Source organism: Actinomadura fulvescens (assembly GCF_039533225.1).
Classification (GTDB): Bacteria; Actinomycetota; Actinomycetes; order Streptosporangiales; family Streptosporangiaceae; genus Spirillospora; species Spirillospora fulvescens.
Genome location: NZ_BAAATD010000012.1, coordinates 172675 through 230345, shown reverse-complemented (window position 1 = coordinate 230345; position 57671 = coordinate 172675). Strand labels below are relative to the sequence as shown.

50 protein-coding genes (1 of these 50 running past the window's edge) are annotated in these 57671 nt (G+C 70.0%); 23 read left to right on the top strand and 27 right to left on the bottom strand.

Features of this window, described 5'->3' with window-relative positions:
* Positions 1-258: 258 nt before the first annotated feature.
* Positions 259-486, top strand: coding sequence for an SRPBCC family protein (locus tag ABD333_RS36215; RefSeq protein ID WP_344547090.1), 228 nt, complete (start codon positions 259-261; stop codon positions 484-486).
* Positions 487-562: 76 nt separating this feature from the next.
* On the opposite strand, the gene ABD333_RS36210 is transcribed toward ABD333_RS36215, so the two are convergent.
* The 3 genes from ABD333_RS36210 to ABD333_RS36200 all read right to left on the bottom strand — a co-directional run bounded on the left by ABD333_RS36210 (position 563) and on the right by ABD333_RS36200 (position 2444).
* Positions 563-733, bottom strand: a complete 171-nt coding sequence (locus ABD333_RS36210; RefSeq protein WP_344547089.1) for a hypothetical protein — start codon at positions 731-733, stop codon at positions 563-565.
* A gap of 123 nt (positions 734-856) precedes the next feature.
* Positions 857-2161: an aspartyl protease family protein gene (locus ABD333_RS36205; protein ID WP_344547088.1), complete on the bottom strand. Its 1305-nt coding sequence runs from the start codon at positions 2159-2161 to the stop codon at positions 857-859.
* Between the two features lie 10 nt (positions 2162-2171).
* Positions 2172-2444 carry a hypothetical protein gene (locus ABD333_RS36200; RefSeq protein ID WP_344547087.1) on the bottom strand — a complete coding sequence of 91 codons (273 nt, stop codon included), beginning with the start codon at positions 2442-2444 and terminating at the stop codon, positions 2172-2174.
* A gap of 634 nt (positions 2445-3078) precedes the next feature.
* Between ABD333_RS36200 and ABD333_RS36195 the strand changes: the two genes are divergently transcribed.
* Complete coding sequence (locus ABD333_RS36195; RefSeq protein WP_344547086.1) at positions 3079-4068, top strand: hypothetical protein; 990 nt, start codon at positions 3079-3081, stop codon at positions 4066-4068.
* 289 nt (positions 4069-4357) lie between these two features.
* On the opposite strand, the gene ABD333_RS47670 is transcribed toward ABD333_RS36195, so the two are convergent.
* The 9 genes from ABD333_RS47670 to ABD333_RS36155 all read right to left on the bottom strand — a co-directional run bounded on the left by ABD333_RS47670 (position 4358) and on the right by ABD333_RS36155 (position 11130).
* The gene (locus ABD333_RS47670; protein ID WP_410557115.1) at positions 4358-4597 is read right to left on the bottom strand and encodes a hypothetical protein; all 240 of its coding nucleotides are present in this window, start codon (positions 4595-4597) and stop codon (positions 4358-4360) included.
* A gap of 477 nt (positions 4598-5074) precedes the next feature.
* Positions 5075-5596 carry an EF-hand domain-containing protein gene (locus ABD333_RS36190; protein WP_344547085.1) on the bottom strand — a complete coding sequence of 174 codons (522 nt, stop codon included), beginning with the start codon at positions 5594-5596 and terminating at the stop codon, positions 5075-5077.
* A gap of 122 nt (positions 5597-5718) precedes the next feature.
* Positions 5719-7116 carry a flavin monoamine oxidase family protein gene (locus ABD333_RS36185; protein WP_344547084.1) on the bottom strand — a complete coding sequence of 466 codons (1398 nt, stop codon included), beginning with the start codon at positions 7114-7116 and terminating at the stop codon, positions 5719-5721.
* Positions 7113-7592, bottom strand: coding sequence for a nuclear transport factor 2 family protein (locus ABD333_RS36180; protein WP_344547083.1), 480 nt, complete (start codon positions 7590-7592; stop codon positions 7113-7115). The genes ABD333_RS36185 and ABD333_RS36180 overlap by 4 nt, the downstream gene beginning before the upstream one ends.
* 79 nt (positions 7593-7671) lie before the next feature.
* Positions 7672-8067 (bottom strand): hypothetical protein, encoded by a 396-nt coding sequence (locus tag ABD333_RS36175; protein ID WP_344547082.1) that lies wholly within the window; start codon positions 8065-8067, stop codon positions 7672-7674.
* The gene (locus ABD333_RS36170; protein WP_344547081.1) at positions 8064-9050 is read right to left on the bottom strand and encodes a GlxA family transcriptional regulator; all 987 of its coding nucleotides are present in this window, start codon (positions 9048-9050) and stop codon (positions 8064-8066) included. Before ABD333_RS36170 ends, ABD333_RS36175 begins: the two co-directional genes overlap by 4 nt.
* 89 nt (positions 9051-9139) lie before the next feature.
* Positions 9140-9262 carry a hypothetical protein gene (locus ABD333_RS36165; RefSeq protein WP_344547080.1) on the bottom strand — a complete coding sequence of 41 codons (123 nt, stop codon included), beginning with the start codon at positions 9260-9262 and terminating at the stop codon, positions 9140-9142.
* 82 nt (positions 9263-9344) lie between these two features.
* The gene (locus ABD333_RS36160) at positions 9345-9749 is read right to left on the bottom strand and encodes a peptidase inhibitor family I36 protein (RefSeq protein ID WP_344547079.1); all 405 of its coding nucleotides are present in this window, start codon (positions 9747-9749) and stop codon (positions 9345-9347) included.
* Between the two features lie 169 nt (positions 9750-9918).
* Positions 9919-11130 (bottom strand): alpha/beta fold hydrolase, encoded by a 1212-nt coding sequence (locus tag ABD333_RS36155; protein ID WP_344547078.1) that lies wholly within the window; start codon positions 11128-11130, stop codon positions 9919-9921.
* A 76-nt stretch (positions 11131-11206) separates the two neighbouring features.
* Between ABD333_RS36155 and ABD333_RS36150 the strand changes: the two genes are divergently transcribed.
* From ABD333_RS36150 to ABD333_RS36130, 5 genes are all read left to right on the top strand, one after another.
* Positions 11207-11806, top strand: a complete 600-nt coding sequence (locus tag ABD333_RS36150; protein ID WP_344547077.1) for a TetR/AcrR family transcriptional regulator — start codon at positions 11207-11209, stop codon at positions 11804-11806.
* A 138-nt stretch (positions 11807-11944) separates the two neighbouring features.
* Positions 11945-12562 (top strand): FAD-dependent monooxygenase, encoded by a 618-nt coding sequence (locus tag ABD333_RS36145; protein ID WP_344547076.1) that lies wholly within the window; start codon positions 11945-11947, stop codon positions 12560-12562.
* Positions 12535-13032 carry a Rossmann-fold NAD(P)-binding domain-containing protein gene (locus ABD333_RS36140; protein ID WP_344547075.1) on the top strand — a complete coding sequence of 166 codons (498 nt, stop codon included), beginning with the start codon at positions 12535-12537 and terminating at the stop codon, positions 13030-13032. Before ABD333_RS36145 ends, ABD333_RS36140 begins: the two co-directional genes overlap by 28 nt.
* Positions 13033-13069: 37 nt before the next feature.
* Complete coding sequence (locus ABD333_RS36135) at positions 13070-13600, top strand: GNAT family N-acetyltransferase (RefSeq protein ID WP_344547074.1); 531 nt, start codon at positions 13070-13072, stop codon at positions 13598-13600.
* A 15-nt stretch (positions 13601-13615) separates the two neighbouring features.
* The gene (locus ABD333_RS36130) at positions 13616-15019 is read left to right on the top strand and encodes a S41 family peptidase (protein ID WP_344547073.1); all 1404 of its coding nucleotides are present in this window, start codon (positions 13616-13618) and stop codon (positions 15017-15019) included.
* 1160 nt (positions 15020-16179) lie between these two features.
* Here ABD333_RS36130 and ABD333_RS36125 read toward each other — a convergent pair.
* Positions 16180-16602 carry a hypothetical protein gene (locus ABD333_RS36125; protein ID WP_344547072.1) on the bottom strand — a complete coding sequence of 141 codons (423 nt, stop codon included), beginning with the start codon at positions 16600-16602 and terminating at the stop codon, positions 16180-16182.
* Between the two features lie 62 nt (positions 16603-16664).
* The gene (locus ABD333_RS36120; RefSeq protein ID WP_344547071.1) at positions 16665-17525 is read right to left on the bottom strand and encodes a hypothetical protein; all 861 of its coding nucleotides are present in this window, start codon (positions 17523-17525) and stop codon (positions 16665-16667) included.
* A 107-nt stretch (positions 17526-17632) separates the two neighbouring features.
* Between ABD333_RS36120 and ABD333_RS36115 the strand changes: the two genes are divergently transcribed.
* Positions 17633-18295: a TetR/AcrR family transcriptional regulator gene (locus ABD333_RS36115; protein WP_344547070.1), complete on the top strand. Its 663-nt coding sequence runs from the start codon at positions 17633-17635 to the stop codon at positions 18293-18295.
* A 109-nt stretch (positions 18296-18404) separates the two neighbouring features.
* Here the strand turns inward: ABD333_RS36115 and ABD333_RS36110 are convergent, their stop codons facing one another.
* Positions 18405-18875 carry a hypothetical protein gene (locus ABD333_RS36110; protein WP_344547069.1) on the bottom strand — a complete coding sequence of 157 codons (471 nt, stop codon included), beginning with the start codon at positions 18873-18875 and terminating at the stop codon, positions 18405-18407.
* Between the two features lie 134 nt (positions 18876-19009).
* Between ABD333_RS36110 and ABD333_RS36105 the strand changes: the two genes are divergently transcribed.
* From ABD333_RS36105 to ABD333_RS36080, 6 genes are read left to right on the top strand one after another with little or no spacing between them, the layout of a single operon-like run.
* On the top strand, positions 19010-22957 hold the full coding sequence (locus tag ABD333_RS36105; RefSeq protein ID WP_344547068.1) for an amino acid adenylation domain-containing protein: 3948 nt from the start codon (positions 19010-19012) through the stop codon (positions 22955-22957).
* Positions 22954-29367 carry an SDR family NAD(P)-dependent oxidoreductase gene (locus ABD333_RS36100; protein WP_344547067.1) on the top strand — a complete coding sequence of 2138 codons (6414 nt, stop codon included), beginning with the start codon at positions 22954-22956 and terminating at the stop codon, positions 29365-29367. Before ABD333_RS36105 ends, ABD333_RS36100 begins: the two co-directional genes overlap by 4 nt.
* Positions 29368-29388: 21 nt before the next feature.
* On the top strand, positions 29389-30903 hold the full coding sequence (locus ABD333_RS36095) for an ABC transporter substrate-binding protein (protein WP_344547066.1): 1515 nt from the start codon (positions 29389-29391) through the stop codon (positions 30901-30903).
* Positions 30900-31835 carry an ABC transporter permease gene (locus ABD333_RS36090; protein WP_344547065.1) on the top strand — a complete coding sequence of 312 codons (936 nt, stop codon included), beginning with the start codon at positions 30900-30902 and terminating at the stop codon, positions 31833-31835. The genes ABD333_RS36095 and ABD333_RS36090 overlap by 4 nt, the downstream gene beginning before the upstream one ends.
* A complete protein-coding gene (locus tag ABD333_RS36085; RefSeq protein WP_344547064.1) occupies positions 31832-34054 on the top strand; it encodes an ABC transporter ATP-binding protein/permease in 2223 nt (740 codons plus the stop codon). Before ABD333_RS36090 ends, ABD333_RS36085 begins: the two co-directional genes overlap by 4 nt.
* The gene (locus ABD333_RS36080) at positions 34038-36500 is read left to right on the top strand and encodes a methyltransferase (RefSeq protein ID WP_344547063.1); all 2463 of its coding nucleotides are present in this window, start codon (positions 34038-34040) and stop codon (positions 36498-36500) included. The genes ABD333_RS36085 and ABD333_RS36080 overlap by 17 nt, the downstream gene beginning before the upstream one ends.
* Here the strand turns inward: ABD333_RS36080 and ABD333_RS36075 are convergent.
* The gene (locus tag ABD333_RS36075) at positions 36485-37411 is read right to left on the bottom strand and encodes an NAD(P)/FAD-dependent oxidoreductase (RefSeq protein WP_344547062.1); all 927 of its coding nucleotides are present in this window, start codon (positions 37409-37411) and stop codon (positions 36485-36487) included. The genes ABD333_RS36080 and ABD333_RS36075 overlap by 16 nt on opposite strands.
* A 42-nt stretch (positions 37412-37453) precedes the next feature.
* Between ABD333_RS36075 and ABD333_RS36070 the strand changes: the two genes are divergently transcribed.
* On the top strand, positions 37454-38185 hold the full coding sequence (locus tag ABD333_RS36070) for a thioesterase II family protein (RefSeq protein WP_344547061.1): 732 nt from the start codon (positions 37454-37456) through the stop codon (positions 38183-38185).
* Positions 38186-38248: 63 nt separating this feature from the next.
* Here ABD333_RS36070 and ABD333_RS36065 read toward each other — a convergent pair whose 3' ends face one another.
* Genes ABD333_RS36065 through ABD333_RS36045 form a run of 5 tightly spaced genes read right to left on the bottom strand, consistent with a single transcriptional unit; the run spans position 38249 to position 44050 of the window.
* A complete protein-coding gene (locus ABD333_RS36065; protein ID WP_344547060.1) occupies positions 38249-39289 on the bottom strand; it encodes a saccharopine dehydrogenase NADP-binding domain-containing protein in 1041 nt (346 codons plus the stop codon).
* Positions 39286-41262, bottom strand: coding sequence for a phosphopantetheine-binding protein (locus tag ABD333_RS36060; protein WP_344547059.1), 1977 nt, complete (start codon positions 41260-41262; stop codon positions 39286-39288). Before ABD333_RS36060 ends, ABD333_RS36065 begins: the two co-directional genes overlap by 4 nt.
* 21 nt (positions 41263-41283) lie before the next feature.
* Complete coding sequence (locus tag ABD333_RS36055) at positions 41284-42330, bottom strand: class I SAM-dependent methyltransferase (RefSeq protein ID WP_344547058.1); 1047 nt, start codon at positions 42328-42330, stop codon at positions 41284-41286.
* The gene (locus ABD333_RS36050) at positions 42327-43640 is read right to left on the bottom strand and encodes an NAD(P)/FAD-dependent oxidoreductase (protein ID WP_344547057.1); all 1314 of its coding nucleotides are present in this window, start codon (positions 43638-43640) and stop codon (positions 42327-42329) included. Before ABD333_RS36050 ends, ABD333_RS36055 begins: the two co-directional genes overlap by 4 nt.
* Positions 43641-43660: 20 nt before the next feature.
* Positions 43661-44050, bottom strand: coding sequence for a Fur family transcriptional regulator (locus tag ABD333_RS36045; RefSeq protein ID WP_344547055.1), 390 nt, complete (start codon positions 44048-44050; stop codon positions 43661-43663).
* Between the two features lie 315 nt (positions 44051-44365).
* On the opposite strand from ABD333_RS36045, the gene ABD333_RS36040 reads away from it, so the two are divergent.
* The gene (locus ABD333_RS36040; RefSeq protein ID WP_344547054.1) at positions 44366-44992 is read left to right on the top strand and encodes a pyridoxal-phosphate dependent enzyme; all 627 of its coding nucleotides are present in this window, start codon (positions 44366-44368) and stop codon (positions 44990-44992) included.
* A gap of 122 nt (positions 44993-45114) precedes the next feature.
* Here ABD333_RS36040 and ABD333_RS36035 read toward each other — a convergent pair whose 3' ends face one another.
* Positions 45115-45474 (bottom strand): ArsR/SmtB family transcription factor, encoded by a 360-nt coding sequence (locus ABD333_RS36035; RefSeq protein ID WP_344547053.1) that lies wholly within the window; start codon positions 45472-45474, stop codon positions 45115-45117.
* 46 nt (positions 45475-45520) lie between these two features.
* On the opposite strand from ABD333_RS36035, the gene ABD333_RS36030 reads away from it, so the two are divergent.
* The 4 genes from ABD333_RS36030 (at position 45521) to chrA (ending at position 49342) form a co-directional block, all read left to right on the top strand.
* Positions 45521-46594 carry a cation diffusion facilitator family transporter gene (locus tag ABD333_RS36030; protein WP_344547052.1) on the top strand — a complete coding sequence of 358 codons (1074 nt, stop codon included), beginning with the start codon at positions 45521-45523 and terminating at the stop codon, positions 46592-46594.
* Positions 46595-47025: 431 nt separating this feature from the next.
* Positions 47026-47541, top strand: coding sequence for a Chromate resistance protein ChrB (locus ABD333_RS36025; RefSeq protein ID WP_344547051.1), 516 nt, complete (start codon positions 47026-47028; stop codon positions 47539-47541).
* The gene (locus ABD333_RS36020) at positions 47538-47951 is read left to right on the top strand and encodes a chromate resistance protein ChrB domain-containing protein (protein WP_344547050.1); all 414 of its coding nucleotides are present in this window, start codon (positions 47538-47540) and stop codon (positions 47949-47951) included. The genes ABD333_RS36025 and ABD333_RS36020 overlap by 4 nt, the downstream gene beginning before the upstream one ends.
* Positions 47948-49342: a chromate efflux transporter gene (gene chrA / locus ABD333_RS36015; protein ID WP_344547049.1), complete on the top strand. Its 1395-nt coding sequence runs from the start codon at positions 47948-47950 to the stop codon at positions 49340-49342. The genes ABD333_RS36020 and chrA overlap by 4 nt, the downstream gene beginning before the upstream one ends.
* A 40-nt stretch (positions 49343-49382) precedes the next feature.
* On the opposite strand, the gene ABD333_RS36010 is transcribed toward chrA, so the two are convergent.
* Together ABD333_RS36010 and ABD333_RS36005 are read right to left on the bottom strand one after the other, a co-directional pair.
* Complete coding sequence (locus tag ABD333_RS36010; protein ID WP_344547048.1) at positions 49383-49547, bottom strand: hypothetical protein; 165 nt, start codon at positions 49545-49547, stop codon at positions 49383-49385.
* A gap of 51 nt (positions 49548-49598) precedes the next feature.
* Positions 49599-50948, bottom strand: coding sequence for a YibE/F family protein (locus ABD333_RS36005; RefSeq protein ID WP_344547047.1), 1350 nt, complete (start codon positions 50946-50948; stop codon positions 49599-49601).
* Positions 50949-51125: 177 nt separating this feature from the next.
* On the opposite strand from ABD333_RS36005, the gene ABD333_RS47665 reads away from it, so the two are divergent.
* From ABD333_RS47665 to ABD333_RS35990, 3 genes are all read left to right on the top strand, one after another.
* Complete coding sequence (locus ABD333_RS47665; protein ID WP_410557139.1) at positions 51126-51242, top strand: hypothetical protein; 117 nt, start codon at positions 51126-51128, stop codon at positions 51240-51242.
* A gap of 376 nt (positions 51243-51618) precedes the next feature.
* Positions 51619-53469, top strand: a complete 1851-nt coding sequence (locus ABD333_RS35995) for an RNA polymerase sigma factor (protein ID WP_344547045.1) — start codon at positions 51619-51621, stop codon at positions 53467-53469.
* A 110-nt stretch (positions 53470-53579) separates the two neighbouring features.
* Positions 53580-54533, top strand: a complete 954-nt coding sequence (locus ABD333_RS35990) for a hypothetical protein (RefSeq protein ID WP_344547044.1) — start codon at positions 53580-53582, stop codon at positions 54531-54533.
* A gap of 422 nt (positions 54534-54955) precedes the next feature.
* Here ABD333_RS35990 and ABD333_RS35985 read toward each other — a convergent pair whose 3' ends face one another.
* The 3 genes from ABD333_RS35985 to ABD333_RS35975 all read right to left on the bottom strand — a co-directional run.
* Positions 54956-55444: a serine hydrolase gene (locus ABD333_RS35985; RefSeq protein WP_344547147.1), complete on the bottom strand. Its 489-nt coding sequence runs from the start codon at positions 55442-55444 to the stop codon at positions 54956-54958.
* A 228-nt stretch (positions 55445-55672) separates the two neighbouring features.
* Complete coding sequence (locus tag ABD333_RS35980; RefSeq protein ID WP_344547043.1) at positions 55673-56206, bottom strand: nuclear transport factor 2 family protein; 534 nt, start codon at positions 56204-56206, stop codon at positions 55673-55675.
* A gap of 338 nt (positions 56207-56544) precedes the next feature.
* Positions 56545-57671: the 3' portion of a GMC oxidoreductase gene (locus tag ABD333_RS35975; protein WP_344547042.1), read on the bottom strand. It continues 409 nt past the right edge of the window; only the last 1127 of its 1536 coding nucleotides appear in the window; its start codon lies off the right edge, out of view — the gene reads right to left on this strand; the stop codon is at positions 56545-56547.

Genomic DNA, 57671 nt, shown 5'->3' with positions numbered 1-57671 from the left:
GCGCCATGCGATGTGCGAGAACAGCCAGGCCGGGAGCCGGTGCCGATCCCCCGATGCCACCGTCACCTTGCGGACGTTCGGGCCTCGGCCTTGAGCCGCGACCGGGCGTACTCAGGAGACCGCCACGCGTCGGCCCGCTCACTCTGAAGAACGGCGAGAAGGCACAGCTGCCCGGCATGGCAGCCGGGTGGTGCTGCGCAGCCAGGCGTCGCCCACGGGAAAGCCCGGCAGCGCGGGCCACAGCAGCTTGTCGGACCGGTGCCCGGACCGCCGGAGTGGGTCGGCACCACCGTGCGCTGGGACCTCCGCCAGGACGGCGACTACACGATCGTGCTGTTCAGTCACGAGGGCTGGCGCGAGCAGGTGGAGTTCATGAACCACTGCAGCACCAAGTGGGCCACCTTCCTGATGAGCCTCAAGCAGCGCCTCGAAACCGGGCAAGGCGCCCCCGACCCGCACGACGTACGAATCAGCGACTGGCACTGATCCGCCAAACCCTCTGACCACCGCCCGCGAGCAGCGACGTTCGCGGGCGGTGGTCCGTGGGTGGGCGGCTCTGTCGTCAGGGGGTGCCAGTTGGGGCGCTCATGGCCGCGTCCGGACGGTCGGCGGTGGGGGGCAGCGGGAAGAGGGCGAAGAACCGTCCGGCGATCGCCGGGTCGCCTTCGAGGGCGAGGTCACCGGTCTTCTGTGCGTCCGCCAGGGTCCGGTCGCCCCAGATGAGGGCGCTCAACGTCGCGGAGACGACCTCGTGCGCAACTGCGAGGGAGGTCGTCCGGCCTGATCTGCCGCTGCCGGACGGCGCCCGGTTTCTGATGATGACCGAGGTGCTGGACCGGCTCCGACCGGCGCGGCGCTATCTGCGCGTGACGGAGAGCTTCATGTCGGTGTAGTCGAAGGTGATGGCGAACGGTTTGAAGAACTCGTGCGTGAAGTTGGCGATCAGGTCGAATCCGAACTGCGCTGACTGGCCAGGGCCGGGAAGGCCAGGGAAGACGTCCTTCGCCGCGACGCCGCGCACGTTCCGTCCCACGGCCCTGCCGAGGCTGATCCGGTCGGCGGTGATCGGATAGCTCGTGCGCCCGAACCGCTCCATCGGATGCTCGTAGTCGACCTCGATGCCGACCCGTTCGGCGATCTCGACCGTGGTGTCGAGGGCGCTGCCGATGCCGCCGGTGTCGACGGTGACCATCCGCGGCCCGTGGTCGCCGAGGCTGCCCAGCGTGCACGGGAAGTGGTCGCCGGCAAGCCAGAGCGGCAGTCGGCCCTGCGCCTGGGACCCGCGCCGCCGGCCTCGGGTCTTGCGTCGCAGGATCAGGGCCCGGCCGGCGTAGTCCATCGTGGTGAGGAAGTGGTAGAAGATCGTCGTCCCGAAGGCGCCCGCCGGCGGCCCGCCCGGAAGAGGCGGCCGCTGGGCGTCGTTCCACTGCACCGGAATGTTGCGGATCTCGATGTCCCCGACCTTGAACGAATCCAGAACGCCCAGATAGAGCGTGACCGGGTGCCCGTCGACGACTCCTCCGGAATAGGAGGCCACCGCGCGCAGACCCGCCTCTTCCGCCGCGTCCTGCGTCAAGTCCAAGGTCGCGTAGGTGTCGAGGAGGAACGTCTTCGGCTCCCCGCCGTTCACCGAGGCCTTGACAGAAGGGATGGGGTCAAGGGACCAGAAGGGAACGCGCGTGCCCCGCGCCCCGTACACCTGCCACGGGACGCCGCTGATGTGCGAGTACACCTCGGCGAACGCCGTGTCGCGGGGCCTGTTGGTGCTCTGCAGCAACGGTATCGCGGGGGTGAGCCGGTCCTGCCGCACGAAGCACTCGGCGAGCCGCTGCCTTGAGGTGACGTCGCCAGGCGTCAGCGCGACGGCCTTGGACAGGTACGTCTCAGCGGGACCGAACCGATTGGCCAGGAGGGCGATGTACCCCAACTGAGCGAGGGCGCGCGCATTACGTGGCTCTCCGCGCAGAAGCCTCCGGTAGCCGCGTTCAGCCTCCCCGAACCTGCCCGCCTTGAAGAGCTGATCGGGGTCTGCGGTGGAGGCGAGTGCGAAGTCGGAGGGACTTTCGACGAGGGGAAGCATCGCGCCGGCAGCCGCGGTCAGGCCTGCTCGTCGTAGAAACGTGCGCCGGCTGGCGTGGGGGAGATCGCCCGTAGGAGTCATGCCAGAGTCCTCACATCGCGTTCGAAGAGGTCACGTCGCGGAGATGATCGGCCCCAGGGAACACGGGACGACGTTTCCCCTGCGTTTCCTCGCAACGCCTCGCGACCACGTCGGTCTTCAGCGCGCGATCGCTCAGGTTGCCTATTGTGGTGCCGAAAAGCTCTCCTGTGGTCGTCCCTTCGTCGCCCACCCGCTCCCAGCTGCCGTTGACGCATTTCCACAATGAGCCGAGGTTGCTTCGCACCTCCTTGCCCTCGGGGTAGTACCAGGTCCCGGTGAGCACCGGCCAGGCGCATTCCGCGCGGGGCAGGGCTGGACCTCGGCCACGATCTCGCCGGCGGAGTTCATCCCGCACGCCAAGTACGTGTGGCAGTCCTCGGGGTTGGGGAACAGCCCGTCCTTGGGGCCTTGCAGCTGGGTTTCGCGGTACTCCTGCTCGCAGGCGGCGTTGTAGCGCGCCGTCGCGTTGGCGACGAGCTCGTCCACGTCCTGCCCGTACAGCGCGGGCACCACCACGACGTGGCGGCCGGTTCGCTCGCGCGCGGCCTCGGCGGCGCGGAGCTTCAGAGCGTCTCTCTCGCGTCGGACGGCCCTCCAGCAGGCCAGGGGTGAGGCGACATGCGGGCTTGCCCGCATGTCGCAGCGTCCCGCTGATGCGGCACCGCACCAGACGATCGCCGCGCGAATACCTAAGTGCGACAGATTCCTCAAGATTCCCTGCTCCGTAACTTCGTGATCAGCAGGAACGACCACGAAGGGGAACGCTACGCCCGGCCTTGAGGACTCCGCCGAGCCGATCGCGATCGATGTGGCCATCCTCGACGCGGTTCCGCCCGCACCGCCTGACCGCACCGGGCGGGGCGTTCCGCTGACCCACCCACACCAACCCCCGGGGGAACGGAATGAAGACTCGCGCCATGGCAGTGACGTTCACCCTCACCGCCCTCGTAGTGCCGCTCCCGATCGGTGGCCCCGCCCAAGCCGAGCAAAGACCGGTCATCGAGGGCACGGTGACGGCGGCTGACCAGGCCTTCATCGACCGGCAGACCAGGTTCGGCGCGATGCCGACCTACAGCGACCCCGCCAAGCCCAACGAGGAGGAACTGAACGCCCGCGTGGCCGTCTACGGCAGCATGTGGACCGAGGACGCCACCCTCTGGGAGGCCGCCCGCCTACCCGTGGTGGGACGGCAGAACATCGAGACGTCGATCCGCGGCACCCTCAAGCTCGTTCCGCTGTTCGGCTTCCGGCCGACGCGCATCGCCGTCGGATCCGGCACGGTCATGTACGGGGCGGACAACGAGGCCACGCTGAGCGGGCACAAGGTGAGCTATCCGGCGATCTACCGGGTAGTGCTCGACAAGGACGGCAAGGTGGTCCAGGGGCGGCGCTATTACGACCGGTACACGTGGTTCAAGCCGCTCCGCTCGACCCTGGAGGACGTCTTCGCAGGGATCTCCGACCGGAGCCGGGGCAAGGCCTCGCCCACCGCGGGACCCGCACGTCCCGGCGACGTCACGCGGCGGGTCGCGGCATGGAACCGCAGGGACGCCGCGGCCCTCGTCGACGGCGTGGGCCGCGCGCCACTGTCGGGCACCGGGCTGCAGGAGCGGACGCTGCGCACGCGCGCCGGCAAGATCGCGTACCTCCAGCGGTTCTTCGGCAAGCTCGGCACCGACCCGCAGGCCGGACTCGCACCGGGCCGGCGCGTCGTGACCCGCGAGGCCACCTACCAGGAGTGGTACGGCACGGTGAACGCCCAGCGCCGCACCACCTCGTTCGGGATCATCGAACGCTTCGGACACCGCGACGGCCGGGTGGCGGACTGGAGCCTGATCTTCGACACCCTCCCACTGATCGCCGACGACAGCACGATCACGGATCTGTACGGCCTGATCAAGCCCTAGCCGTCGGCGGCGGACAGCACCCGCGCCGGCTAGGAAGCTCTTGAACCGCTGCGCAAGGCGAGCGGATGGTGGCTGTGGCACCCTGTGGCCCCACCCGGGTCGAGGCGGCGCCGGCCGCGCTCGACCGGGTGCGGCCGCACTGGCCCAGCATCATGCAGGACGCCGCAATCCGACTGCGGCGGTGGCGCGACTGCTCAGCCGCAACCTCTTGGTCAGCTGCTGGAGTGGGGTCCGGGTGAGGGTCACCGACCGCCTGGTTTCACCAGCTGAAAGCCGCACACCGGGTTGGCTACTGCGCACATGGCGGGTTGTAGGGGAGGCCGCCGCCGACGTGGCGTTGCCATTCCCGCGAGGTCAGGGCGCTTCTGGACGCGGCACAGATACGCTTGGTGGCCTGGGCTGTGTCCAGCACCCACGGGTGGATCGCTCGGTCGCCGCCGCTGGCCAGGGTGCGGCCGTCGGGGCTGAAAGCGATCGACCAGATGGAATGGTTGTGGCCGGTTAGGGGGTAAAACTCCCCGACGCACACATGCCCGAGCCAGCCGTTGATCGTTTGTCATCAGGATTGTGCGAGCTCAGATGACACCATTCCGCCACGGACAACCCGCCGCGGCCTCGCCCTGCCAGGCACGAAGTTGACGCGCCGCCGCTCTCCTGCCGGTCGGCAACATCAATGGCAGAGCCCCTCCCTTCCTGCGGGCCGGATGATCATGTGTCGTGGTCGTCCACATCACCGCGTTGAGGGGCGCTATTCGTGAACGCTTCCCCGCAGACCATCTCCCTCGGGGTTACAGCCGGAGCTCAGTAGCTCGTCGGAGACGATGCGCGCTTTCCGGTCGGCGGGCCAGGACCCGTACCCGGTCTTCGACCTGGCCGCCGGCCGGGTCTGGCTGACCCGCCACGGCAAACCGATCCTGTGGGATGGCCCGCCGCCCGATGACCTCCGGGTCACCCCTGAACCATCCCCTTCGACGGGACGGGCCGTCAGCTCGGCCGGAGGCTCTAGCTACGACTGGGTCTGTGAGTCTCCGCCGAGGTAGTACCTGCGCCAGGCCTGCTCGTACTCCTCCAGGGAGACGATGCCGTCGCCGTTGCGGTCGATGTCGGCCGCGGTCTGGCGGGCCTCGTCCTCCGGCAGGCCGGCGCTCTGGAGGAACCTCTGCAACTCCGCCAGGTCGACCTGTCCGTCGTCGTTGGCATCGACCACCGCGAACTCCGCGGCGACCGCGTCGGTGACGCCTTCGGTGAACATCGAGCCCCTGCTCATCCCGCCGTCCATCGCCTTGATGAACTCCTCGCGGGTGATCCGCCGATCCGAGTCGGCGTCGGCGTACTCGCTGATGATCTCCCAGAAGCGCCGGTACGCGGCACGGAGCGCCTGACCCTTCGCCGAGTCGACGGGAATATCGCCCGCCCGGAGCAGCCCGTTGGCCAGCGCCGCCAGATCGTTCGCCTCGATCACTCCGTTGCGGTCGGTGTCGAGCAGGTCGAAACTGCGCCCGTACCAGGGCGCCACGCCGTCGCTCATGTGACTCTCCTTCTCCATGGCTGCGGAGAACGTCACCGTATGTTCACGCAATGTGGCGAGTCTATAGCGCAGAGTGCTCGAAGACCTCGCGTTCCTCCGCTGTGGCTCGGTAGCGGGCTGGTTCATCGCACGGTCTCAGTCAGGGATCGGAGCGCGCTGCGTGCTTCCTTGGCGGCGCGGCGGCCGGCTCGGATCGCGCCGTCCATCGAGCCGAACGTGGTCTCCGCGGTCTCGCTGCCGGCCCAGTGGATCGGGCCGATGGGTTTCCGCAGGTGGGGCCCGACTGCGGTCCAGCCGCCGGGCGGCATGATCCCGAAGTAGCCACCGCGTGCCCACTCGTCCTCGATCCAGATCTTCTCGTGGTAGTCGATCGGATCCGCGGCGGCGGGTCCGAACAGACGGACCATGGAGTCCAGCACCCGCCGGCGTCGTTCTGCCGGGTCCATGTGAGCGAAGGCGCGTGCGTTGCTGCCGGCGATGAACCCGACGAGTGCGCCGAGGTCGGAACCCTGGGGGGTGTTGTCGAAGGTGCACGCGAGCAGGCCGGTGTCGCTCGTGGTCTGGCCGGACAGTTGGTCGTCGCGCCAGAAAGGGTTCGGGTAGACGGTCACGACCTTGGCGATCGAGCCCATTCCCATGCGCTGGGTCAGCAGGTCGCGGCCGGCCGGCAGTGGTGGGGAGTAGTCCAGGCGTCCGGCCATCACGGGGCTGGTCGCGACGATGAGTCGGTCGGCTTCGATTCTGAGGGTGTCGGTCTCCGCCCAGACCTGACCGGCGCCATCGTGTGCGACTTCGGTGTGGTGGACGCGGCGCACTGGTCGGTTGAGCATCACCCGGTCGCCGAGGCGATCGGCCATCGCCTGGACCAGGCCTTGTGAGCCGCCGACGATCCGCTCTTCCTGGGCTCCGCCTCGGGTCGACATCAGCGCGATGAGTCCGCGATGTGCGGCCGCATGGGTCAGAACGTGCAGCAGCGACATCTCGTCGGGGTCGGCGGCCATCACGGAGTGGGACCACAGGGTCAGCATCGTCCGTGCGTACCTGGTCCTGGTGTTGCGCAGCATCCAGGTTCCCAGGCTCTGCCGGTCCCACTCCTGGGCGCGGGGAGCCTGCCACGGCTCTCGGGGGTCGACGGTCTTCGCCATTCGCTGCAGCCGCAACAACGCCTGCCCGAGATCGGCCAGGGAGACCGGGCCGGCCGGCGGGATGCTGCCTCGGTAGGAACGGGCCCGGCCACGGTGCCACAGGATCTTGCGGCCGGTGTCGTAGGTCGGATAAGTGGCGATGCCCAGCTCCCGGGCGAGTTCGATGATGACATCCTGCCCGGGCCCGACCCACTGGCCGCCCATCTCGATCGCCTTGCCGTCGGGCAGCGTGACGTTGAGGGTTCGGCCGCCGACACGGTCGCGTGCCTCCAGGACGAGGACGTTGATTCCGTGGTCGACGAGGTCCTGTGCCGCCGCCAGTCCGGAGAAGCCGGCGCCGATGACGACCACCTGGGTACGGGTCGTGTCGTTCACGCCTGCCCCCGTCCTGCGAAGCGGTGGCGCGCGAAGGTGAGCGCGGTGCCAGGCTGCGAGACCAGCAGCCCCAGCATCACGGCCGGGGAGGTTTCGGGTCGCGGGTCGAGGAACCCCATCAGCAGTTGCTCGGTGACCAACCCGCCGGAATCGAATCTCCACACCTCGATCCCGGTCGGCCGTGCACCGCCCTTGGCCCGGCCGTGCCAGCGATTGATGATCTGGTCGTCGGTCGCGGCGAGGAGTTCCTTCCGCACCACCAGATCGCGGTCCGCCATGAACCGGCAGAGCAGCCGCCACCGGTCCGCGATCGCCTCCATCCCGGTGTCGTGGGTTTCGAGACCGTCGATGACACACCTCCATCGGCCATCGGAGGCGAAGACTCCTCGGATCGCATCCACGTCTCGCTGGTTGGTCATCCGCTCCGCCTCGGCGACGAACGCCGTCGGCGAGGTCAGTTGTGCTTGCTTCCCCATCTGTGCTTCTCCTTCTGCGGGATGACTGATCGGGCCGCCTGGTCAGCCAGGTCCTGGGCGATGGCGAGGGCTGCCTGGGTCACGTGCGGGTGGATCGACGGAGTTGCCGCAAGAGCGCGAGCGTCACCAGCGCGAGCAGCACGGCTTCCACAGCCCCCAGGACGTGCGGATGAGCGTGATCCACCTCAATGAGGTGCGAGATCCCATGGAGCCCGTTCCAGATCGCGGCCAGCATCAGGATCGGTGTCCGCCACGCCGCGATCCGCGCCGCCGCCATGAGCCCGATGCCGAACGCCAGGGACGCCGCGGCGAAGTCACGAATCAGGTGCTCGTTCAGCGGCCCGAAGTTCGCGACCGTACGGGCGAACGTCGCCGGGGCAACCGCCGCCCACAGGCCGAGAGCCGTGAAGGTGAGGCCGAGTACGCCGGTGATCCAGTCCGTCCCAGGCGCTGTGTCGGGAGCGCGTTCGTTCATGACGCGCTCGCAACAGCGAAGTGGTCGCGGTAGCGACCAGGCGTGGTCCCCACCCGGCGCAGGAACGCACGATGCAGGATCTCCACCCGGCCCAAGCCCACCCGCTGCGCGACCACCGGCAACGTCAGGGCCGTGGTGATCAGCAACCGCTGAGCGGCTTCGATCCGCAGCTGCTCCACATAAGCGCCGGGGGTCGTCCCGGTCTCGCGGCGGAAGACGCGTGCGAACGTCCGAGGGCTCATCTGGGCGCGCTCCGCCAACGTCTCGACCGTGATGCGCTCACCCAGGTGATCGGGTAGCCAACGCTGGATCTCCGCCACCGAGGTGCTCTTGGCCGTTTGGTGTCGCAGTTGCGTGCTGAACTGGGTCTGCCCTCCGGGGCGGCGGGCGAACACCACCAGCGCACCCGCGATCGCATGGCTCAACTCGACCCCGAAGTCGTCTTCGACCAGCGCCAGAGCCAGATCGATGCCTGCCGTGACCCCGGCGGAAGTCCAGCGATCACGATCGCGCGCGAAGATCCTGTCCGAATCGACCACAACGTTCGGATACCTTCGGGCGAGCCGGTCACCGTAGGCCCAGTGAGTGGTCGCGCTACACCCGTCCAGCAGACCGGCGGCCGCCAGCGCGAACGCCCCCGTGCACACCGACCCGGTGCGCCGTGCCCGGCGAGACAGCCGCGCGAGTTGCTCCATCGCCTCCTCGTTCGCGGCGAAAGCATCGACGCCTGGTCCGCCTACCACGATCATCGTGTCGGTGGAGGCCGCGAGCTCGGGAGCCGACAACGCGGTGTCGACGCTCACGCTCACGCCGCTGTCACAACGCACGGGCCCGCCATCAGGCGACGCCGTGACGAGGCGGTATCCCGGGCCGGATCCCAATGTCGACACCGTATGAAAGACATCGAGCGGCCCCGCGAGGTCGAGGAGCACGCAGTCGTCGAACAAGACGAAGGTGACCTGCCGCTGGTCTGAAGAAGCCATCACACGCCCATGCTGTGCCGGACGAACGGCGGCAGCAATGCCCAGAACATGACTATTGCTGCCAACGACCTTGGTTCAACGGCTCAACGTCACCCGGCCCGCGACCTGCTGACCGACCGGGCGGGCTCGGGCAGCAGGTCGCGGGCGGCCAGTCCCTCATGCGCGCCCTGCACGATCAACTCGCGGATGAACTCGGCCAGCGCGGCGAACACGACACGGCCCTCGGGGGGACGCCCTGGAGAAGACCGTCAGCCAGGGCGGCCAGAGTCAGCACGGCAGCGGCCGCAGTGATGGTCAGGGCCGGGATCGGGACGCGCCGCAGGACGGGCCGCCCGGACCGTCGAACTGCACCGCGCTGAAGAAGTCCTGATAGGTGGGGAAGAAGTTGCCCTTGCCGGTCGGCCCAGCGGAGGTCACGGCCGTGCAGCCGGTGTAGTGGGCGTCGGACCAGAGATAGATGGTCGAGGGCGTGCGGTTCCAGTCCGACTTGGCGCGGTCGTTCATGCCGAGCGCCGCGAGGTCGGGCATGCTGCCCCGCAGCGTGATCATGTCGCCGGTGCCGTCGAGGCCCGCGAACATGCAGTAGTAGCCGTCGGGGCACCGGTCGTAGCCGTTGGCCGCGTGGGCGGGGACGGCGGCCGATAGCACCGCGACGGCGGCGGTGAAGGCGGCGGCGGCCGCGGACGGGGAGAGTCGCATCAGGGGAGGGCCTCCTGGATCGGCGGTGCGGGGTGCTCCGGTCTCCATATGTCGTACAGGCCTGCCGCTCCGCTGTTTAGTCACTGCAAGTGATGTCTCAAGCACTTTCTGTTGAGATAGAGGTGTCGGGGATGCCGCGCCGACACAGCCGCTTCCGGCCGGTGAGGCGTCAGAGGAGGGCCGGGTCGGTGAGGGCTTGGGCGGCGGTGACGTCGGGGATGTAGGCCGCCAGCGCGGTGATGAGGGCCCGGATGTCGCGGCGTGCTTCGGAGGTGAGTGGAGCGGTGCGGGCGATGTCGAGTTCGTTGGCGATGGTGAGGAGGGCGAAGCCGGTGAGGTCGGCGGCGTCCAGCGTGATGGTCTTGCCGGTGAAGCGATCGGTGAGCGGGAGTGGTGTCGCGCCCAGGTGGGGGTAGGTGGTGCGTCGGTCGCAGGCGTCGTAGAGGTAGACCAGGGCTTCGGCGTCGTCACCGATGGCCGTTCGCAGGCGGGTTCGCTGGTCGAACGGCAGCAGCGCGACCGGGAAGCCGTCGGTGCCGTACGTGGCGTGGCAGAGCGCGGCCAGGCGTACGCGCCGGTCTCCGCCCCAGCTTGCGACTAGTTCGTGCACGCGCTGGAGATGGTCGAGGAGGTTTCCGCCGGGGTGGTCGACCTGCGCTGCGCCGAGATCGTGCAGAAGCGCCAGAGCCGGCCAGCCGGCGGTGACGGCGACGATGGTCTCGGCCAGGTCGACCGGCCGGTCGCGGGCGATGAGATGTCCGGCATCGTGGATGCGGGTCACGGTGGCGTGCGGGGCCAGGCGCAGCAGCTGGTCGACGTCCTCGCCGGTCATGGGGGAGCGGCTGCCGCCACGGACGAGCAGGACGGGCACATCGAGACCGGCGACGATCTGCCGCAGCCGTGGCACCTGGGCGACGGCGTCGCCGACCAGGTCGGGTTGGGTGTCGAGCATGCCGGCGGCAACCAGGAAGCGGCGAACGCGACGGGGGTCGAGGTCGGGGACGATGTCCACCAGCACCAGGCCCGCCACCCTCGCGCGCACGGCCGGATCGGCGAGTGCGGCGATGGCGGCCAGGCCGCCCAGCGAGGCACCGACGACCACGCATCCTGGTGGCTCGGCGGCGAGCATGGCGGCCACGTCGTCGGCGTAGGAGGCGAGTACCTGCGGTGAGCCGTCGCTGTCGCCGTGCCCGCGCTGGTCGTACGCCACACACCGGAATCCGGCGCCGACGAGGACGTCGATGACCGGTGTCCACACCTGGCGGCGCTCACCGTCGGCGTGCAGCAGCAGGACGGTCGGCCCGGCGCCGGTCTCCTGCCCTCGCAGGGTCGCGTCGGGGCGGGCGATGCGCCGCCGACGTGGGACGGTGCGGTCGGTCATGGCGTCTCCTTACCTTGTGAGGTCAAGGTGGGACGGTATGACTCATATCTTGACGAGTCAAGGTAGAGTGGGCGGTGTGACACGTTCCCGTGTGCGCCGTCCTGCTGACGAGGCGCGGCGCCAGATCCTGGACGCCGCCGAAAGGCTCCTGACCGAGGGTGGCGTGGCCGCCGTCCAGGTCCGGGCCATCGCCGCCCGCGTCGGCATGACCGACGCTGGGGTCAACCATCACTTCGGTACCCGTGACCGCCTCCTGGAAGCCCTGCTGCGCCACGGTGGCCGCAAGATCCGAGCCGGGCTGCAGGAGGTGCTGGACTCCTGGCTCGACCGTGGCGCCGACCTCGGTGAGCTGGTCGACGCCTTGGCCGCCCTCTACCGCCAGGGCTACGGCGAACTGGCCGTGGCGCTGCACGCCGCCGGATGGCGCGACGAAGGATCGGGGATGCTCGACCCGGTCGTCGACGCGCTCCACGCCCTGCGACCCGACGCCGCCAGCGTCCCTGTCGAGGACACCCGGCTCGCCGTCGCCGCTCTCCACCAAGCCCTCGCCACCGAACCCCTGTACGGCCCAGCGTTCCGCCGCAGCGCCGGCCTCACCGGTCCGGCGGCCACGACCCCCGCCCCCCAGCTCCGCTGGTGGACCACCCACCTCATCCAGTCCCTCGGCCTTCGGTAGCAGACCCGGTCGAGCGACGATGGCCTTCCCACCTCGTGACAGGACGGTGAGCTGGGCAATCGTGCTCCCCGACCCCGTGACCGGCCAGGCCGGGGCTCCTCCCAGTGACCGCAGAAACGAAGCGGAAGGAGACCGGTCTTGCACGTCCTGATCTCAGGTGCCGGCGTCGCCGGGCCGGACTGGCCGAGCAGCTACGGCTTCGACGTCACGGTGGTCGAACGCGCCCCGGCCTTGCGCAAGACCGGTGGCCACGCGGTCGACCTGTTCCGCCCAGCGATGGACATCTGCGAGAAGATGGGTGTGCTCCCGCGAATCCGGCAAATGGCCACCGGCACCACCGAGATGACCGCCTACCGGGAGGGTTCTGCGCGGCCGGTGACCGTCGACCTCGGCAAGGTGTTCAGCGCCGTCTCCGACCGGCATGTAGAGCTCATGCGCGACGACCTGAGCGCGATCTGCTACGACGCCACCCGCGACTACGTCTTCGGCGACTCTATCGACGCCGATGCATCCGGAGCGGCCTCGCGCGGCGGCGCGGGTTGTGGGGTGAGGTCCGCGAACGGGCCGCAACGCCGCCTCGACCTGGTGGTCGGCGCAGACGGACTGCACTCCAACGTACGGCGTCTGGTCTTCGGTCCCGAATCGCGGTTCAGCACGAACGCGAACTCGACTACCACCACACCGACATCGAACGGCAGAAGGAACTGCTGCTGGGCGCGTTCACCGGGATGCACGCCGACGTGGACCGCTGTCTGACCGAGCTCGACCGCAGCCCGGCGTTCTACTTCGACTCGATCACCCAGCTTCACATGGACGCCTGGTCACACGGCCGCGTCACCCTCGTCGGCGACGCCGGCTACCGCTCGGGACCCGCCGTCGGTGGCAGCACCAGCCTGGCCGTCCTGGGCGCCTATGTGCTGGCCGGTGAACTGGCCCAAGCTGGCGGCGACCACCAACGCGCCTACCCCGCCTGCGAACGGGAGATGGCCGAGCTCGTGCGGCGCAGCCGTACCTTCGCCCGCCGCGCCGCCTCATCCCCAACTCTCGCCTCAGCGTCTGGGCAATGGCCCAAGCCGCACGCGCCATCTCCGCATTGCCCGCCGGAGCCAGCCGAACGCTGGCCCGCCTCAACTCCGGCGGCGTCCGGCTCCACGACTCAATGCCGGTCAAGACCTACTACGCGACCCCACAGGCAGAATGACCGCACGGCCGATTCTGTCTGGTGATGGGGCCGCTGCGGCATCCCGATGGGATAGTGAGGCTGTGCAGTATCTGGGCCCGCTTGTCGGGGACTGTGTGGAGATGCGGCCGTTGAGTGGTGACGCCTTGGCCGTTTGGGCGGATGGCGATCGCGAGGCCGTGGAGAGACTGACCGGCGCGGTGTTCCCTGACCCGCTGGTGGCGCCTCCTTTGATGGATGACGCGTTGCCGTTCATGAGGGACCGGCTGCTGGAGAATCCGGACGAGATCGGGCTGTGGTCCTGGCTGTGCGTGCGCAGGGCCACGGGCCAGGCGGTGGGGTCCGCAGGTTTTGCGGGACCCCCGGACCAGGATGGCTTCCTGGTGTTGGGGTATGCCATCTATCCGAGTTTTGCCGGGGCCGGCTATGCCTCGCAGGCCGCGAGTCTGCTCCGCGAGTGGGGACTGAGCCGGCCGGGGATCACGGGCGTCCGGATCACTGCACCGGTGGACCATCCTGCTTCGCTGCGCGTCGCTGCCAAGGCCGGGTTCGTCGCGGTGGGCAGGGCTCATGACGCGGAGGCGGGTGAGGTGGTCGTGCTCGAGGCGAGGTGAAAGGGGTGCACGGGCATGGGCACAGCTCTCACGATGGTGGTGGCCGGGGCGGCGGCGGTCACGGTTGGCGTACCTACCGGGGCGATGGCCGGTACGGGTGGCGGCCCCGGATCTGTGGAGGGGATTTGGCAGACCGACGGCTACAGCATGGTGATGGCGATTGAGCACGGCCGGTTGCAGGCATACGACACGACTTCGGTCAGCTGCCTGAAGGGAGTTCTGACCGGCCGGCGGGACGGGCCTGCCGGACGGGAGGGCACGGTCCGGTTCGTCGATCACGAGCAAAGGCCGACGATGACCATGCGTCCGCACGGGCACCGACTGGCGCGGATGCAAGGGGACGGCTCGGTCGGGGAGGTGACTTTGCGGCGGTTGCCGAGGCTGCCGAAGGGATGTGAGCCTGGCAGCCCCCCGCCCGGCAAGCGCGATCCGGTCAAGGCGTTCGACGTGTTCTGGACGACCTTCGCGGAGAACTACCCGTTCTTCGCCGCCAAGGGCATCGACTGGCGGGCCGTCCGTGACAGGTACAGGCCCAGGATCGGGCCGGACACCACCGACGACCAGCTGTTCGGTGTGCTCCGCGCGATGATCGAGCCGCTCGGGGACGCCCACACCGGGATTCAGATCGGCGAGAGGACGTTCGACGGCATCAGGCCGGGCACGCGTCTGCCCACCGACATCGAGGCCTTCCTCAAGCAGGTCCAGGACGTGATCGAGAAGCGCGACACCAAGAAGCCGCTGACCACCTGGGCGCAAGGCTCGATCGGCTATGCAGACCTGCCCGGACGCCTTGGATATCTGCGCGTTCTCTCCTTCGCCGGCTACACCGAGGCCGACAGCCACCAAGCCAATGCCGCCGAGCTCGACCGTGCCCTCGACCAAATCTTCCACAACAACCGCCTCCGCGGGCTCATCCTGGACCTGCGGATCAACGGCGGCGGCTCCGATGCACTCGGCCTCCGGCTCGCCGCACGGTTCACCACACGCCCCTACCTGGCGTACACCAAGAAGGCCCGCAACGACCCGGCAGACCCGACCCGCTTCACCCGCCCGCAGCCGCTGCCCGTCCGCCCGAACGGCGGCCCTGGTCACACTGGCCCGATCGCACTGCTGACCGGCCCGCTCACCATCAGCGCAGCGGAAACCTTCACCCAGGCGATGATCGGGCGCACGCCGGCCCCCAGGCGCATCGGCGAGAACACCCAGGGCGTCTTCTCCGACACCATGACCCGGGTGCTGCCCAACGGCGGTCTGTTCCGGCTGCCGAACGAGCTCTACCTCACCAAGACCGGCACCACCTTCGACGGCGCCGGCATTCCCCCGCACACCCTCACCCCGGGCGTCTTCAGCGAAAGAGAACTTAACAACAACCAAGACTCCGCCTTCGACGCCGCACTGAACTACCTCAACCAACGCTGAACCACATGCTGGGTAGCGCCAGCGGACAATGACACCACCGCAGCAGACCCCAGGCCAGCCCCGTCGACCAGCGCGCATCTCAGGCGGCCTCGTCGTTCTGATGGCTGAGGTACCAGGCGCGTAGTTTGTGGCGTGCTTTGTGCAGCGAGAGACCCGCACGCTGTTGGGGGCGATCCCGAGCACACCCGCGATCTCGCCCGGTGTATAGCCGTCCAGGGTGAACGCCCTGATGATGCGTTGTCGCCGAGGTAGTTGCTTGAGTACGGCCAGCAGATCATGAGACGCCGTCATGGGCGGATCTCTCACTGGGGGCCCTGGTCCGCCGTACGCTCCGGCAAAGAGATGTCGGCGACCTGGGCCGTCGCCCCTTCTTCCCGCTATCGGTTGGCGAGAACATCACTGTCCGGGACACCTACGCCTCGTCGGCGCCGACCTCGTCCAGCAGGACCGCCCGCCGACACCGCTGCCCCCTGCCGACGGCAAGATCGAGCTGTGGCGCCTGTAACGGGCCCTGATGAAGCGGCGACATGAGCAGTCAGGTGTCTGGCAGTTTCGTAGTTCTTGGGCTGTCGCTGTCGCAGGGGCAGTTGTGGGGGATGTTGGCGGTGCGGTCTGCGGGGGTGTGGCGGTGTAGTCGTGGGAGCAGGGACACGATCGTAGGTAGTCGTGTGCCTTCCTGGGGCCGGATTGGCGTCGGACGGTGCATCCGACCGGCTCAGTCCCGCCGCCTAACGGTGAGGACGTGGAGGCGCTGGGTGTTCGGGTCGGTTCCGCAGCAGGCGCAGCAGACGGAATGTCCGGTCGGCGCGATCGGTCGGCAGAGCGGCTACCAGGATCATCAGCAGGACAGGTAGGGCGAGGACGGCGACTGGTTGCGCGGCCTTTCATCGCGGAGCGGGCTGCCGCGTTGGTGCTGGAATGGTGGGTTATCCAGCGCCGGATCCAGCTCATCCGCGCTACCAGAGGCACTCCGACGATCACGTTGTGCTGTGCTCCCGACTGGATGACGGGCGGACCTGCGGGAACGGCCGACTGGACACGTCTGGAGCTGGCTACCCTGCCCGCTCACTTCGCATTTGAGAGGGGTTTGCCGGTGCTGGCAGGGCCCTGGATACCGCTATCCAGGGGCCGGCCATCGTCGCGACTGCGAGGGACGTTGTTTAGAACAGGTGGATCCCGAAGCGAGTGGCCCGGACATGAACGATGCCCCGGCGGAGTTCGTTCCCGTCGATGTCGATCTGACGGCCGATGCCTTGGCTGGTCATGGTGTCGCCGTCGAGGCGTCCGGTGTGCATCGCCTGGACTTCACCCAGATAGCGGTGGGGCAGGCCGCTCAGGTCGCTGGGGAGGATTTGCCAGAGCGAGTAGGCGAAGGTGTTGTGTCCGGTGGCTGCCCAGCGTCCGGCGGCGATGTGGATGCCTTCGGCGGCCGAGGTGAAGATCCCGCCGGGGTGGAAGGTGAATATCGCCGCTTCCTGTTCGTTCTCGAGAGAGACGGTGGCCCGCCAGGTGCCGATGAGTGGACTGGTGAGGAGTTCTCCCGTCGCTTCCCTGCTCGCGGACGCCGGTGGCGCGGTGGCCATTGCGGCTCCTAGGGCGGTGATGCCCGCTGCGCCCAGCGCCTGCCTGCGGTCGACACTTCTTGTCATGACTGAACTCCTTGTCGTCGATGGGATCTGGCGGTCATGAGGCTGCGGCGACCCCGGGGAGTGCGGCCCCACGGCTTGAGCACCGACAGCGCCGTCGCCGTCCACAACAGGCCCGTGAAGCCGGCCATGCAGGCGGCCAGCCGCCAGTCCCGGCCGGCCGCATCGGCCGCGGTCGTGTCGGCGAGGTCGCGGACCAGGAAGTTCTCCCAGGCCGCGGCGACGGCGACGATGAAGAGTGAGATGGCGAGCTTGAGGAGCACCCACCAGTGCTTGACCAGGCCCCATTTGCCGCCGAGCGAGACCACGACTCCGGTGACGATCGACAGGAGCACGAGCGGAATCACCATCGCCAGGTCGAGGACGTGCATGAACGCATAGGCGTGGCGCCGCAGTGCGGGATCGGCCGTCGTCGCCCCGACCAGGCTGAGCACCAGCATCGCGGTCGATGCGCCGAGCCAGCTCACAGAGAAGCCGACGTGCAGGGTCAGCCACACCTTGCGCGGTGTGGGCCGCAGTTGCCGGAAGGTGGGAGCCATGGTCGTGACCAGAGCGGCTGACAGGCCCAGCCCGACGAAGAGCAGGCCGGTACCGGCGATCACCACCAGGGCGAACTGGACGGGGATCAGCACACAGTGCCCGGCGATCAGCAGTCGCCGTGCGGCGGGACGATGGCGGCGCGACGCGGCGGCGCCCAACCCCGCGATGCCCAGCGCCGCCAGTATTACGGCCGCCGCCTGCCGCACCGGGTCGGACCGCGGTTCCAGCAGCCACCAGGCCGCGCTGCCGACAGTCCAGCCCGCGAACGCTGCTGCCAGGGCGGTTGCTGCCCTTGGCCGGAGTTCCGTCGATGTGTTCATCCACGCTCCGCGTTAAGAGACGATGTGGTCTCTTAATCGTGGTGGTGTGGGGCGAAGAGACGCAACGGTCTCCTACCCTGAATAATCCCCTAGGGGATTGCGAGGGGATGATGACTGGAACAGAGGGGCGATCCCGCCGCCGGGGTGACCGGCTGCTGGCGCAGATCTACGCCGCCACGCTCACGGAGCTGGCCGACCACGGCTACGCGGGCGTGACCATGGCTGGTGTCGCGGCCCGCGCGGGCACTGGCAAGGGACCCCTATATCGCCGCTGGCCGGGTAAGGACGCCTTGATCGCCGACACTGTGCGGCACGGCCTGCCCGCCACCTCGTCGCCTGGCTATTCCGGAGATGTCCGCGCCGACCTCCTCGGACTGCTGCGGCAGCTGGCCGATGGTCTCGCGAGTCCCGGCGGCGGTGCCATGCGAGCCCTGCTGGGCGAGACCCACCGCAGGCCAGAGCTCATGTCAGCCCTGCGCGAGAAGGTCTTCGAACCCCGCGGCCAAGCCCTGCGCGCTCTCCTGCGTGAGGCGGCAGCCGCCGGTGAGATCCATCCCGCGGCTGTCGAGACACACCTCGCCGACCTGGGCCACCGGCTACTGATGTTCCGTTTTTTGACCGAGGGCGCGCCGATACCCGACCACATCATCATCGAGATCCTCGACGACGTGCTCCTCCCTCTGCTGCGTGCCGAGCCCCACGTTCCCGGGCCATGGTCGCCCTCAAAGGATCCATCGACTCCGGCCCACCCGGACACTCCCCGCCCTTGAAGGCGCCTCAATAGGAGCCACCGTCACTTGCGACCAGAATCCTCCGGCCGCGAGGGGCATTCCACGAGGCGGTGGGCCGGTCCGGGTCGCACGCATGGCGATCACCGGCTTACGGGCCTGATTCGTCGTCTTCCAGGTTCTTGAGCTGCTCTTCCAGCTCGGTCTGCCGCGCACGTAGTTGTGTGAGCTCCCGCACAACGGCATCCCAATCTGAGGCGAACACCTGTCGCCAGATCTCACGTTCGCGGCCGATCTGCAGGGACCACCACTGGGTCAGGAATGACCCAATGGCGAACAAGGAGCCGACCACCATCGCCGTCCCTAGTGCCTGCCACGACGACACGAGGATGAGGGCAGCGCCTGTGGTGAAGATCGTGGTGATGAGCAGGCCGAACAACGTGGAGATCTGGCCGGCGTGCAGGGGTGCTCTCCAGCGAATCGGTCCGAGAGCGAGCTCCCACCCGAAACGCAGGCTCTCGTATCTGGTCTGGAAGTCGCTGCGGACCAGCTCAAGCTCCTGACGGAGACGAAGCTCGTCGTCTTGAGAGCCGGTGGGCCTGCCGTGCTCGCCACGTGTCATGGACGGACCGTAGACGACGCCGGTGTTGCGTCAACCCCTCGCGAAGCGGGCGAAGCGACAGCGGACATGATAATGATTATCATGTCCGCAATTGTCGCCCGAGGCGCGTCCGCGTGCCCGATCGAAGGAGACTCATGCGCGAGGCGCCCCCCTCCTCGTCTTCTCCCGTGTCCGTCGACGAGGTCGCGGAGCTGGTCGCACAGGTGCTCGGCCTGCCGACGGCGGACGTCGACCCCGATGTGGCGCTCACCCTCCTCGGCCTGGAGTCGTTCACCGCGGTCCGGCTGCGTCGGCGGCTGAAGGACCTCGGCATGGACCTGCCGATGACGGCCTTCCTGGGCAGCGCGACCGTCCGCAGCGTCGCCGAGGGTGTGGCGGAACCCGGGCAAGACGATGTGGTCGAGGACGGGTTTCCGATGACGCCGCTGCAGACCGCCTACTGGATCGGTCGCGATCCGGCCTTCCCGCTCGGCGGCGTGGCCACCTTCTACTACCGGGAGTACGACCGCGTCCCCGGGGATGAGGGGCCGGAGGCCGATCTCGTTCGGCTCACGGCGGGATGGAACCGGCTGGTCGAGCATCACTCGATGCTCCGGATGATCGTCGATCGTGAGGGCCGGCAGCGGATCCTCCCGGCGGTCGCGTACGAGATCGCGTTCGAGGACCTGCGCGAGACCCCGGTGGACGAGTTGGACAAACGTCTCGGCGAGCTGCGATACGAGCGGTCACATCAGGTCCGTCCCGCGGAGCGCTGGCCGCTGTTCGACATCTCGGCGGCCTTTCTCCCGGACGGGCGGACCCGGATCTTTTTGGGCATCGACGTGCTCGCACTCGACCTGGCCGGATGGATGCAGGTCCTGGCCGAGTGGGGCGCGGTTGTGGCGGACCCGGACACCACCCTGCCGGCCTCGCCCGTGACCTTCCCCGAGCTCGTCCGTACGCGGGAGAACGATCCGGCGGAGGCGCGGCGGAAGGAGCTCGACCGGGACCACTGGCGCGGGCGGGCGTCCTCGCTTCCGCCCGGCCCCCGGCTTCCGTGGGCGACCGATCTGGCCGGTGTGCGCTCGCATCGCTTCGCCCGCCATGGCGCTGAGCTGAACGAGGACGAGTGGAGTGCTCTGCGGGAACGCGCGGCCGAACGTGGCCTGAGCCCCACGGGGGTTCTGCTCGCCGCGTTCGGGCTCGTGCTGTCCCGTTGGGGCGCGAGTGATGCGTTCTGCCTGAACACGACACTCTTCGACCGGCCCGATGATCCGCGGCTCGCCCATCTCGTCGGCGACTTCACGTCGACCGTGCTCGTCGAGTTTCCGGCGGTGGACATGCGCGAGTGGGGAGGATTCGAGGCGTTCGCGGGCAGGATCAACCGCAGGTTCTGGGCCGACATGGAGCATCGGGCCATCTCAGGTGTCGAGGTCGTCCGCGACGGTGAGGTCACCGACCTGACACCCGCCTACCCCGTCGTCTTCACCAGTGGCATCGGGCTGTCCGAACCCGGCCGCGCCCCGGCGGACTGGCTCGGGACGGAGGTCTATGGCATCTCCCAGACCCCGCAGGTCGCGCTCGACCACATCGTTCATGACGAGGGCGGGCGCCTGCGCGTTGCGTGGGATGCGGTCGAAGGGGTCTTCCCGGACGGCTTCGTGGACGGGATGCGCGACGCGCATGCGCGGCTGTTGCGCAGGCTGGCGGCCGACAAGGACGCATGGAGCGATTCATCGCTGGGATGGGATCCGTCATTCCTGCCCGAGGAGCCTCTGGTCCGGCGGCCGTTCGGCGATGCCGGTCCGCTCCTGGACGATCCGCTTCGCGCCGCCGCCGGTGAGGCGGCACTTCTGGACGCTCGTCGTGAGATCTCCCACGAGGAGCTGAACGGGCGGACGACACGCATCGGGGGCACGCTCGCGGCAGCCGGTCTCGGTCCCGGCGACCTGGTGGCGGTCGCGTTCGAGAAGAGCGTCGAGCAGGTGGTCGCCCTGCTGGGTGTCTGTGCGAGTGGCGCGGGATACGTGCCCGTGGAGCCCTCGTGGCCGGCCGAACGGATCGCCTCGGTGTGCGCTCAGGCCGGCATCGCCCACGCGGTCGTCTCCGACGATGCGAGCACCGTATGGCCGGACGGCGTGACGGTGCACCGGCTCGCATCGTTGGAAGAGCACGCCTCCGCGGGATCGTCCGTGCGCCGGGCTCGACCCGACGACCTGGCCTACGTCATCTTCACCTCGGGCTCCACCGGCAAGCCCAAAGGGGTGGCCATCGAGCACCGTGCCGCCCGGACGACGATCGACGACCTGATCGACAGGTTCCCGGTGGGGCGGGGCGACCGTGTGCTCGCGCTCTCGGCGTTCAGCTTCGATCTGTCGGTGCACGACATCTTCGGGACGATGGGCACCGGCGCGGCGCTCGTCCTCCCCGACGCCGACCGCCAGCGCGACCCCGGCCACTGGCTGGACCTGATGGAACGGCACCGGGTCACGGTCTGGAACACCGCGCCCGCGCTGATGGAGATGCTCGTCGAGTACGCCGAGATCGAGCCTGAGCGGGCCCGCCGGGTGCTGGAGCCGCTGCGGCTGGTGTTCCTGTCGGCCGACTGGATCCCCGTCACCCTCCCCGACCGGATCCGGGCTCTCGCGCCGGACGCCCGGGTGGTGAGCCTGGGCGGTGCGACCGAGGCGTCCATCTGGTCGATCTGCTTCCCGATCGGCGAGGTGGATCCCGCCTGGCCGAGCATCCCGTACGGGCGGGCGCTGCGCGGACAGTCCTTCCACATCCTTGATCAACGAGGGCGTCCTTGCCCGGCCGGTGTCGCGGGTGAGCTGCACATCGGCGGTGACGGGCTCGCCCGCGGTTACATCGGCGACGACCGGCAGACCGGTGAGCGGTTCGTCGTCGATCCCGTGCTCGGCCGCAGGCTCTACCGCACCGGTGATCTCGGTCGCTGGCGGGTGGACGGCACCATCGAGTTCCTGGGACGGCTCGACCGGCAGGTCAAGATTCGCGGCCATCGCATCGAGCTGGGAGAGGTGGAGTCCGCCCTCGACCGCACGCCGGGCGTGCGGCATTCGGTGGCCCTGTCGGTGCCAGGTCCCGACGACCGGCCGCGGTTGGTCGCCTACGTGGTCGCGGCGGAGCCGGGCGATCCGCCGGCGGATGAGCGGCTGATCACGTATCTGCGTGAACGTGTGCCCGACTTCATGGTCCCGAGCCGGTTCGTCCACCTGCCCGGATTCCCCGTCACCGGTAACGGAAAGATCAACTACAAGGCCCTGCCGAATCCGTACGCGAAGACGACCGCGTCGTCCGCACCGCAGCCGTCCGCAGCGCAGCCGTTGGCACCGCAGCCGACGGCGCCGGCGCCGGCGAAGGCCACGGAGCCGGAGCTCAGCTGGCTGATCAAGAAGGCGGGCGAGCAGGGACTGGAGGTGTCGCTGCGGATCGGCGCGGGAAGCCTGCCGCCCGCCCGGGCACTCGCGGCGGCGGGCACGTGGGCGGAGCGGCTGCGCAGCGCAGCGGCCGATCACGGCTTGCCGCTGGCCGAACGACTCGCGGCGGACGCTCTGATCGAGTTGACCGCCACCCACGAGGGCACGTCTGCGGCGACCGCCCTGACCGTCCAAGCTCCGGCTCCGGCTCCGGCGCTGACCGAGCCTGCTCCCGCGTCTCCGCGCCCCACCCCCGCCTCGGCGCAGGCAAAGCCGGACGCGCAGGTCGAACGAGTCGTCACCGAAGTACTCGCCGAGCTGCTCAACGGCGCTTCGATCGATGCGAACACCCCCTTCTTCCGCCTGGGCGCTACCTCCCTAACGCTCGTCCGAGCGCACGGACGGCTCTGCGAACTCCTGGACCCGGGCTTGGAGGTGGTGGACATGTTCAGCCGTCCGACCGTTCGCCAGCTGGCCGCGCACATCGTCGAACGGAGGAATGCAGCCGCGAGTACGTCTGCGGAGACGCCAGCAGGAGGTGTCGTCGTCGCTTCCAGCCCTGATGACGGCGCGAGCGACGATGCGAGCAACGATGCGAGCGACGGTGGACGGCGGGCGCAGGCGCGCCAGGCCGCGCGGCGCCGGGCCGTGGAGGTGGCCGGATGATCGCGGTCACCGGACTCGCCTGCCGTTTCCCGGGCGCTCCCGACGCGAACGCGTTCTGGAATCTCCTGGCGGAGGAACGTGAGGGCCTCACCCGGCTCGACGAGGATCGGCTCGCCGCCGCAGGTGTCTCCCGGCGACTGCGACGTGATCCCGCCTACATCCCGGTGGCCGGTCTCATCGAAGGTCAGGATCTCTTCGATCCCGAGCCGTTCGGTCTCACCGATGCCGAGGCGGCGCTCCTCGATCCCCAGCATCGCCTGTTCCTCGAATGCTCATGGGAGGCACTCGAACAGGCCGGGCACGGAGGAGGTCGTGGTGCCGGCGCGGTGGGCGTGTTCGCCGGGGCGGCGCAAAGCGCCTATCTGGCCAGTAACCTCGCCTCGCGCTGGGATCCGACGGGCGGGGGCGCCGACCCCGCCGGAAGCCTGCTGACGGCCATCGCGACCCAGACCGACTACCTGCCGTCGCAGGTGGCCTACCGGCTCGACCTGACCGGCCCGGCGGTCGCGGTCAACAGTGCCTGCTCGACCTCCCTCGTCGCCGTCCATCTCGCCGCGCAATCGCTGCTGGCGGGGGAGTGCGACACCGGGCTCGCCGGCGGCGTCTCGCTGATCGTCCCGCAGGGGCGCGGCTACCTGTCCACGCCCGACGGCATCTATTCGGAGGACGGCAAGATCCGGCCGTTCTCCGCGCACGGTACCGGGATCGTCTATACGCAGGGAGCCGGCGTCGTCGTGCTCCGCCGTCTTCAGGACGCGCTCGACGACGGCGATCCGATCCTCGCGGTCCTGCACGGTTCGGCGGTCAACAACGACGGCGCGGTCAAGACCGGGTTCACCGCTCCATCGGTGCGTGGCCAGGCGCGCGTCCTGGCCGAGGCGCTCGCGGTCGCCGGGCTGGAGCCCCGGCAGATCGGGTACGTGGAGGCGCACGGGACCGGCACCAGGCTGGGTGACCCGATCGAGGTGTCCGCACTGCGCCGGGTGTTCGGCGACACGGGACCGGCGTGGTGCGGCCTGGGCTCGGTCAAGAGCAACATCGGCCACACCAACTCGGCGGCGGGCATCGCGTCGTTCATCAAGACGGTGCTCGCGGTACGGAACCGGATCCAGCCGGCCTCCCTGCACGCGGAGCCGATCAACGATCTGCTGGGGCTCGCGGGTTCTCCCTTCGACGTGGTCACCAAGACCCGATCCTGGGACGGGCCGCCGATGGCCGGCGTGAGCTCGTTCGGCATCGGTGGTACGAACGCGCACGCGATCGTGGGTCCCGCGCCGAGTCGCGCGGAGCCGCCCATCGACGAACGACCCCATCCTCTGGTCCTGTCCGCGCACAACCGCGCGGCGCTCGAAGGCATGGTCGCCGACCTGGCCGATTGGGCGGACGACTCCACGGCCACGGCGGCCGACGTGGCGTTCACTCTTCAGACAGGCAGGAGCCACTACGGGCACCGGCTCGCCGTCACCGCCGGTGACGGCGATCTGGGGGCGGTCCTACGCAAGGCAACCGTGGCGGCCGAGCCGGTGACGGTGCCGCCGAAAGTCATCTTCGCCTTTCCCGGTGGCGGGAGCGCCCATGTGGGCATGGGCTCGGCCCTCTACGACACCGAGCCGTTCTTCGCGGCCCAGGTGGACGAATGCGCGGCCCTGTTCGAGGCGCACCTGGGCTTTGATATCCAGGCCGTCATCCGCGGAGACGAGGGGGAGATCAGCGGCCCCATCCATGGGTTGCCCGCCCTTTTCACCGTGTCCCTGGCCACGGCCCGGCTGCTGGAGACCTGGGCTGTGCGTCCCGACGTGGTCCTTGGTCACAGCCTGGGCGAATACACCGCCGCAGTGGTCAGTGGGGCACTCGCCCTGGACGACGCGGTCCATCTGGTGGCCGTGCGTTCGCTCGCGATGGCCGACGCCGCCGGAGACGGCGCGATGCTCGCCGTACCACTGGGAGAGGCCCCGACCCGCACGTTGCTGCTCGCTCATCCGGACGTCGATCTGGCCGTCGTCAACGGCGCGGAGGCCTGCGTGGTCTCGGGTCCCCGGGCGGCGGTGGAAACCCTGGAGAAGGCTCTCCAAGACACCGGGCTCAAGCCGACGCGACTTCGTTTCGACGGGGCCGCGCACTCCCGCCTGGTGGAACCGGCCTTGCCCCGGCTCCAGGCGGCGGCGATGGGACTGCGGTCCACAGCCGTCCCGTCGATTCCCGTGGTGAGCAGTTTGACCGGCGCGGCCGTGACCGGCGAGTTCGGCTCGGCCGATCATTGGGTCCGCCAGCTGCGCGAGCCGGTGCGCTTCTCTGACGCGCTCCACGCAGCGGCTGGAACGGCCGGGGACGAGGGGTCGCCAGGCGAGCCGATCGTCGTTCATGTCGGCCCCGGCACGGTCTTGGCGGCGCTGGCACGCGGGCATGGCCTTGCCGCGTTGACGACCCTCGAAGACGGGGAGCCCGGCGCGCTCTACGCGGCGGTGGGACGGCTCTGGACGCAAGGGGTGGACGTCGACTTCGCCGCCATGCACCGCTCAGGAAGGCGGCGGATCGCGGCCCCCGGGTACCGCTTCCAGCGGCGGCGGCTCTGGATCGAGCCGGAGGCGACTCCGGCCCGCGCCGTCGACGAGCCCGATGAGAGCGAGCCGCTCCAGATCCCGGTCTGGAGCCAGGTGCCACCGCTGAATCCGGTGGCGGCCACCGGGCGCTGGATCGTGGCCGGGGACGACACCGACGCCCTGATCGAAGCGCTGTCGGCGGCAGGTGCGCAACCGGTCAGGCTCGCACAGGCAGCGGAGCGCTCCGCCGAAGCGTGGACGGGCCTGATCGTGGTCGACGACGCGGGCCGGGAGCGGCGCCACGACCCGGACGCGGTCGGCGAGGGCGTGCTCCGGTACGCGGACCTCGCAGCGAGGTTCCTCACCGGCGACCACTCGGCCACGCTGTTCCTCCAGGTCACCAGGGAAGCCCACCGGGTGAACGACGGTGACCGGCCGAGTCCCGCCACGGCCGCACTTCACTCACTGCCAAGGGTCATCGCCCAGGAGCAGCCCGGCGTGCGCTGGCGGATCCTCGATGTGGGCGCCGACGCTGACATCGCCAAGGTGGTTCCGGCCGAGGTCTCCGACCTGGTGGCCTCGGCCACTTCGGGCGACGAGATCGCGATACGCGGCGGCACCCGGTGGAAACGGACTCTCGTCCCGTGGCATCCCGCTCACGCGACCTGGGGCCAGGGCCGCGACGGCACGTCCGCGGCCTTGATCATCGGCGGCCTCGGGGATGTCGGGCTCACCACCGCCGTCCACCTGGCGAACAAGGGCATGCGCGTCGTGGTCACCACACGCGGTGACGTCGACGAGACCAGGACGGTGGCCGGCAAGGCCGTCGAGGTACGGCGGCTCGACGCGGCCGACACCGAAGGGACCGCACGGCTGCTCGACGAGTTGAGCGCGGACGGCGCGCTCGAACTCGTCGTTCACGCGGCCGGGGTGGTGGCGACCGCGGATCTTCAGCCGATGCGGGCCGTCGGACCCGAGCAGCTCACCGGGCATCTTCACAGCAAGGTCGAGGGAGTGCTCGCCCTGGGCACGGCCATCGACCGGCTGCCCGCCGCGCGACGGCCGCGCGAGGTCGTCCTGATGTCTTCAGCGGGCACCCTGGTCGGCGGGATCGGCATGGGCCCCTACTGCGCGGCGAACCGGTTCCTGGACGCCTTCGCCGAGGAACAGAGCGGGCAGCCGCACGCCACGACCCGCTGGACCAGCGTCGTCTGGGACGTGTGGAAGGTCGGGCCGCCCGGCACCGAACGCACCGTCCGGCTCTCCTACGCCCTCGGAGCCACGACCGGGATGACCGCGCTCGACCGGATCCTGGCCGGCACCCACGGCCCTCCGGTCGTGGCCGTCTCGACGACAGATCTGCGCGAACGCGCCGCGAAGGCCGCCTACACCGAGCCCCGTGCCGCCCGCACCGATCAGGCGACCTCGGACCTGAGCGACGTCGAACGCGAGGTGGCGTCGCTGTGGTCACGGCTTCTCGGCGTGGACGTGACGTCCGCCGATGCCGACTTCTTCTCTCTCGGCGGGCATTCGTTGCTGGCGACCCGCATGCTCGCCGCTCTCCGGGAGACGTACGGCACCGAACTGCGACTGCGGGACCTCCTCGCGAGCTCCACGGTGAGCGGCCTTGCCGACCTCCTGACAAGCCAAGAAGAGACAGCGGAGCCCGAACCGGCGGCCACCAAGCCGGTGCCGGTGCCGTCGACAGACGACGGCACATTCCCCATGACACGGGTTCAGCACGCGTACTGGGTCGGCCGGGAAGGCGGCTACGCCCTCGGCGACATCGCCTGCAGCTTCTATCTGGAGTACGACTGCGCAGACCTGGACCTGGCCCGCTATGAGCGTGCCTGGAGACAGGTGATCGCGCGGCATCCGATGTTGCGGGCCATAGCCACCCGTCAGGGACGCTTCCAGGTTCTCGACCATGTACCCCCGTACCGGATCAGGGTGCACGACCTGACCGCGGCGGACGCCGGGGCGCGCGAGGAGCGGCTGAGCAGGCTGCGCGCCAGGATCTCCCGTGACACCGGGCCGCCCGACCGATGGCCGCTGGTGCAGGTCCAGGCCGCCCGGCTGCCGGGCGGGCGGGTCCGGCTGTTCATCGGCGTGGACGTGCTGATCTGCGACGCCGGCAGCTACTGGATCATTGACCGGGAGATCCGGCACCACTACGAGAACCCGGACGAGCCGCTGCCCGAGCCGGGGATCGATTTCGCGGCGTGCGCCCGCGCGCTCGATCAGGTCAAGGAAAGCGCGGGCTGGGAACGCGTCGCACGCTACTGGCGGGACCGCCTCAACGACCTGCCAGGACCGCCGGCCTTGCCGGTCGACGCAGGCTTCACCGGCTCGCCCCGGTTCGTACGGCGCACCGCCAGGCTCGACACCGAAGCCTGGAAGGCGCTGCGCGACGAGGCCGCCCGGAGAGCCGTCACCCCGACGTCCGTGCTCCTCACCGCTTTTGCCGAGACGCTCGCGCACTGGTCCGGTGACGTGCGTTTCGCGCTCACGCTGACCCTTTTCGACCGTCCGCCCATCCACCCCGACATCGACAAGGTCGTGGGCGATTTCACGTCGCTGCTCCTGCACGAGGTGGACCGGAGGGAGCCGGGTACGTTCGGCGAGCACGTCCGCCGCGCCCAACAGCGGCTGTTCGCCGACCTGGACCACAGGGCCTATTCGGCGCTCGACCTGCTCGCCGAACGCGGCGCCGGCTCGGTTCCGGTGGTCTTCACGAGTGCGCTGGGACTGGAAGACCTGGTGGGCGGCGAGCCCGACCTGCAGTGGGTCGGCGAGCAGGTGCACGCGCTCAGCCAGACACCCCAGACCTGGCTTGACCACCAGGTGCTGGTCCAGCGCGGCGAACTGCTCCTCCAGTGGGACGCGGTCGAGGGACTGCTTCCCGCCGACCAGGTGGACGAGGCGTTCGACGCGTACGTGGCCCGCCTGCGAGACCTGGCGTCCGATCCCTCGACATGGGACACCGATCCAGCGACAGAAGGGGAGGGCGACGAAGACATCCTCGTCCCGCTGCGAGACGGGACGGGTGACCGGACGCTGTTCCTGCTCCACCCGTCCGGCGGGGATGTCCTTTGCTACGCCGAGCTGTCCCGGCTCCTGGACGAACGGTTCCCGATCGTCGCGCTCACCGATCCGGCCCTCGCCGGCCTCCAGCCGCCGGAAGGCCTGCGGGCCCTGGCGCAGCGCTACAAGGAGGCGATCCGGCGGCATGATCCGCACGGCCCCTACCTGCTGGGCGGCTGGTCCATGGGCGGCAGTCTCGGGCACGAGGTGGCCCGCCGGCTCAGCGCGGACGGCGCCGACGTCGAGCTGCTGCTGATGCTCGACTCGAACGACCCGACTTACATCACTTCCGTCAGCGGCGACGAGAACGTGGAAGCGCTCCTGCGCATGCTCGGAGCATTCGAGGCATATCTCGGCGTCGACCTCGGCGCGGGCAACGTGGACGCTCGTGGCTCCATGGCGGCGCTTCCCGCCCACGTGCTCTGGGACGAGGCGGCGGCGCGCTTGCGTGAGCACCGGCTGCTCGGCCGCAAGGAGGACCTGCACGATCGCGTGGCGGTCTTCGCGCGGCACTTGCGAGGCCTGGCCGGGCATACGCCCGAGCCCCTCCGCGACGAGCGGACACACGTCCTGCTGGTGCGCGCCGAGCGCCGCGCCACCCGCAACTCCGGCATTGGGATGGGCGTCGACGACACACCCCCAGGGCTGAACGACCTCGGTTGGCGGCGGCACGTGAACGGGCCGCTGGAGGTCCACGGCGTCGACGCCGACCACTACAGCCTGCTGCGGCCACCCGCCGTGACGCGGCTCGCCGAACTCATCAACGCGGCCCTTCGCCGCCTCTGACAAAGAACGGACCCCTTTCCCATGAAACCCCTCCACGCGGGCGCGTTCACGCTCGCCTTGGCCGCCGCCCTCACTGCCGCCGGCTGTGGTGACGGCGGCTCCTCAGGTGCCGGGCACGCCGGCACGACGCTCCGGTACGTGGCGGTCGGCGCCCCGGCCACGGCCCTCAACGACCCGCATGGCGGCATCGGCAACCAGTCTGACCTGACCCGCTTCGCCCTGCTCTATGACGTGCTGGCCAAGCCGGGCCCGAACGGCACGACCGAGCCGAGGCTGGCGACCGCCTTCGAACCCGATGCCCGGCTGACCACCTGGACGGTCCGGCTGCGCGCGAACGCGGCGTTCACCGACGGCCGGCCGGTTCGCGCGGCGGACGTCCTCTTCTCGCTGCGCCGGATCCACCAGAAGGCGGCCGAGAACTTCGGGCGCCTGCAGATGTTCGACATGGCGAAGGCGCGCGTATTGGACGACCACACGGTGACGCTGGTCACGACCAAGCCCTACGCGGAGGTGCCCCGCGCGCTGGAATCGGTCACGTTCGTCGTCCCCGAGGGCACGACCGCGTTCGGCAAGCCGGTCGTCGGCTCAGGCCCGTACAAGATGGCCGGTGGCAACGCCCAGAACGCCGTGCTGGAACGCAACGACAAGTGGTGGGGTCCGCAGCCGCCCACCCGCCGCATCGAGATCAGGGCCGTGCCCGACCCGCAGGCCCGTGCCCAGGCGGTGCTCTCCGGCCAGGCCGACGTCGCGGGCAGCGTGAACCCGGCCACGGTGCGGCAGGCCGCCGGAAACCGTTCGGTCAAGGTCGTCCACCGGCCGGCCGTCACCATGTACCCGTTCGTGATGCGGCTGGACCGCGAGCCGTTCGACGACCCGCGCGTGCGCGAGGCGGTCAAGCTCGCCGCCGACCGCAAGGAACTGCTCGACAAGGTCTTCCTGGGCTACGGCAAGGTCGGGAACGATCTGCTCACTCCCGCCGACCCTTCCAGTCCTGCCGGCGTGCCTGAGCGGGCCAGGGACATCGCGCGTGCCAAGGAGCTGCTCGGGCAGGCCGGCCACGGAGACGGCCTGAACCTGACCCTGTCGACCACCACCTCCTACCCCGGCATGGACACCGCGGCGACCCTGTTCGCGCGGCAGCTCGGCGAAGCCGGGATCAAGGTGCGGGTGAAGACGGAGCCGCCGGACACCTACTGGACGAAGGTGTTCGCCAAGAAGGACTTCTACACCGGCTTCTTCGGGGGCATCCCGTTCACCGACGTCGCCCGTGTCTCCCTCCTCGGTGACGCGCCCACCAACGAGACGGCTTGGCGAAAGCCCGACTGGGACGCCGCCTACGAGAAGGCCATGGCGGTGAAGGACGACGGGCGGCGGCAGCGCGAACTCGGCGCCCTGCAGCGGCGGCTTCGCGACGAGGGCGGCTACGTGGTCTGGGGGGTCGGCGATGGCCTGGACCTGGCCGCCTCCAAGGTGAGCGGCCTGCCGAGCGGACCCGGCTTTGACAGCGTCTTCATCGAACGGGTCCGCCTGGGATGATGATCCGCGTTCTCGTCGGCGCCCTCGTTCGTGCGGCGGTCCTGCTCGCCGCCGTGTCGATGCTCGTCTTCGGCGCCACCGAACTGCTGCCGTCGGACGCGGCCGAGAACCGCACCGGCGGAAGGGCCACCGACCAGCAGCTGGCGGGGCTGCGCGAGGACCTCGGTCTGGACCGCCCGGCCTGGGAACGCTACCTGGGCTGGGCGGCCGGGCTCCTGCGCGGCGACGCCGGCCGTTCGCTCACCACCGATCGTCCGGTGAGCTCCCTGCTCGCCGAGAGGCTGCCCGCGTCCCTGACCCTCGCGGGCTGCGGTCTGGCGGTGGCCGTTCCGCTGGCGCTCGTGCTCGCCGGGCTGGTCGGGACGGCACCGCCACGGCTGCGCCGTTCCATCACGGTGGTCACGACGACCCTGGCGGCGATACCGCAGGTCGTGTTCGCCGCCGGACTCGTCGTGATCTTCGCTGGTGTGCTGACCTGGCTGCCGCCGGTGTCGCTGCTTCCTCCGGGTGAACCGCCCTACACGCGCCCGGAGCTGCTCGTGCTCCCGGCTCTCGCGCTCGCCGTCCCGGCCGCGGCGTTCGGCGCCGGTCTGCTCGGTGGTGCTGTGGCCGATACGGTCAGCCGTCCCCATGTGCGCGACGCGGTGACGCGCGGGGTTCCGCGGTGGCGGGTGGCCGTCCGGCACGTCGTGCCGTTCGTGCTCGCCCCGGCCCTGCGGGTGCTGGCTCTGATCACCGGTGGCCTGCTCGCCGCGACCGCGGTCGTCGAGGTCCTGTTCGGCTACACCGGGTTGGGTGAGCTGCTGGTCAGCTCTGTCGGCACGCGCGACGCGCCGGTCGTGCAGGCCGTGGCGATGCTGACGGCCTCGACCATGCTGATCGGGCTGACCGTCGCCGACGGCGTGGCGGCGCTCACCCGGGACGGCCGGTGAATCCCCGCCGGCTTGGCGCGATCGTGCTCGGCGCCACCATGCTGGCCTGCGCAGTCTGGGCCGGGACGCTCGCTCCGCACGACCCGGCGGCGTCCATGGGACTGCCATGGACACCGCCCGGGGGGCAAGCGCCGCTCGGGACCGATTCCGCCGGACGCGACGTCCTGTCCCGCCTGCTGGCAGGAGGGCGCGAGATCACCCTGACCGCCCTGGCCGCCGCCCTGGTGGCGGGCCTGGCCGGTCTCGCCGGAGGGCTGGCGGCGGGCTGGTCCGGTGACTGCCGGTGCGGGCGGCTGCTCAGCGGGCTCGCGGACCTGCTGCTGGCGGTGCCTTTCCTGCTGGTGGCCATCGTGCTCGCCGTCGCCCTCCCCGTTCCCGCGGCCGTCATCGCCGGGACGGTCTTCGGTGGCGCGCCTCTGGGCCTGCGGGTGATCCGCGACCTGGTCGGGCACGTCCGCGGCGCCGGCTACGTGGAGGCCGCGCGTGGGCGCGGAGAACGGCCTGCCGTCATCCTCGTCCGGGAGGTTCTGCCGTCGCTGGCCGGTGCGGCCTCGGCCGACGTGATCCTGCGGTTCGTTCTCGCGATCCAACTGGCCGCGGCGTTCGGGATGCTCGGCCTGGACACCGGACCGTCCGAGCCCGACTGGGGACTGATGCTCCGGGAGAACCTCCCTGGCGCCGCCCTCAATCCCTGGGCACTGATCGCCCCCGCCATGGCACTGACCCTGCTGGCCCTCACGGCCGTCGCGGTGGTGCCGGGTCCGGTGCGGGCCCGGTCCGCGTCCCGGCGCGGGTCCCGGCGAGGAGCCACATCGAGGGCGACGACGGCCGATGTCGGCGGTCCCGGTGCCACGTTCGCCGCAGAGGGGCTGACCGTCGTGGATCAAGCGGGCAGGCCGATCGTCACCGGTCTCGGCCTGCGCGCGGACGCCGGAGAGGTGGTCGCGCTCGTGGGCCCGTCCGGCGGCGGCAAGACCACGATGGTGCGGGCGGCACTGGACATTCTCGGGCCTGGGCTACGTCGGGAAACCGGCACCGTGACGTGGCAGGGCACCGAGGTGAGAGCGTCGCGCCGCTGGCGGCGCGCGTACGTGGGGATGCTGGACCAGGACCCGGCGGTGACGCTGAACCCGCTGATGCGGGTGGGCGCGCTCGTTCTGGAGGGCAACGACCGGACTCCCACCGAGGCGCGCGCCCTTCTGCGCGCTCTAGGACTGGACCCCGGCCGTATCTGGAACCGGCGTCCCCGCCAGCTCTCCGGCGGCCAGGCCCAGCGAGTCGCCCTCGCCCGGACGCTGCTGGGTGATCCGCCGCTGCTGATCCTCGACGAACCCACCAGCGGTCTCGACCCCGCCGCGCTCGACCTGGTGGCGAAGGCGCTCGAACGCAGGCGGGGAGACGGCCGCTCGGTGACGCTCGTGATCTCGCACGACAGGGAGTTCGTGGGCCGCGTCGCCGATCGTGTCGTCGAGATCGGCGCCTCCGCCGCTCCGCGCCCGGTCGTCGCCGGGACCGGTGCGCGTCCAGAGGCCTTCCCCGTCCTTGCGGCCACGAGAATGAGTCTCAGCCACGGTGGTGTGCCGCTGCTCGGCGACGGCGCGCTGGCTGTTCATCCCGGTGAGCTCGTCGCGATCGTCGGCCCCTCTGGAAGCGGCAAGAGCACCCTGCTGCGGACCTTGGCCGGCCTTCACGCGCCGGACGCGGGAGAACTGTCCCTGCGCGGACGCCGGCTCGCCTGGCCGCTGGCAGAACGCGATCAGTCGTCGCTTCAAGCCGTCCAGCTCGTCACCCAGGATCCGGCCGGGGCGCTCAATCCCGCCCACCGCGTGCGCACCGCGCTGTCGCGCCCGCTGCGGACGTTCGGCCTGGAGGGAGACGTCCCCGATCTGCTCGGCCGCGTCGGGCTGGACCCCGCGCTCGCCTCGCGGCGGCCAGGGGAGCTGTCGGGTGGGCAGCGGCAGCGGGTCGCGCTGGCCCGCGCACTCGCCGCCCGGCCGGCGGTCCTGCTCGCCGACGAGATCACCTCCGCCCTCGACGCCGCCACCGCCGCGGCGCTGGTGCTCCTGCTGGCGGAGCTCCGCGCCCGCGGGCTGGCGGTGCTCCTGGTCACGCACGACCACACCATCGCCGCCGCGGCGGACCGGGTCCTCGATCTTCACGATCAGGCGCTCACTCCGCGGCCCCCCGTACGAACGGAGATCGATGACCGTGCCCGATGACAGCGAGATCACCAGGCTCCTGACCGGCCACCCCTGGATCGGCGCCGCCCAGGTCGACCCGGGCGGCCGTACGGTCCGGGTCCGGGCCGCCGAGTCCGCCGTCGCGGTGCGGCCGGCTCTCGGCGGACTCGTCGAGGAGTTCCTCGAACACTGGAGCGAGGTGTACGAGTGGACCTACACCAAGGGCGAGAACCGGCATGCCGACGACCTGGACCTGTCCGGCTGGCGGGCGTCCGACACCGGAGAGCCGCTTCCGGTCGGGCACATGCGCGAGTGGATCGGCCACACCGTGGAGCTGGTGCTGAGCCTGAAGCCCCGATGGATCCTGGAGTTGGGCTGCGGCACCGGTCTCCTGGCCCACCGGCTCCGTGACAGGGTGTCCGGCTATGTCGGCACCGATGTGGCGGACGCGGCCGTACGAGCACTGACCGCCGAGGCCGAACCCGGCACCGCCTTCGTGCGCGCCGCCGCCCACGAGGCGGGGTCGCCGCAGGTGCGGATGGCGCTGGAGACGGTCGGTTGCCCGCAGGCACGACCCGACTGCGTCGTCCTGAACTCGGTGACCCAGTGCTTCCCCGGTGTCGACTACCTGCGTTCCGTCGTGCAGGACGCCGTCGAACTGGTCGCTCCGGGGGGAACGATCGTCGTCGGTGACGTCCGTGACGCGCGCCTGCTCCCGGACTTCTGCCAATGGGTCGAACGGTCGCTCGACCCGGCCGCCACAGCCGGGGACCTGGCCCGCAGGGCGGCCGAACGAGCCGCTCGCGACCCCGAGTTCCTGTTCGATCCGCCGCTGCTGGCCGGGCTGGCGAGGGAGGCCGCGGCGGAGACCGGGCGGGCGATCGGGATCAGTGTGCATCCCAAGACCATGAGCACCCCGACCGAGCTGACCCGCTACCGGTTCGACGCCGTCCTGCACGTGGACGTCCCCGGCTCGCCGCAGGTGGAGGTGGAACGCTGGAACGACCTGAGGGGGGACCGGTCCGCCGCGTTGTCGCTTCGCCTCGCCCGAGGCCCCGTGCGCGTCGAGGGCATTCCGAGCACCATGACCGGCGCCGCGCTCAAGGCGATTGTAGGCGGCCGCGCCGCGATCCTCGCCGATCCGAGCGATCCCACCGTGTACGCGCTGGTGGCCCCGCCTGAGGCGGCCCCGGTCCCGGTCGGCACGGTCATCGCACCGGGAACGGCGCATGAGCCGTTCGCCGCGTTCGTCGCGAGGCGCCTGCCGGAGGTGGCCACGGCCCTGCTGCGCCGGACCGGATCGACGGCCGCCTTGACGATGGTGGCCGAGGACCTCACGGGCCCCGAAGACCGGGCCGCCCGGGCGGGCGCGCGGTCGGTGAGGAGCTCGGACTCGGCCGCCATCCCCGGATTCCTGCGACGTCTCGACGAGGTCGCGCTCTTGGCGATGGCCGCCACCCTGCGTTCGGCGGGTCTCGCCCGGCGAGGCCCGTCGCGCACGTCCGAGGAGATCTGCGATGAGTTGCGGGTGGCCGGCCGCCATCGCTGGATCGTGCGCCGCTGGCTCGACGTGCTCGTAGCCGAGGGTCTGCTGGCCCGGTCGCCGGACGGCACCTATGGAGAACTGCGGCGGGTCCGCCGATCGGAGGCCATCGACGCCGCGGCCGGCCTGGAGGCCGCGGGAGAGGAGATCGGTTATCCGGCGGAGACGACCCGGTTCATGGTCACCGCGATGATCCGGCTCCCCGCGCTCCTGCGGGACGATCTGCGGCTGCAGCAGCTGCTCTTCGCCGAAGACGACACCGCGGACGGCGCGTACCGCGAGAACACCGTGAACCGCTACCTGAACGGCGCGGCGGGCGAGGTGATGCGCTGGGCGCACGAGACGTCGTCGCGAGCCCGGCCGCTCCGCGTTCTGGAGCTGGGGGCGGGGGTGGGCGGCACGACCACCGACGTCCTGGCGGCGCTGGCCGGGCGTGAGATCGACTACCTCTTCACCGACGTGTCGCGCTACTTCCTCACGCTCGGCCGGAAGCGCTTCGGCGGACGGCCGGGAGTCGGCTTCGAGCTCTTCGACATCAACCACGTCGGCACGCGGCAGCCCCGGCCCCCGGCCTCCTTCGATGTCATCCTTTCGGCCAACGTGCTGCACAACGCTCGCGACATCCGGGCCACGCTCGAACAGCTCGCCGGCCTGCTGAGCCCTGGCGGCCTCTTCGTCTTCATCGAGACCACCCGGGAGCTCTCCTCGATCCTGACCTCGATGCAGTTCCTGATGTCGCCCCGCCCGGGCCAGGACCGGCTGGACCCCGCCGACCCGAGGGCCGGCGGCGACCGCGTGTTCCTGACCGGGGACGAGTGGCTGGAAGAGCTGACACGATCCGGTCTGGAACCGCTGTTCAGCCTTCCGCACTGCACGCATCCCCTCGCCGCCGCCGGCCTTCGCCTTTTCGTCGCCCGTGCGGCGCGTCAGGCGGGGGAGTAGCCCAGATCAGAACGGAACAGGTCTCCTTCCATCCAGAGTGCGGCACGAACGCCGTCGGCGGCGCCCAGGGAGACCAGGGTGGCGGCGTCCGGGACGGCGGGGAGCTTGGCGGTGTCACCGGCCGCCGCGACTCCGGCGACCGTGGTCTCCTGGAGCTCGTTCACCCGCACGGTGCCATCGGGCTGGATCTCGCAGCCGAGCTGCGCCGCCAGGCCGGTGTGCTGGCGCGTCGGGGCACGGTGGTAGATCGCTTCACGGGCCAGCGAGCTTCCATCGGAGAAACGGAGCTCCAGGGCACCCGGGTCTCCAGTGATCCGGGACACCGGGGACTCGATGACCTTGATCTTCCGCTCGCCGAGCTTCCCGGCGAGCTCCGCGGGCAGGTCCCGTGGTCCGTCCGTGCAGAGGACGACGTCGTCACTGAACCGGTCGGCGACGTACAGGGCGAGCATCGCCTCCATCGGCTCGTGCGTCAGCACGGCGAGGGATTTGCCGCTCGTTTCCCAGCCGTGGCAGAACGGGCAGTGGAAGACGCTGCGTCCGAAACGTTCGGCCAGTCCATCGATCTCGTACGGTTCGTCCACTTGGCCGGTCGCGAGAACGACGCGGCGCCCGCGTTCGGTCGTGCCGTCGGCGAGGTCGATCTCGAAGTCGTCCTTGGTGCCGCGGGCGGCCACGGCCACACCGGATCGGACCTCGACGCTGGGATAGGCCGCGAGTTCGTCGCGGCCGAGTGCGAGGAGCCGGGCGGGCGGGAACCCGTCGCGGCTCAGGTACATGTGCATCTCGGCCGCCGGCGCGTTGCGGGGCCTGCCTCCGTCGACGAGCAGGACCGCCCGCCGCTGCCGTCCGAACACCAGTGCGGCGCTCAGCCCGGCCGGCCCGCCTCCCACCACGATCACGTCGTACATCGTCGCCCTCCTAGGCCGAAATCTGATATGAAAACGATTATCATGACTGAGTCGAGTTTGCGCTGTTTCGTTCCCCGTCCTGGGGCCGCACTGAGGCTGATCTGCCTTCCCCACGGCGGCGGCGGGGCGAGCATGTACGCGCCGTGGCCGGAGCGGCTTCCGCCGGAGATCGAACTGCATGCGGTCCAGTACCCGGGCCGCGAGGACCGGCTGGGTGATCCGTTCCCGGAGAATCTGGGGGCACTGGTCGACACGCTGGCTGACGCCGCCATGCCGCTGGCACACGGTCGCTACGCGCTGTTCGGGCACAGCATGGGCGCGACGGTGGCCTATGAACTCGTGCACGCGCTGGTCGCGCGAGGCGCCCCCGAGCCCGTTCGCCTGGTGGTCTCGGGCAGGGAGGCACCGCACGACGAACGGGGCGGGCAGGTGCACCGGCTCGATGACGACGGGCTGCACAAGGAACTGATGAGGCTCGGCGGCACCACTCCGGAGGTGCTGGAGAGCCGGGGCCTGCGCGCGATGATCCTGAAGTACGTCCGCGAGGACTACCGGCTGATCGAGACCTACCGAGCCCGCGATCTGCCGCCGCTGGGATGCCCGGTATCGGTGTTCCTCGGCGATGCCGACCCGGATCTCACGGTGGCCGAGGCGTCCGGCTGGCGCCGCGTCACGCAGGGACCCGCGGAGGTCCGGGTCTTCCGGGGCGGCCATTTCTACCTGGTGCCGCAGCGCCACGCGGTCATCGCGGCGCTGCGGCGGGCGCTGGCGTAGGGCCGGTCGCGGAGTTCGGCAGGTCACGGACCGGCGCGGCCTCGTTCATCGATTTTCTTCCTTTCAGAGCAGCTCGACGCCGGTGACCAGTGGGTCGGAGCGCAACCGGTCGAGCACGGCGGACGGGTCGAGGACCTCGGCCGCGAGATGGGCACCCGGCTTGATGCGGCCGTCCAGGACGTCGATGGCGGTGAGGGCGGCGACGACGCCGCTCAGCGCATAGGAGTCGGGCGTCCGCAGGATCAGGCGTCGCGGCACGCCGGGCACCGGGTCGCGCGGCACCGCCTGGAACAACATCGTGTAGTAGGGGCCGGTGGCCGCGAGGTCGGCCTCGGCCGCGGCGACGACCTCGGGAACGTGGCGTTCGAGCGGGCCGTCGTCGGCCCAGGCGGCGGCAAGGGCACGCGGGACGCTCTCGGTGACATAGACGGTGTGGTTGCGCAGTTCGCCGATATCGAGCTCCGCCGCCAGCCTCGACGTCTCGGCCGACAGGAACGGCCAGGCGTGAACCTGCCCGCGGAATCCGGGCAGCGAGACGGACCGCAGCGGCTTGAGAGCGCCGGGCACGATCTCGCCATCGCGCCAGGCCGCCAGGGCCAGGCCGAACCGCGGGCCCCGCGTCAGCAGGGCGTCCACCGCCGACAGCTCACCGATCCGGGCGGCGCCTCCGACATAGATGTCCAGCCGGGCCAGCGGCCCGGTGGCGAGCAACCGGGGAAGCAGCCCCGACAGTCCAGGCATGAGACCGGCCGAGAACACCGCGGCACGGTGACCTGGCGGGTCGCCGAGGGCGTCGAGCGCGACCAGGTCTCCCGCGGCGTCGACGTAGTGCGCTCCGGCCGTCAGGGCGGCGCGTGCCACCAGATCGAGGACCTGGTAAGACGGTCCGGCGCAGTTGACGACGACCTCGCATCCCGAGCAGAACTCCGCGAGGCTGTGCGGATCGTGCAGGTCGACCCGCATCGGCGTCGAATCCGGAGTGGTGCACGCCGCGGCCGCGCGGTCCAGGGCGCGGCCGCCGACACGAAGCGTGTGGGCACCGAGGCGGTCCGCGACCACCCGCCCCACGGTGCCCGCGCCGCCGAGCACCCCGATCACCGTCATCGCCCGGCCCTGGCCCGGACGGCCGCCGCCAGGCCCGCGACGGTGGGCGCGTCGAGGAAGTCGCGGACGCTGGGAACGCTCTCGACCTCCTTGGCCAGTCGTGCCAGAGCCCGTACGGCCAGCAGGGAGTCGCCGCCCAAGGTGAAGAACGCGGCCGCCCGGTCCAGCACCGGCACGCCCAAAAGTTCTTCCCACAACAGGCTGATCCGCTGTTCCAGCTCGTCGCGGGGTGGGCCGGCCTCGGGCGAGACGCCGCGTTCGGGCAGCCGGGCCAGGGTGGTGCCGGAGTCTTCGGCGGCGTCGAGAGCGGCGGGCAGGTCGACGACCTGGTCCCAGCCCGCCCCGTCGGCCAGCGACTCGACCAGCCGGACGAGCCCGGCGTGCGCGCCGTCCACCTCACCGGCGTCGAACAGCTCCTCGACCAGGGAGAACACGATCGCCATCTCGTCGAGCATCTCGTAGAACCGCACCTCCAGCGCCACCTGCGGGGTACGCAGCTGGTGGTAGAAGTCGGCGAACTCCAGGTCGCCGAGCGGCCCGGCGGAGGCGGCCTGGGCCTCGCCGACCGCCGCGTCCATGCCGAGCGTGCTCTGGAAGACGACCGGGCCGATCGGGCGGGTCGTGCCGCGGCGTCGTGCCAGCTCGCGGGAGACCTCGACGCCGGAGACGAGGTTGTGCGCGGTGCTCTCGGTGAGGAGCCGATGCGCCGCGGTCGCCAGCTCGGCGAAGGTACGACCCGTTCCGAGCTCGACGGGGAGCAGCATCGTGGCGGCGAACGCGCCGACGACCCGGTGGATGTCGGGATGCAGGGGGAGCCGGTTGAGCTGCAGGGAATTGAGGAGCATGCGGCGGTGCCCCGCCCAGCGGGAGAGCACGACCCCGAAAGCCGCCAGCATCGCCGCGGACGGGGTGACGCCGCGCTCGGCGCACTGTTCGCGCAGCCTCGTCCAGCGTTCGGGGGACAGGCGCGCCTCACGGGTCCCCATGGTCGTCGGCCGTACGTCGCGCGGGTCGGCCCGCAGCGACAGTGCGGGCGGTGGCGGCGCGTCATCGAGCCGCTCCCACCACCAGTCCCGATCCGCCGACCACGGCTCGGTGTGGCGCAGGCGATCCAGAGAGGTGACGTAGTCGCCGAAATCGACCTCCAGCGGCGCGAGCACCGCGTTCCAGTCCGCGGCGAGCACGAGCAGTTCGCGGTTGAGGAGCGTCGCGGACCAGCCGTCCATGGTGAGCAGGCTCATCGCCGTGTGCAGCCGGCCGCGCCCTCCCGGCAGGAGGCTCAGCCGGATGTCGATCCCAGGTCCGGCGAGCGGATTCGGGCCGGTGGTGCTCATCTCGTGCCGGATGTTCGCCAGCGTGCGGCGTCGCTCCGCATCGTCCGCCTCGCGAAGGTCGTAGACGCGGGGCAGGGGGATCGCGCCGGGAGCGTCGGGAGGCAGGATGTGCTGCGAGCCGTCCGCGGTGATGCGGGCGCGCAACATGGGCTGGTGGAGGGCCAGGCGTTGCAGGGCGTCCTCCAACGCCTCGGCGGCCTCCTCCGGGTCCACGTTGGTCAGCCCGACGTCGCCATAGAAGTGCGCGGACTCGTACGAGAGCTCCCATCCGTCGTGCTGGCCGACGAAGTAGCCCTGCTGCAGCGGCATCAGCGGGAACGCCGCCTCGGGATCCGCCCGGCGCCGGATCTCGACCGGCAGGGCGCGGACCGCCGCACCGCCGGCCGCCCGGCGCGCGACCAGATCCGCCAGAGCGGCCAGAGTGATCTCCACGGTGACGTCCGACAGCGCGAGCTCCACCGCCAGGCGCTTGCGGACCAGGGCGGACATCCGTACGGCCAGCACCGAGTCGCCGCCGAGCCGCAGGAAGCTCGCGTCGGGCGCGATCTCCGCCGGATCGAGGCCGAGCAGCTCGCCCCAGATCGCGTTGAGCTCGGCCGTCACGTCCGGCTCGGCGGGGGATTCGGTCAGGGGGGTCATCGGCTTTCCACTCCGTTTCGTTCAGCGGTGTGCGACGAAGAGACGCTGGGAGAACGCGGACAGGGGATGGTCAGGGTGCGGCAGGTCGACCACGGGTTTCAGCCCGGCCGTCTCCAGCGCCCGCAGCCATTCGGTGTGGGTCAGATAGGTGCGGGCGGTGCCCGCACGGTGGTCGCGCCGTTCCTTCCGTCCCGACAACAGGAACGGCATCGAGACCAGCGACTGGTGGTGCTCGTGACAGGTCTCGATGAGGACCAGAGATCCATCCGGAGCCAGCACATTCCGGATCTGTGCCAGCAGGTCGCCGGTATGCAGCGCGTTGTGAGCGGCGTTGACGGCGATCACGAGATCGAACGACGCGGGGGCGAACGGGTCGGACAGGTCCTGGTTGAAATCCACGACCTCGAAGCGCAGGAACCGGTGCCGTCCGAACCGTTCGCGTGCGGACTCCAGGAAGAAGGCCGACAGATCGGTGAAGACGTAGTCGATGGCGCGGCCGTCCATGACCGGAAGGAGGTCCGCGGTAAGAGAACCGGTGCCCGCTCCGAGCTCGAGGACCCGGTCTCGCATCAGCCCACGGGTCACCTCCACGGCCGCCGCGTTGAGGTAGCGGTTGATGCTGTTGTCGCGGTAGGCCGCGGCCGCCGTGTCCAGATCACCGTTCGGGAACAGCAGCGACTGCGGACTGACCTGGTCGTTCAGCAGCTCGGGTAGATGCCGCAGGGAATCGAGCAGATACCGCGTCAGCTCGGGCGGATATCCCAGCGCCTGCCGGGCCGCGTCGATCGTCTTCCGTACCGTGATGAGCTCGGCCCTCCGGTAGCGGCGCACGCGGCCATCCGGTGCCGGCATTCCTTCGGCGGCCAGGGCCGCCCGCCAGTGCCCTGGAATCCACGCGTGGCGCGGGGCCACGTCGCTTGGGGCGCCGCCCGCCTCGCCGAGAAAGGCCGCGATTCCCGTGAGCACCGCGAGGTCGAGCTGTCGCACAGCCGGACGCAGCCCTGTGAGGAGCGTCGAGTTCAACGCCGCGATCCCGGCCTCGTGAGCCCGTTCGCCCAACGAGGTCACAGCGGCCTGCCGGGGCCCTGCGCCAACCGGGCGGTCATCTCGGGGCCGGACAGCTCATCCGGTTCCGCGAGCATCATCATGACGTCGAAGAACGTCTTGTTCACGGTCGCGTCCACCATGGCGAGCTCCAGCAGCCGCCGCATGTGCTCGCCGGTCCGGCGGGACTCCTGGTCCATGGGAGCCTCACCCAGATACGCCCGGTCCGCGCCGACGGCGACCTGCCACGCCCGCTCGTTGCCGGCAGCGACCTCCTTCTGGAGCGTGGCCGCGTCGCGGACTCCCTCGGCGAGGAGGCGCTTGAGCGTGCGGGCGGTCATGGCGGCCATCGACATGCCCTGCGCATAGACGGGGTTGACCGCGCACGCCGCGTCCCCGACCACCAGGAAGCCTTCGGGCCACGCCGGAAGAGCCTCGTAGTGACGCCGTTCGTTGGCCATGTGGCGGAAGCCGTGAATCGGTCCGAGGGCCTCGGCATTCCGTACGGTGTCGTAGAGCACCGGATGCCGGAGGCTCGCGGCGAAGTCGAGGAACGCCGCCTCGTCCGTCGGCGGATGGTCGTCGAGGTATCCGTACAGCGAGACCAGCCAGCGTCCGCCCTCGACCGGCACGAGCGCCCCGCCCCGCAACGGCTGCGACGGCCCCGGCTGGATCGAGATCACCCGCCACTCGTCGGCGAAGCCGTCGGGGATGGCGTAGTAGCGGCTGCTGTACCCCGGCCGCGAGTCGACGCGAGTCACCTCGGGCTCGCCGAAGCCAAGGGAGACCAGCCAGTCGTCCGCATTGGAACGGCGGCCCGACGCGTCCACCACCACGTCGGCCGTGATCTCGCGCTCATCGCCGCCGTCACGCGGACGAACCCGAACCCCGGTCACCGCACGGCCCTCCGCGGTCAACGCCACGGTCTCCAAGCGTTGGATGATCTGGACGCCCGACCGCTCCGCGCGGCCACGGATCACCCACTCGACGAGTTCCCGGCTCGCCGACGCCACCGTGTGGGAGGGCGCGAACCGGTGGCACCAGCCTGCCGGGCTGAGCCACAGATGGTCGTACGGGGTCCTGAGAGGAACGGCACCCGCGGCGTACAACTCGTCGCTGAAGCCGGGCATCAGGTCTCCGAGCGCACGTTCACCCGCTCCCATCAGCGAATGCAGATGCCGGCTCTGCGGCACGCCGGACCGAAAGGCGGGAACGCCAGGAAGTGCGTCGCGCTCGACAACGGTCACGCGCGAGAAGTGGTCGTTCAAGGCGACGGCAGCCGTCAGTCCCGCGATGCCGCCACCGATGACGACGGCGTGTCGTCCGTGCTCCATGCTGCTCCTTCGATGTGTCGTCATCCCTGGCTTTCCTGGAGGCAGGAGCCGCAGGTCCCGTAGACCTCCTCCACCCGGAAGGTCTCGGGCGTGTCCAGCCGTGCCACGTCCGCATGCAAGACGAACCCGCAGGCCCGGCAGACGAGATGGGCGTGCCGGCGCTCGCCGCAGCGCAAGTACACGGTCTCGCCGTCGAGCTCCATGGCGTGCACGAGATCGGTCCGGCTGAGCACGGCCAGGGTGCGATAGACGGTCGTCAGGCCGACCCGGGTCCCATGCGTCCGCAGGTCAACGTGCAGCTCGTTCGCGCTCCTCGGCCCGGACTGCCGGGCCAATGCCGCCAGCACCTGGAGGCGCCGAGGTGTCACGGTGATGCCACGCGCCAGCAGGTCGCGAGCGTGGTCCTCCACGAGATCCCGCCGTTCAGGTCGCGATCGACGGAGACGCCTCCGCTGGCGGACCGTATCCGGGGGGTGCGGTCATGCTCTCTCCTCGGCAGCAAAATGAAAACCGTTATCGCTATCATTGCATGCCTCCGACCAGAGAGGGCAAGTCGATGGCCGTCCCCCAAGCGGGGAGGGTGTCTCCGGGACGTGAGCGTCCTCTTCGGGCGTGCTCGGGTGCGTGGTGTCCGTGCATGCCCATGAGCCGTTCATGACGATCCGGCTCGCTCGGCGGGCTCCGCGCCATGTACCGCTCAGGCGTGCCCTTTTCGGGGAACCACGATGGACAACTCGATCAACGCTCTGCCTGCGCGCGAGCCGCTCAATGTCCCGTTCACTGTCGAGGCCGATCGCGTGATGGCCATGCCCCCGGCTAGCCGATCTGGTCGGCTGCGACCGGGCGCACCCTCGACCAGCGGCACCTTCGGTCTGGGACTGGCCATGGCCGGCATGGCGTACGGGCATCCAATCGTGCCGGTGGGTGATCCGGGTATGGAGCCCCTGCAGGACGCCCGGCGGCTACGGGTGGCCGAGCTCGTGGCGGAGGTTCCCGGTGCGTACTGCCCTGATCAGTACAACAACCCCGACAACGTCGAGGCGTACGCCTCGCTGGCGCACGAGCTGCTGGAACGGTTCCGGCGGATCGACGTGCTGGTGTGCGCGGTGCGAACCGGTGGCCACAGTGCCGGTGTAGCGCGTGCTGCGCGAACGGTTGCCGGAGCTGCGCGTGGACTCGATCGGTTCCACAGTGTTCGGGCAGCCGGACCGGCCCCGGTTGATGCGTGGGCTGGGTTCCAGCATCTACCCGCGCAATGTCGCGTACGAGTCGTACTCCGAGGTGCACTGGGCCAATCCGGCCGAAGCTGTGTGGGCGCGCAGGCGGCTGGAGCGTGGGAGTGCTCCGAATGAAGACCACCTTCGCCGGACTCGGACCCTTCGGCCGTCCGGCCCATATGCTGTTCGTCAATCATCCTGGCCGGGAACCTGCTCACTGGTACCGCCCTCGACCTGGCGCGTGGCCTGTCGGTCGTTCAGTCGTCATGGCGAGGCTTACCGCTCACCTCATGGCCCGCATGGAAGAGGGCTTCGGTGATGAGTGCTCGTACGTGGGTATCGCGGGCTCGGTAGAGCACTCTGCGGCCGTCTCGACGGGTGTGCACCAAACCTGTCAGGCGCAGTTTGGCGAGGTGCTGCGAGACCAGGGGACGCGCGACGTCCAGCTCTGACGCCAGCGATGTGACGTCGTACTCCTCCGAGGTCAGAAGCCACATCAGCCGCAGGCGCGTGCCGTCGGCGAGCATGCGGAAGGCGGCCGTGGCCGCTTCGATTTGAGCGCTCGATGGTTGCTGTTGCAATGGGTTGGCACCTGCTTTGTAGCCGCGTGCGTACATGACTACATATATTGGCCGTGACCGCCGTTCGCAAGGGAGGCTCGCAGTGTCTGACACCCACAAAGGAGAGCGCGAGCACGGACACTCGCATGCGCACGGACACGATCATGACCACGGACAGGACGTCGCAGGGGGACGGTCACCGCTGAGCCGGGTCAGGCACCTGCTCACACCGCACAGCCATGACAGTGCCGACAAGACCGATGAAGCGCTGGAGTCCAGCGGACGCGGCCTGCGTGTGCTCGGTCTGTCGTTCGGAATCTTGATGGTCACTGCGGCGGCCCAGGCCGTGATCGTGGTGGCGTCGGGTTCGGTCGCGCTGCTGGGCGACACGCTGCACAACGTGGCGGACGCGTTGACCGCGGTGCCGCTGGCCATCGCGTTTCTCATCGGGCGGCGGGCGGCCACGCGGCGGTTCACCTACGGGTATGGGCGGGCGGAGGATCTCGCCGGGTTGGTCATCGTGGTCATCATCGCGGGATCGGCGGCGCTGGCGGGGTACGAGGCGTTCCGTCGTCTGGTCGACCCGCAGGACGTTCGCGCGCTCTGGTGGGTCGCCGCCGCGGCCGTGATCGGCTTCCTCGGCAACGAGTGGGTGGCCCGCTACCGGATCAAGGCGGGCCGCGAGATCGGCTCGGCGGCCCTGGTCGCCGACGGCCTGCATGCGCGCACCGACGGCTTCACCTCACTCGCGGTCCTCTTCGGCGCCGCCGGAGCGGCACTCGGCTACCCGATCGCCGACCCGATCATCGGACTCCTCATCACGGTCGCGATCTGCTTCGTGCTGCGGGACGCGATCAGGGAGATCTACCACCGGCTGATGGACGCGGTGGACCCCGCGCTGGTCGCCGAGGCCGAACAGATCCTGGCCCAGGTGGACGGCGTCCGCCGGGTCGGCCGTGTCCGATTGCGCTGGGTCGGCCACGCCTTGCGAGCCGAGACCGACATCGTCCTGGCGCCGGACCTGACACTCGCCCAAGCACATGCCGTGGCGGTCGACGCCGAACACCGGCTCATCCATGACCTGCCCCGCCTGCGCGCGGCCACCATCCACACCGACCCCGACAGTCACGACGGAACCGACCACCACGCCGTACTACAAGGCCACCACACCTCCTGACAGCGGACTTCAGCCCGACAAGGGCGTGGACAGGCGGAAGGGCCCACCGCGCCAACGGAGGCATGGCGCGATGGGTGAGTTCCTCTCAGTCGGCGGGGTTGACGAGGGTGTTCAGCATGAGGGCGGAGATGCCTGGTTCGAGTCGCTCGTCGTCCGGCATGACCGCTGAGCGGAACTGGCGCGCCGAGATCATCGACAGCACCCACCAGGCGGCGACCGGGTAGATCGTTGCCTACGTTCATCAGCAACTGGCTGACTTCGCGGCCTACCTCAGCCTGCCGGACCCGAGCTCGCCACTCCGGCCTGACAGTTACGGAGAACTGCATGCGCCCGTGCACCGCAACTTGTCGCCATCTCTGCGTTTTTACGGTGAGATGTAACCGTGGTTACATTGCGGCGTTCGGATTGGGGTTCAGGCCGGGAGGCGACCGATGCTCGCCAGGGACAAGCCAGGGGAGTGGGTGTTGCTGTCATACCGGCTGCCCCGTGAGCCCTCGACGCCGCGCATCAGCGTGTGGCGCAAGCTCAGGCGCCTGGGAGTCGCGCAGATCTCGGACGGTCTGGTCGCGCTCCCCGCCGACGCGCGCACCCGCGAGCACCTGGAATGGATCGCTGACGAGGTGACCGACGCCGGCGGCAACGCCACCATCTGGCTCGCCCGGCCGACGTCGGCGCTGCAGGAACGAGAGCTGACCAAGCAGATGGCGGCCACGCGGGCCGAGGAGTACGACACCGTCAAGAGGCAGGCGGCCGATGCCGCCGAGACCACCCGCTCCGGGTCAGCGGAGCGCCAGGCGGCCGTCCGCCGGCTGCGCGCCGAGCTCCGCCGGATCGGGCGCCGCGACTACTTCCCTCCGCCCGAACGTGAGCAGGCCAGGACGGCGGTGCAAGCCCTCGTGGGCCACGACACCGCGGAGCAGGTACACGCACGGGAGGAGACGGCATGAGGTGGGCCACCCGTGCCGGGATCCACATCGACCGGGCGGCATGCGCATGGCTGATCCGCCGCCACCTCGACCAGCCGGCCGAGTTCGTCGCCGATCCCGCTGAGGTGCCTGACGACGCGACCCCGTTCGACAGGCGCGGCGCCGACCTCGGACACCACGGCGGCGACTGCAGCTTCGAGGCCATCCTGCGGCGCTACGACCTGGCCGATCCGGTCCTGTGGCGGATCGCCGAGATCGTGCACGAGGCCGACTTGGACGACGAGCGCTACGACGCTCCCGAGGCGGTCGGATTCGACGTCGCGCTGCGAGGGCTGTCGATGGTCTGCGACGACGAACGGATTGTCGAGCTCACCGAACCGCTGTACGAATACATCCGCCGCGCCACACTGCTGGGACGGGACTCCGCATGACCACCGAGCACACACCGCCGGCGTCCAGCCCGGCGATCGAACCTGGGGGCACCTCCGACGTGGTGCCGTTCCGGCAGGCGGTGCGGACGTGGTTCGCCATCTCGCTGCAGACCTTCGGCGGCCCCGCCGGACAGATCGCCGTCATGCAACGCACGCTCGTGGAGGAACGCCGCTGGATCGGGCAGCAACGCTTCAACCACGCCCTCTCGTACTGCATGCTGCTGCCCGGCCCCGAGGCCCAGCAGCTGGCCATCTATGTCGGCTGGCTGCTCAACGGCACCCGCGGAGGCCTGGTGGCGGGCACCCTGTTCGTCCTGCCCGGTGTGCTGGCGCTGCTGGCCTTGTCGGCCATCTATGTCGGCTGGGGCACCACCACGCTGGTCACCGGCGTGTTCGCCGGGCTGGCTCCGGCCGTGCTCGCCATCGTCGCCCAAGCCGTCATCCGCGTGGGGCGTCGTTCGCTCACCCATCCCGTTCTGATCGTGCTGGCAGTGGCCTCGTTCGCCGCGCTGGCGGTGTTCGGTGTTCCGTTCCCCGTCGTGATCGCCGTGGCTGCCCTGGCCGGGTGGCTGTTGGCGCGCGTCCGCCCGCACATCTTCACCGCCAAGAAGGGACACGGCGGCGACGGCGGCCCGGCGCCGCTGATCTCCGATGACGCCCTGCACCACGAACCGCCCAGCTGGCGCCGGGCTTTCAAGGTCCTGGCGATCGGCCTGGCCGCCTGGGGCATCCCGCTGGCCATCGTGGCCGCCGCCACTGGCACCGGCAGCGTGTTCACCACTCAAGGCCTGTACTTCTCCGGCGCCGCTCTGGTCACGTTCGGCGGCGCCTACGCCGTGCTCGCCTACGTCGCCCAAAGCGCTGTGCACACCTACGGCTGGCTCAACCCCGGCGAGATGGTCCGCGGTCTGGCGTTGGCCGAGACCACGCCCGGCCCCCTCATCATGGTCGTGCAGTTCGTCGCGTTCGTCGGCGCCTACCGCGACCCCGGAGACCTCAACCCCTGGGCCGCCGCCCTGCTCGGCGCGCTGCTGACCACCTGGGTCACCTTCGTGCCCTGCTTCGTGTTCATCTTCCTCGGCGCCCCGTCGGTCGAACGGCTCCGCGGCAACAAGTCGATCTCGGCGGCCCTCACCGGCATCACCGCCGCCGTCGTCGGCGTCATCGCCAACCTCGCGCTCTACTTCGCCCTGCACACCCTCTTCCGCACCACCGACGACCACGACTGGGGGCCGGTTCACCTGGAGGTACCCGACCTGAGTACCTGGCGGCCCACCGCGCTGGTCATCACGCTCGCCGCCCTCATCATGATCTTCCGGCTGCGGTGGAGCGTGCTGCGCACCCTCGGCGCCTGCGCCGCTCTGGGCCTGGTCTCCACGTTCGTGTGGTGATCGCTCAGGTTGGATGAACGGCACGATCGTCGATGCTCGTTCAGCCGCGCGAGCGCCACTTGGCTGTGCGGCGCAGGGTGCGGTCGGCCAGGCCGTACAGCCGCTGGTTGTGCAGGACGAATTTCTTCGCCCGGTCCGCGGGAGCGCGCCTGGTCCAGCGCAGGGCACCCGCGAGCGTAGGCCGTCGGACGCATCCTTCCGACACCGTGACCTCTCGGCTCTTGAGCTGCTGCTTGCAGTGCCTGTCGACGCCGGGTCAGGTGGCCGAGGAGGGCGGAGAGCCCTTGGGGGTCGGCCACATCGGCTCGTCGTGGTCCTCGTACAGGGCGAACGCTCGGGCGCGGGTGGTCGTCGGGGAAGGTGGAGCGGCCGGTTCGTGGCCTGACGTCGCGTCGGGCGCGTCGCCGGATCTGCGGGAGCCCGCCCAGGCGGCGAGGGCTGTGGTGACGGGCACGGCGGCGATGAGGCCGAGTGTTCCGGCGACGGCGCGGACGATCTCTTGGGCGAGCACCGGGCTGGTCAGGGCTTGGCCGAGTGGCATGTCGCCGATGTTGAACATCAGCAGCAGCGGTAGGGAGGCTCCGGCGTAGGCCAGGATGATCGTGTTGATGACCGAGGCGATGTGCGCCCGGCCGACGCGGGTGGCGGCACGGTAGAGCCGGAAGAAGCCGTAGGACGGGTTGGCGCGGGCGAGTTCGGTGACGGTGACCGCCTGGGTCACGGTGACGTCGTCGAGCACGCCGAGGGAGCCGATGATGATGCTGGCCAGCAGCAGGCCCTTGGTGTTGATGTTGTAGTCGATGTCCAGGTAGAGCGAGCTGTCGTCGGTGATTCCGCTGAGATGGGTGAGGTCGATGGCCACCGTCGCGAGCAGGCCGGTGAGGGCGAGGCACAGGAGCGTCCCTACGACGGCGATCGCCGTGGGCACGCTGAAGCCGTGCGTGAGGAACAGCACGGCCAGGATGATCGCCGCCGCGCAGACGATGGCGACCAGCAGTGGCGGGCTCCCGGCCAGGATGGCGGGGATCAGGAACAGCAGCAGCAGCGCGAAGGTGATGCCCAGGCCGATCAACGCGGTCAGCCCTCGTAGGCGGCCGAACGCGATCACGGTGATGACGAACGCGGCGCCGACGATCCACAGCGGGACGGAGCGTTCGTGATCGGAGATCTGGTAAGTGCCGGTGGTGCCGGCCTCGCCCGCCATCTCGATCAGCACGATGTCGTCCCCGGGCCCGTACCTGCTGGACCCGGGGCCACTCGGTAGCTCGGTGGTGACGACTTGGCCGGACCGCGGACCCGAGGTCAGTTCGACTTGGGCGTCCCCGCAGCGTGCGGGCGTACGGCCTTTGGGTTTGCCGTTGCCGGAGCCCTCTGCCGGGGGCGTGCCGACCACGGGACATCGCTTGTAGGTGACGGAAAGGATCGTTCCCGCCACCTGCTGTTGCCGGGCGCCCGACTGGGCAGGACTGGACTCGCGGTCGTCCGGCCACAACCAGACCAGTGCCGCCAGTGTGGCCAGCGCGAGCGGGATCAGCACGGCCAGGGTCGCCCGGACGGCGCCGGGCGAGGACCGGGCCGCCGGGCCGTGCGCGTGGTTGCTACCCATCGTCGGCTACCTGCTCGGGGTATCGGGATCGCGGCTGAAGGGCAGTGTCAGCACCGGCACACATTACTGCCCATCTGGGGGCATGTGGCCTCGAGATGACGGCTTGGTCCTCCTGCCTGACCGTCGCAGGCCAGGCACCGCCTCTACACCGCCGACGACGAGGGCAAGCTCTACCGGATCATCGAGTTGCGCCGGCTCGGAATGCCCCTACGGGAGATCACCCAGATCCTCGGTGGAAACGCCACGACCTCGAACGAGTCGTACGCGCGCAGCCGGAGCACGTCGACCAGGTGATCACGCAACAACGCGATGTGCGTCGACGGCTCCAAGCACTGGGGCGGGCCATCGACTGGCGCGGCAAGCCGCAGACCGGTGGGCGCAGGATGATGGAGCGTGGGTTCCCGAACGCTCATAGCCGACGCCGAGCCCACGAGAAATTCTTGAGGGTAAGGGGGGAGAGACAGGTCCGGTCTCGCACTCCTCGTCGGCGGCTGCACTGGCAGCGCCTACGAGGAGGGAACATGCGAATGTCCGAAGTTCTGGAGCATGTGAGCGCCGCGGCGCCCACGTGCGGATATGCCGGATGTGGCCGACCAATGGTCCGGACGGTGAACACCGTGTCACCGTGGGTGCGTGGGCGTCGAGCGGACGAGAACGGAGCGGATCGTTGGTGAACGGAGACCGGGACGAGCGGGACAGGCGCGATGCCGAGCTGGTGCTCCGTTTTCGGGAAGCCGATGCGCGGGGCGACCGGCGGGAACGGGATCGTGCGTTCGAGGCGATCTTCGAGCGGTGCAACCGGGTGGTCCACGCCCACTGCATCGCCCGCCTGGCGCCTGACTACGACGCGGCCCAGGAAGCGGCCCAAGAGACCTTCGTCATCGCCTACGAGAACATGGGCGACCTCCGCGACCCTCGAAGGCTCGTGCCGTGGATGCTGGGCATCGCGTCCAACGTCGTGCGGGCGGGCGCACGGCGTCGGCCGTTCACAGTGTCGATGGACGCCCTGCCTGACGAGGGCGCCGTGGAACGGGCGCTGCGCGACGGGGACGAGGAGGACATGGCCGGTGTGGTGCACCGCGCCTTCGTCGGGCAGTGGCTGGCACAGATCGCCGAGACCCTGCCCGAATCCCAGCGCACGTTGCACGAACTGATAGTCGGGCGGGGGCTCGCCGGCGCGGAACTGGCCAGGGAGCTGAACGTCCCCGTAGCCGAGGCGTATCGGCGGTTGTACGACCACACCGCCATCATCCGGAGGTCGTTCGAGGCCAACGTGGTCTCGATGGCGAACGACCCCGGGAAGTGTCCCCGGCTGACGAGGATCCTGCGGGACGCCGAACATCGGGGGACGGTGCTGTCAGGGGCTCTGCGCGACACGGTCGTCCGGCACATCGGCAAGTGCAAGAAGGTGTGCCAGCAGCGGTGCGCAAAGGACATGGTGAAGTGGGCTCCGGCGCTGCTGCCCGTGTTGTTCGAAGGGGTGTTGCGCGAACGCGTCATGGACGACGTCCGCCTGGTCTCCACCGGCGAACGGCTCGACGCCCGCAACAACGATTCCGACGGTGGCGACGACGTTCGCGAACAGGACGCGCACGACGATGGCGGCAACTGCGGCGGCACCGACAGCGGCTCGGGGCACTCGGCAACGCGTCCGGTCCGGTGTTGCCTGCCGCAGGCGGCCTCGCCGTCCCACACCTCCGCCCGCGCGCCCAAGCCTCACCGAGGTGCACGGAAGCGGCGGCGCACGGTCGTGGGCGTGCTCGTCGCGCTGCTGATCGCCGCCACCAGCCCGGCAGTCTGGCCCTGGCTGGGGCAGAAGACCGATGCGATGACGGCGGGCGGTGGCCCGTCGCCGCTGTCCTGGATCCCCGGAAACCCGTTCGACGACGACTCCCCGTCACCCGCCTCCCGGCCCGACTCACAAGGCGGTCGCCGGCCTCACAACGGCTCGGCTCCCTCGGCCGTGCCCCCGAAGGACGGCGGTGGCAAGAACAAGAGCCCTTCGACTGGCGGGAACAGCGGCGATACAGGAAAGCGCGGGGGAGACCAGCGCGATGGAGGAGGAAGCGGAGGCGACCAGAACGACGGTGACGGCAACAATGGCGACGCCGGTAACGAAGGAAACGGCGGAGACGGCGGAAACAACGGCGACGGGAACGACCAGGGCAACGATGGCGGAGGCAACGACGCCGGCGTGCAGCCGCCTCCACCTCCACCTCCGGTGACTCGTGAGATCGGGCTGCACCTCAGCAGCAGTTCCGACGCATACGCGGCCTCCCGCGGCATCGAGGTCGTCGTCGCCGGAGCGTCTCAGGGCGTCTGTACGGGAGCGGGCGCGAACTGCCCCTACACCGCCCGCGACGGCGACACCGTGACCCTGAGGCTGGTGGGCTCCAACACCGACTACGTCCATGCCTGGGGTTCTGGGCCGTGCTCGTCGGCCCCGTCCTCTGGCCCTTGCACCTTCACCATCGACTCCGACACCGGCTTCAACCTCAACCTCCGCTACGAGCCGGGCTGATCGAACCGGTCCCGGAGAAACGTCCAAGATTCTTCCGGGAAAGGGGGGAGGGTTCCGCGCCTTCCGGCACTACCACTCCGAAACCACCTTCCACGAAGGACGGAGACGGAATGCCTCGCAACCGCGGAATCACCTCCCTGATCGCATCGGCCCTCGCCGCGACCACGGCCGGAGTCGCGCTTCCCGCGGCTCCGGCCGCGGCCGTCGTCAAGAACACCCGCGTCGTCGTCAACCTGCTGACCGGTGACGACGACCTGCGCGGCGGCAACGACAACCTCAACGTCACCCTCCGCTTCCGGACGCGCGTCCCGCACACCCGACTCAACGTCAACCAAGGCCGGGCGTGGGGAAACCAAACCTGGCAGCAGGTCATCCTGGAGAACGACCCTCACGTCCCCGAGTTCACCGCCGAGGACATCACCGGCGTCGAACTCACCACCACATCCGGCGGCGGGGTCGGCGGCGACAACTGGAACCTGGACCGCGCCGTCGTCAGCTTCGAGGAGGAGCACTGGGACGGCCGCCTGGCCGTCCGTGCGCTCTACCGCGAGAGCGGCGCTCCGCTGTTCCGCTTCACCGGTGAACGCCGCACCCACCTCGTGCGAGTCGACCGAGTGCTCGACGGCGGCTTCGAGGGGCAGCGCTCGCGCACGGTGGCGGCGCCGTGGCACGTCGAGGGGCCCGACGCCAAGGGCATCGACATCGGACGGAACCTTTCCAGGGCTGGGAACAACAACGCCTTCGTCTCCTCCTCGACCCGAGGCCAATGGAACGCCCTGTCGCAGCAGGTGCCACTCAAGCCCAACACCGACTACGTTCTGCGCGGCTTCCTGCGCTCGACCCGCGGGGTCGACACCGCCTTCTTCGGGGTGCGGCTGCCGGGCGTCTGGCCGCCGCGCGAGCGGCAGTGGGGTCCGAGCCCAGAGGGCGCCTACCAGCAGCTTGAGGTGAGGTTCAACTCCGGCGCCCACACGACGGGAGCCGTCTTCGCCGGGTTCTGGAGTGTCGGCACATACGAGTGGCTCCAGATCGACGACGTCTCGCTCATGCAGACCTCGTTCTGAGACCCGGCCCTCGCCGCCCCGCTCCCGCCCTCGAGAGCGGGGCGGCCCACAGCCCGGAGACGACCTCGTGCCAGTGGCTGCCGCCGGCGACCGGCCCGGCAGTCGGAGCCCGATTCCAAGGCGCCGACCAGCACGGCCGACGCCGCTGGTCCACCACGTGCACGATCACCACGGCCGAGCCCGGCATCCCGGTGGCAGTTCGGTGACGAGGCGGGTGGCGGTCGCGGTGATGACGGCTGCCGTGGGATTGATTGTGGCCTTGTGCCCATCGTGTCGCGCCGTTCTGGCTCCGGGCCAGGAGGAGCCAGTCCTGACTGCCGAGGGGCTCGGGAGGCAGGCCGGGGGCGTGTGCTGCGGCCTGACCGGGTGATTGCTCGGCCAGGGGCAGTCGTGCACGGGTTGTCGGTGGGTGATTCTGACGGTCAGGGCAGCGCGTTGAGCATGAGGGCGCCGATGTCTCGGGTGAGTGTGGTCGGGTTCTGGAGGGGCTTGCCGGATTCCTGGGAGCGGTCGTTCATCAGGACGGCGATGGTGATTCCTGCGTCGGGGTAGACGCGCAGATGGCTGAGGACGCCGGACTGCGAGCCGCCCTTGGCGACGACCCGGTGATCACGGGATTTGGCGTCGGTGTGGATGCCGGTGTCCCAGCCGTAGGCGTACGCGCTGAGCGTGTCGGGTTTGGTCCACATCGTGGTCAGTGAGGTCCGGGTGAGGACGCCGCCCGCCGCGAGGCGGTCGCCGAAGCGGGCCAGGTCGTACACGTTCGAGTCGATACCGCCGCCGAGGGTCTTCCAGTCGTTGTTCTCGAGCGGGATTTCCTGGTCGCCGGTGCTGTACGGCGTCATGCGCCGCACGTTCGTATCGGCGGGGTCTTGCGGGGTAAGAGAGCCAAGACTGTAGGGAGTGGTCAGCTTGGTGCGGGCACTGCCCGCGTCGCCGGTGCCTGGACCAACACTGTCGCGGGCAGCCCGGCCGCCGCGAGGAGCGCCCGACCACGCCGTGTGGATCAGTTACGACTCATTCTGTGAACTCCTCAGAACGGGCGAGCCAGGCGCCGCTGCCCGCAATCAAGATCCGCGCCGAGTATCATGCCGCGGCGGCGCTCGGGCGCGGAGTGCCGCAGCTCGACGTCTGGGCGGCTAGGGTCCGTGAGCGCCGCCGGCGTCCGGATGGGCGTCGCCCCAGTACTCATGGAACCCGCTGATCTTCCGGCCTCGCACCGTCACGACGATCAGCTCCCAGTTCCGGTACGCGGCCGTGCCCGTTGACGCGCCGACCGAGTCGTACTCGTAGAAGACCCGGTTCCCTGAGGCGCTCGTGCGGAGGCGCTCACCGCGGATCCTGTTGCCCTGGGCCGCGTGGAACGCGGTCCACCGCTCCACCGCCCGTCGGCCGGCCGCCCCCTCGAACCGCCCGCGCGCAGGGTCCTCAGGAAACCAGAGGCTGAAGTCGTCGGTCAGCATCGCCAGGAACGGCTGCCAGACCCCGGTGCGCCAGCCGTGGTCGAAGCGGTCCATCGCCGCGTTCGCCACCCTGAGAATGCGCCCCTTGCCAGGTCCGTCCTCCGCCATCGCGGGCCTCTCGCGGAGCAATCCCACCGAGCCGATCCCTGCGAGCAGACCGCTGCTGACGGTGCGACGCAGCAGGTGGCGACGATCGGGGCTGTCGTTCACTCGTCCTCCAATTGACGTTCGGTGGGCCGACAAAGGGCTTCGCCGCCGCGATTCAGGTGGTGTCATGCCAGGGCCGGGAATAAGGATTCTCGCAACCCGATAAACACGGGATAAGGGTGTCTCTCCACGTGGACGCGAGGTGTTGCGCTGTGCTCCGCGATCATGCACGTGCGGCCTGGCGGCATCTGCCACCCGATCTCCGGACTGTTCGCCCGCAGAGTCCTCACCGCCCAGCCCACGGTGCGCAACCAGACCTCTGGACGCCATTCATGCGGCGGGAAGGGCGCCGGTGAAGGGAAGCCTTCACACCTCTGGGGATGTCGGAGCCGGAGCGGGGTTCAGCTGTGGGTTCCGGTGGTCAGCAGCTCGGCGATGGCCTGAACGGATCGGACGACCAGCGCGACGGCGGTGAGGGTGGGGTTGCAGGCGGTGGCGGTGGGGATGACGCCGTTGCCGCCGACGAACAGGTTCCGGTATCCCCAGACGCGGCCGTGGCCGTCGCAGACGCTGGTGCCGTCGTCGGCGGACCCCATGCGGACGGTGCCCTGGTAGTGCAGGGAACTGCCTGCTGGCAGCAGGTCGGGGGTGCGGGTTGGTTCGCCGAGGTCGGCGGCGAGCTCTTGCAGTTCCTTGATGGCGCGGCGGATCAGGTCCTGGTCGTGGTCGGTGAGCTGGTAGTCGATGTGGGGTTTGGGCAGGCCGTGGGGATCGAGGTCGTTGTCGTTGAACCAGACGCGGTCGGTGGGTTGGATGTCTTTGGGCAGGAACCAGCCGAGGCCGACCAGGGGGCGGGGGTCGGGTTTGTCGGCGGTGTGGATCGCGATGGGTGAGGCGTCCAGCTGCATGACCTGGCCGTGGAAGGGGTGCACGCCGTCGGTGAACGGGACCCAGGACACGCCGGTGAGGGTGTCGCGGGGGTCGGTCGCGGTCGCGGCGTGGTGGGTGGGGAGGTCGACGCGGGCGCCGACGACGACCTGGGGCTGGTCGTTGAGGTAGCGGCCGAGTGCGGGTGGTCTGATCCCCGAGGCCCACAGCAGCTGGGGGGTGTGTAGCGCGTCGGCGGCTACGGCGACGGCATCGGCGGTGACGGTGAAGGTCTCGCTGGTCTGGGTGTCGAGGATTTCGGCGCCGGTCACGCGGTCGCCGTCCACCAGCAGGCGGCGCGCTTTGGCGTTGGCGCGGATGGCCAGCCTGCTGTGGGCGGGGGTGTGCAGGGCAGGGCCCAGGATGGTGTCGGTGCCGGTCCACCGAGGCAGTCCGCCGCTGTCGCCGCGGGTGCCTGCGGTGCCGCTGGGGGTGCAGGCGAGTGGCATCGGGCCGGTCTTGCGTCCGGATGGGAGCAGGTGGTCGTAGCGGCGGGCCAGTCTCAGGCGCACCGCTCGGGCGGCCGGGGTGGCCATGAATCCGGTGGTGGTGGCCCGCAGGAGCCCGGCGGCGGTCTCCAGGGCGGCGTCGAGTTCATCGG

Excerpts from the sequence above, each read along its gene's own strand:
- ABD333_RS36110 (WP_344547069.1), bottom strand. The coding sequence starts at position 18,875 with ATGACACGTGGCGAGCACGGCAGGCCCACCGGCTCTCAAGACGACGAG.
- ABD333_RS36070 (WP_344547061.1), top strand. The coding sequence starts at position 37,454 with ATGACTGAGTCGAGTTTGCGCTGTTTCGTTCCCCGTCCTGGGGCCGCA.
- ABD333_RS36160 (WP_344547079.1), bottom strand. The coding sequence starts at position 9,749 with ATGCGACTCTCCCCGTCCGCGGCCGCCGCCGCCTTCACCGCCGCCGTC.
- ABD333_RS36115 (WP_344547070.1), top strand. The coding sequence starts at position 17,633 with ATGATGACTGGAACAGAGGGGCGATCCCGCCGCCGGGGTGACCGGCTG.
- ABD333_RS36195 (WP_344547086.1), top strand. The coding sequence starts at position 3,079 with ATGGCAGTGACGTTCACCCTCACCGCCCTCGTAGTGCCGCTCCCGATC.
- ABD333_RS35990 (WP_344547044.1), top strand. The coding sequence starts at position 53,580 with ATGCCTCGCAACCGCGGAATCACCTCCCTGATCGCATCGGCCCTCGCC.
- ABD333_RS36155 (WP_344547078.1), bottom strand. The coding sequence starts at position 11,130 with ATGACCGACCGCACCGTCCCACGTCGGCGGCGCATCGCCCGCCCCGAC.
- ABD333_RS36170 (WP_344547081.1), bottom strand. The coding sequence starts at position 9,050 with ATGGCTTCTTCAGACCAGCGGCAGGTCACCTTCGTCTTGTTCGACGAC.
- ABD333_RS36060 (WP_344547059.1), bottom strand. The coding sequence starts at position 41,262 with ATGACCCCCCTGACCGAATCCCCCGCCGAGCCGGACGTGACGGCCGAG.
- ABD333_RS36040 (WP_344547054.1), top strand. The coding sequence starts at position 44,366 with ATGGACAACTCGATCAACGCTCTGCCTGCGCGCGAGCCGCTCAATGTC.
- ABD333_RS36005 (WP_344547047.1), bottom strand. The coding sequence starts at position 50,948 with ATGGGTAGCAACCACGCGCACGGCCCGGCGGCCCGGTCCTCGCCCGGC.
- ABD333_RS36035 (WP_344547053.1), bottom strand. The coding sequence starts at position 45,474 with ATGTACGCACGCGGCTACAAAGCAGGTGCCAACCCATTGCAACAGCAA.
- ABD333_RS36190 (WP_344547085.1), bottom strand. The coding sequence starts at position 5,596 with ATGAGCGACGGCGTGGCGCCCTGGTACGGGCGCAGTTTCGACCTGCTC.
- ABD333_RS36025 (WP_344547051.1), top strand. The coding sequence starts at position 47,026 with ATGCTCGCCAGGGACAAGCCAGGGGAGTGGGTGTTGCTGTCATACCGG.
- ABD333_RS36075 (WP_344547062.1), bottom strand. The coding sequence starts at position 37,411 with ATGTACGACGTGATCGTGGTGGGAGGCGGGCCGGCCGGGCTGAGCGCC.
- ABD333_RS36125 (WP_344547072.1), bottom strand. The coding sequence starts at position 16,602 with ATGGCCACCGCGCCACCGGCGTCCGCGAGCAGGGAAGCGACGGGAGAA.
- ABD333_RS36090 (WP_344547065.1), top strand. The coding sequence starts at position 30,900 with ATGATGATCCGCGTTCTCGTCGGCGCCCTCGTTCGTGCGGCGGTCCTG.
- ABD333_RS36080 (WP_344547063.1), top strand. The coding sequence starts at position 34,038 with ATGACCGTGCCCGATGACAGCGAGATCACCAGGCTCCTGACCGGCCAC.
- ABD333_RS36100 (WP_344547067.1), top strand. The coding sequence starts at position 22,954 with ATGATCGCGGTCACCGGACTCGCCTGCCGTTTCCCGGGCGCTCCCGAC.
- ABD333_RS36105 (WP_344547068.1), top strand. The coding sequence starts at position 19,010 with ATGCGCGAGGCGCCCCCCTCCTCGTCTTCTCCCGTGTCCGTCGACGAG.
- ABD333_RS36120 (WP_344547071.1), bottom strand. The coding sequence starts at position 17,525 with ATGAACACATCGACGGAACTCCGGCCAAGGGCAGCAACCGCCCTGGCA.
- ABD333_RS36140 (WP_344547075.1), top strand. The coding sequence starts at position 12,535 with ATGCACGCCGACGTGGACCGCTGTCTGACCGAGCTCGACCGCAGCCCG.
- ABD333_RS36180 (WP_344547083.1), bottom strand. The coding sequence starts at position 7,592 with ATGGGGAAGCAAGCACAACTGACCTCGCCGACGGCGTTCGTCGCCGAG.
- chrA (WP_344547049.1), top strand. The coding sequence starts at position 47,948 with ATGACCACCGAGCACACACCGCCGGCGTCCAGCCCGGCGATCGAACCT.
- ABD333_RS36130 (WP_344547073.1), top strand. The coding sequence starts at position 13,616 with ATGGGCACAGCTCTCACGATGGTGGTGGCCGGGGCGGCGGCGGTCACG.
- ABD333_RS36175 (WP_344547082.1), bottom strand. The coding sequence starts at position 8,067 with ATGAACGAACGCGCTCCCGACACAGCGCCTGGGACGGACTGGATCACC.
- ABD333_RS36020 (WP_344547050.1), top strand. The coding sequence starts at position 47,538 with ATGAGGTGGGCCACCCGTGCCGGGATCCACATCGACCGGGCGGCATGC.
- ABD333_RS36065 (WP_344547060.1), bottom strand. The coding sequence starts at position 39,289 with ATGACGGTGATCGGGGTGCTCGGCGGCGCGGGCACCGTGGGGCGGGTG.
- ABD333_RS36095 (WP_344547066.1), top strand. The coding sequence starts at position 29,389 with ATGAAACCCCTCCACGCGGGCGCGTTCACGCTCGCCTTGGCCGCCGCC.
- ABD333_RS36205 (WP_344547088.1), bottom strand. The coding sequence starts at position 2,161 with ATGACTCCTACGGGCGATCTCCCCCACGCCAGCCGGCGCACGTTTCTA.
- ABD333_RS36050 (WP_344547057.1), bottom strand. The coding sequence starts at position 43,640 with ATGGAGCACGGACGACACGCCGTCGTCATCGGTGGCGGCATCGCGGGA.